We start from the raw sequence: 57,671 nt of genomic DNA on the forward strand, positions 1-57,671 counted from the left end.
ATCGTTGAAAAAATAGACTATTTTACATAAAAAATATCGTTTGAACAAAGAAACCCTTATTCCATATTTAAAACTTCAAATACCCTAGCACAGTCTAAGGGTATTTGAAGTTTTTTATACATAATTATATTTTTTGCTATTTCGCAGATTTTTGACGTCTATGAGTTTTACTTTAGAATATATATTTATCTTAGCCTTTTATTTAATAGGTCAATATTTCAAATATAATTTCTTTCTTTTTACATAAAGTTTTGAAAAGTCTCATCTTATAAATCAAACACTACTGAGCAGAAGGGTACTATAAAATGAAACAAAACTGCAAACTGATTTTTGGTAGAGCTATCATTCTAGCCCTAGTATTAATTTTGAGTAGTGTAACTGTAAGATTGCTTATACCATCTGATTTTAAATCCGGCAATACTTACATAACTAAATCTAACAATTTAACTAAATTAACCAAATCTAGGCTGTCATTGCCGCCTCCAGGTTCTAATTCTCCAGTCCCATACCAAAACCAAAACAAATCAAAACTGGTTGCCTTCCCCAAAGAAGGTATACCTGTGCTTATGTATCATTCCATTAAAACGCTTCCAGGCAACTCACTTGGCGTCCCAGTAAAACAGTTTACTGAGGAAATGTCATGGCTTCACCGACAAGGCTATAATTCGATATCCCCAAAGGATTTATATGATGCCTTAATAGACGGAAAACCTGTTCCCGAAAAACCAATTTTGCTAACATTTGATGACGGATATAGCGACAATTATAACTCCGCTTGGCCAATACTTTGTCAAAATGATTTCAAGGCTACTTTCTTTATAATTACAGATTTTGTGGGTTCAGGAATGATGAAATGGGACCAACTTAATGATCTCATTAAACAGGGAAATACAGTAGAAAGTCATACTGCACATCATCTTGACCTTTCCACGCTTAGTGATAATCAACAAGAACTTGAACTAAATGTTTCAAAGCGGGAACTTGAAAGTCATCTTGGGATCAATGTACAATCTCTATGTTTTCCTTCAGGAAAATATAATAAAACAACCCTGGCATTGATGCCAAAGGTGGGATATAAACTAGGGTTTACCACGAAACCCGGCAAAGTGCATTTAGGTGATAACATATTGACATTGAAGCGCGAGCGAATTTATGGAGGTATGTCTCTGGCACTATTTCAAAGACTTTTCCCGTAAGCTAAGTTTTCATTAATTCTCACTGAATACAACCACGCTTAAAACATTCGCGTTAAAATACGCCAATGGCCTCTATTCTAGTGGATCCCGATCTTCAAGATGGTATGCATAACAATGACATTACATATCTTGTCATCTTTGGGATTATAATTATTACTATGAAATTATAAATTGGTAACCTTATAAACTGAAGGGATTAATTAACTAAATGGATAATCCCCTCGCCCTCTTGTCTATGTAATAACTGGATTTATGTAGAAAATAGTCTCTGAAAATTTTTGGGGGTGATTCTTTTGGAAAAAAAAGATATTTGCAAAATCGAAGACGATATCAAGATAGTTACTGAATTATGTCAGCTTAAAGATTTAGATTATGAGATCAAAATCGTTAACCAATTAGATCAATTTAAAGATGAGTGAACTCGTTCAGCTAAAGCTGAACATCGTTGCTTTGGCGGGGACTCTAACTCCCACCGAAACAAGGCATGGGAACCACTCCCACTTGGAGAAGTGGGGATAAATTACATCCTTTTAGTTATTGAAAAGATCTGATTAATCTCTCATCGTCTGAACGGTGAGGGATTTTCTTTTAACAAAATAGCCCAAATATAGTTTTATAATAAATTTACTACATGGTCTTACTTCTCAGCTAATTTTAAGCAATTGATATTATAATCCTTTCTGTGTTATGGTCAGCGTACAAACGTAAGTGCACACAAAATTGTGCATTAATTGACCTAAACTAAAATCCTAAAAGGATGTGAATAAATGACTTTCTTTGCATTTCGTATTTTAGTAGTCGATGATGAGCCTTCGATTCGACAAATGTTAGATTTAGGTTTACGAAAAGCGGGTTACCTTGTAAAAACTGCTGCTAATGGGCAAATCGCTTTAGAACTAATTCCTGCATTTGACCCACATCTAATTATTTTGGATCTAATGATGCCTGTCATGGATGGAAATGATTTTTGTCAGACTGTTCCGGAAATTAGTCAAGCTCCAATGATTATGCTGACAGCCAAAAATTCTGCTACGGATATTGTTGTTGGTTTGAGGCAAGGAGCCAATGATTACCTGACCAAACCTTTTCATTTTGAGGAACTATTAGCTAGAATTGAAGTTCAGTTACGAAACCGCTACCCAGAGTTGACTGGAAAACATAGTATAGGTGCTTTTTGCTTGGATGAAGCACACCATTCCATTACATTTAACAATTGCCAGCTCTCCCTTTCCCCTACTGAATATAAACTTTTATCCTATTTGCTTTGGAACCCAGGTCAAATACTTGGCAAAAGCTCCATTCTAAGACACGTTTGGGGATACGACTTTGACGGTGAAGATAATATTGTCGAAGTATATATCCGTTACCTTCGTGACAAACTTGGCGACAAGGAACACAAATTAATTCAAACTGTGCGTGGTGTTGGCTATCGCCTGGTTCCTCCGCTGAAGAATTGAAATTTGTAAGATAAGCTTCTCAAAGGAGGGAAGGTGTTAGAATGCTGGATGAAGGTAATAAAGAAGATTGGAAAAATTCCCTGACTACTAAACTATTAGTGAGATTTTGGTTGAGCCTTTTACTGGTATCGCTGACTATGGGAGTGATTCAGTATCAGGCATTAAATTCGTTTTTGATGAAAGGAGAAACCCAGGATCTACAAACTCAGATAGGTTCATTTGGGGTTAATCAACTAAAGTTATGGCTGGATCATGAACAGCAATTTCCCAAGGCTTGGCAGAGTCTCAGCCCTGGTGTTGTCGTCGGTTTCTTTTCACCCGATAAAAAGCTTGAGGGTATACTCAGCCGCCAGGAAGTTAAGGCAAAAAATCCTTACGTTTTGGAAAAATCTTTTTTTCAAAGACAAATTACAAAAGATAAGCTTCGAACAAATGTTATTTTAACGTCCCCAAAGGGCATCCGCTACAGGGTTATTTCCGGGCCGATCTACCTAAATCAAGAAACTGGAGCCAGTGTAACAGGACAAATGTCAAAATCAGCGTCAAACAATACATTAATCGGTTATGCAACTCTAGCTGCCCCTCTAACACAGATCAACAATATACTCTACCACCAACTTCAGGTTTTCCTGATCAGCACACTGTTTATTCTTGTGTTTGGCGGACTTCTGACGTTGTATATTCTGAAAAAACCTCTCTTACCCTTATCACGCATGTCCGAGATCTCAGGAAAGATAGCCGCCGGCAATTACGCCTTAAGAATACCCGAGGAACCAGCAGCATCGGAAATTGTACATTTAAGATCTGTTTTAAATCAAATGCTCGATACGCTTAATCGATCTATAGTGACAGAAACAGAAGCCAAAGAACAAATGGCAAGGTTTATTGGTGATGCTTCCCATGAATTAAGAACACCTTTGACGTCTATTCGGGGATTTCTGGAAATCTTATTGTGCGACCCGGAAACAGACTCGGAAACTTTAGCTGCGGCCCATAAATCAATGCTCACTGAAACTGAGAGATTAATCCACCTCACCGAGGATTTATTGACTCTCAACCGTTTAGCAAAACAAATTGCTCATGATCCGCTAGTTAACCCGGAAACAATTGTTCAAGATGTTCTTCCAGAGGTTTTGCCCCTATTGAATTCATTATTAGGATACCGGACCTTAGATATCCAATGTGACGAGATAACCCTGCCGGTTGAACCAGGAGAACTTAAGCAAATTCTCTATAACCTAGTTCATAATGCTATTCAACACACTTCTGTCAATGGAAAGATTACGATAAAAACTGAAACGAATGGCAAGGTAAGCTATCTTTATGTCTCAGATAACGGAGAAGGAATTGCCCCTCAGGATCTTCCCTATATATTTGAGCGCTTTTATCGGAGCAGCCGATCAAGGGAAAGGAGGTCCGGTAGTGGTGCAGGATTAGGATTGGCTATCGTTCATGAATTCATAAATTTACGAGGCGGGAAAATCGATGTTGAAAGTACGCTGGGGAAAGGTACGACCTTTATAATTCATTTCCCCAAAGAGTCTTAAAAGATTTTTAGTGTTTAATAAATACAATCTTATTTGAGCTGAAGCCTTAGATAACGTTTAGAACAAAGAAGAACCGTACTCAAGTGTACGGCTCTTAAAAACATTAAGTCGCAGAAGATGTTGAAGATGAATTTGAAGCAGGAGTTGTCGTTGAAGTCGAAGTGTTCAAATCTCCATTTATTTTCTGAAGATCTGCTAAAATCTTTTGATAAACATTGATTCTATTTTGAATATCTGTTTGAATCTTGCTTAAGTCTGAAGTAACTGCCGAGGAGTTATTAGCTTTGTTATCAGTGCTAAGTTGTGTCCAATCCGCTTTAGCAGTTTGAGCAGCTTCCTGTGCATTGGCTATATCATCCTGCATAGGAATCATGTCATTAAGGGCAGCTAATAAAGCACTATAGTTCTTACCTTGACGATCTGTTTTGACTTGCGCATGGATTGTCTGTCTCAAAGTTTTAATTTGATCAAGCAGTTGTTTATCTTGAGCCTGAAGTTGGCGGATAGGAGCCAAATTTTGCTGAAATTGCTCTGCATTTTGTAGATGCAAAATTTCATTTTGAAGCTTCTGTTTTCTGGCAGCTGCTTTGTCAGCAGAGGTCATAGGAGTTTCTGTTGAGGAATTTTGACTTTGAGAAGTTGTAGGCACAGAGGATTGGGTAGTATCAGCAAGGACAGGAAGAGAAAAGCTAAAGATTGAAGATGCTATTAAAGAACAAGCTAACAATTTACTTGATTTTCGCATAGGTAAGTCGATTCTCCTTTATTGAATACTTTTTAATTATTTAATATCGTTGATTCTTAGTTCGTACCTTTTACTTACTAATATTACAATTTACCTAGACTTCTATCGAGAACGTTGAGAGATTTATCCAGGTTTTTGAGATTCTCATTAATTTGAGCATTAACTTCTTGCTGTCCCTTAGCCGCTTTTATGTTGATGGATTTAACCTGTTGTTGACTCGTCATTAGGTTAGGAGAAGATGCTTCTTGATTATTAGCTGTTGAAGTCGCATTTGAAGTTCCCATAGCGGAACTTGCAGAAGTCTGAGTACCACATCCAGTGAGTACTAATAATGAAGAAAAAATAACCAGCGAAGCAGAAATTGCTTTTAGACGGAATCGTTTCATCAATGCGCCTCCTTTCTTGTCAAATATTTCGTTTTTTTACATTGCTTATTCTAAAGAATGAAACTGAGAATTTGCTGAGAAATTCTAAAATTAAATACCAGACCTTATCGTCTGGCCAGCGATGACATCAACTATGCTGGTGGTTATTTATGAGATTGGCACAATAATTTAATTAAACTCCATTTTGCTATTTCCAGAATAGAATAGTATGTAATTATCCATGAATGGAGGATGGACATGATAGACTTCTATGCTCTTGATAAACCTTGCCCCAAATGTTCTGGACTCGGCAGGATAGAAAATCCTCAATGGCTACAATTTTGGACGAAAATGGAACCATTTCGAACCTCGATAGACCAACAAAATACTCTGAAAATGATAACCTCGGCAGAACCAACGGAACCCATGTTCTTTGTCTGTAAAGAATGTCATGGCAAGGGAAAAATACTTACAACCGAGGGGAAGAAACTTATCGAGTTCATTAGATTTTGGTTGAATCCGAATTATTAGATATACATTCTTGGACATTTGTAATTCATAGCTATTCACTCTTTTCCCGGAAGCACATCCGATATTTTCACAGAAACAGTATACCAAGAGATTATTATAATTATTAAAGGGTGGCGGCTTAAGCCGCTATTCTTTATAGTTGTATCGGAAAAATTGAGCAACGAAGACAGATTTAATATTCCCATAAATGCAAATTACCATAATGTACCAATATACTATACGATGCATATTATATAGTAACTTTTAACAAAGGAGGAAATGAAAATGGCATTTGGCGCTGTTGATGGAGTTTGTACCCCTAATTTTATGCCCGGTATCGCGATCGTTGTCGTAATTATTCTTTTGCTTATTGCAATGGGTATTGTATTCTAAATTTTATTTGAAAGGAGAAATTATATGTACGGATTTGGACATTTCCCTAACATTTCACCCGTTGGCGCTCCTCCACACATCGGACCTATCACAACCTGTCGCCCATTCTGTCCCCCTGTAACAGGATGCGTTGGCGTAGGAATTATTGCTATTGCCATATTAATTCTTATCGCTTTAGGCGTTATTTTCTAAATTAAACGGCTACCATCCTTCAAGATGGTAGCCGTTTCTACTTAAGCAGAAGAAAAATGTTTTGGCAGCCAATTTCTGGTTCAAAAGCATCGGTCAACTTTCGAAGACAATATAAATTGAATAATATGGAATTGCAGGAAATAATCATCCACTAAATAATTAATAGAGGTGAGAGAATTGGTTTATCCCCGAACAAATGTGGTTCCTATATACGGTCATTATCCGCATCAGGTACGCTGGTATCCGGTGAACTATACAGGCGGCTATGAACCAGCTTGGTGGGAACGTTACGAAGAACAGTTTGAACCACGCTGGATTAAAGAAATGGAAAAACGTATGGGTTTTATGCCAGGCAGAGAACCTATTTGGTGGGAACTTTTTGAAGAACAATTTGAACCCGCTTGGCTTCAACGTTTAGAACGGCGAATGGGTATCCCTCAGCCATTTGACCCGCGTTATGACAATCCTTACAAAAGATAGTAATTCAAGTGGTTTTTTGTGTTCAGGGCCAATAAAAAGGTCCTTTTTTCATCGGGTTTTTAGGACCCCCACTTCTATAAGTGGGGGTCCTTCGTTAACTTCAGGTGGGGTAGAGTCCGCCTTCGCCGCTAAATATTCCTATCGGGAAAGGCGGCTCGGCAATAATGTCCACTGGACATTATTGTATCTGAAGCCCCGATGTTCAGCTTAAGCTGAACGAGTTCACTGATATCCTTATAACGCGATCTGCTCTATCCCTTGATGCCGAGACTTCGTTTATACGCGAAGATTTCCTCGACGGCTCGATGATATCCTCCTGCAGCTCGAAAGGAATCTCCGATTTCTTCGCACGACTTTCGGAATGACGCATCCTTGAGCACACGTTCCGCCGTCTCTAGAAGGTCTTCCTCCGTTAGTCCTTCTTGCTTCAGTTGAATGCCGGCGCCAATCTCGGCCACACGTCTTGCAACAATGGGCTGATCTGCACTTTGCGGAAGTACAATCAGTGGAACGCCATAATAAAGCCCTTCACTGGTACTATTCATACCACCGTGTGTGATAAATAATCCAGCGTGATGCAGTACTTCGAGCTGAGGCACGTGATTCCGAACTATAAAATTCTCGGGAATGTCTCCCAGTTCCGCAATCCTGGTTTGCCTTCCGACAGATAACATGACTGTGTACTTCGTGTTTGCAAACGCCTTAAAGCATAGCTTATAAAAATCAGCGGCTTGATTGAACACGGTACCAAGCGAGATGTAAATCAAGTTATCTATATCTATTTGAGACCAGTTAAATTCGTCGTTTAAAGGAGGAACTACGGACGGTCCTACAAATTTGTACGATTCATCGAAGCTTTCTCCGCCTGGTTGAAAGTGCCTCGATGTATAGCTGATTGTCAATGGTGCCGGATTGCAGAAAACCTCATAGGTAGAGCCAATTTGCACATTGTATTTCTCTTGCATACGGCTAACCAACTGTTGAAACTCCTGTTTTGCAAATTCATTCAGTTCTGCGGGAAATTGGAGTAAGCGTTGGTCTTGTCTATTGTCAAAGCTATTTTTTTTGATTGCAAAACTCGCACACGAGTTGATAGCAGGCAGACCCAGTATTTGAGCAAGCAGATACCCAGAGCCGAACATAGAGTCATGAATGATATAATCAAATCGTTCTCCTTTGGTTTGCCGCAAAACGCTGGGAATGACCACGTCGGAGGTACGCAAAAGTCCACTTGCGCGAGTCCAAGGATTGTCTCCTCCGCCGAGGAATAGTTTCAAAAATTTAGCAGCATCATAGGTGATCACCCTTGCGCCTATCTGTTCGATTCGATCGCGAAATTGCTCTGTCACCACGTAAACCACGTCTTCACGACGACGAATAAGTTCTTGTACTATACCGAGTGTTGGGTTGATATGTCCCTCTGCACCTGCATTGATTATAAGAACGCGTGCCATAATTATCACCTTCCCCAAAATTAATGCGAGCAATTGCTCACATTATATTCGCGAAAACGTAATCCGTCAATAATAATATGAGCTATTACTCATATTATTATTGACTCAATGGTTCAAGGATAATAAAATTATCATGGAAGGTGTTAATGAAAATGGATGAAGTTAGTAGGATCAATAAGCAAGTACGTAAACCTAAGCAATCAAGAAGCATAAAGACCAAAGAAAAAATCCTCGAAGTTGCTTTTACTTTATTTTGTAAGAAAGGCTATTACAATACAACGACCAATGAAATTGCCAAGCAAACCGATGTATCTATTGGGAGTCTCTATTCCTATTTCAAGGACAAAGACTCTATTTTGCTAGAGATACTTGAGCTTTACAATCAACAATTTATCACGGCTAAAGAAGAAGTATTGGCTCAAGCAGATATTTTTGAAGAGGATAAGAAGGCATGGCTTCGCCTCTTGATTAACGCATTTATAAAAGCTCACGAAGCTTCAAAAGAGTTAATTAGGGAATTAAATGTTTTGTATTATGTTAACCCGCAGGTAGCATCCATACTGGATAAACAAAGAGAAGAATCACGCCTAGCTATCCTCGATTATATTTCTTTGCATAAAGACGATGTTCAAGTTGAAGATATCGAGGCAGCCACTACTCTGGCATTTGATTTTGCCTCAGTAATAGTAGACCGGGTGGTTTTTGGCCCAAACAATATTGATAAAGAACGAATTATTAAAAACGGGATAGACGCTATTTATAAATTTTTGTTCGACTAAAAGTAAAACCAGAGCATTTTGCTCTGCTCTGGTTTACGTTTTCCCGCTTTTAAACCTTCCCCAACGATTCATATCATATTATCTTAAGCCAATTTGTACCTCTTCCGATGCGAAAGAACCATTTACAGCCATACCAGGCAGAATTATTGATTTTAAACACTCCTTAGCTACTTCAGCGCTATAGCATTGTTATGGGCTTGGCGCTTTCGGCGAAAGTGTCCATAGGACACTTTCGTCACCGAAGCCCCGATGTTTAGCTTTAGCTGAACGAGTTCACTTCTCTTCCCTACTATAATTATCGATTCTGACACTTAATAGTTGCCGTAGAGATTCGGACTGCCTCTCTAAGAAATGCTGCCGCCCCAGGTCTATTCTTATCGTAATAAGCTTTGAATCTTTCGTCGTCGACATACATTTGAGTTACTCCTATATGCGCCTCTTTACTATAACTACTCCAAAAATAGCTCAGCCACTGACGGTGCAAATCCGCTGCTTTTTGGGCTAATTCGCCTGCGGGATCACCAGTTTCTACTGCATCATAAAGAGTCTCAAGAACTTCTTGTTCCAGCCGAGTGACCTCGTCATATTGCTCCGGTGTCATATTGAACACCTTTTGATTGGAATAATTAACCGCGTCATTACCGAATTTTGCACGGATTTCCTTGCCATACTTTTCTTCATTATCATCTATTAACTTCTGTTTGAAGCCTTCAAACTTTTCTTTATCAGACATTGTACTTCTCCCCTCTTTCACTGCAATAGATTTATCAACATTTATAATTAGTAAATCTAATTGCTTTCGTTTCTCAAGAAGTTTACCACGGTGTTCTCTCAGAGCTCTCATTTCGTCAAAGTCGGGGGAAGAGACTATTTCCTTAATTGTTTCCAAACTAAGATCCAGTTCTCGATAAAAGAGAATTTGTTGTAAACGATCCACCTCTGCTTGACCATATATACGATACCCCGATGAGTTAATTCTTGCCGGCTTTAAGATTCCAATCTCATCGTAATATCTTATGGTTCTTGGACTGATACCGGACATCTGCCCTAATTTTTGGACTGTATATTCCATGCTCTCACCTCCTGATGAGATAACTGTAAACCTTTACGCAACGGCAATATCAAGGACTTTTTTATGCTTATTCAAAAAGCGCCATACTTTCTTACGCTTCCAGACCATCTTTCATGATTTATTTAAAACTTTTTCAATAAATATTCTTGTTAACTCAGGGTCAAACTGTAATCCAGCATTTCTTCTGAGTTCTTCTATTACCATTGTTTCAGGAAGAGCACTCCGGTAACTTCGTTCACTGGTCATCGCATCATAAGCATCAGCAAGAGAAATGATTCTGGCAAATTTAGGAATATACTCACCTTTTAAGCCTTTGGGATAACCTGTACCATCCCATCGTTCATGATGTGCGAGTATACAATCTGCAATATCCAACATATAATTCGACGAATTTAGTATCCTATATCCAATATCGGGATGACGTTCTATTTCACTTCGTTCCTGTTCTGTAAGTCTTCCTGGTTTATTAAGTATACCTTCTTCAATGGCAATTTTTCCAATATCATGAAGTAACCCCACCACTTTAATTTTGTTAATTTCACGTTCTGATAACCCCATGGCAATCCCAATGCTTTGGCATAGTTCACTAACTCTTTTGGAATGTTGTTCTTCTCTTGGACTCTTTTCGTGCAAGGTATTAATAATTGTGGTTATTGTATCTTTAATATTATTTTGATTTTCCAAGATTTTATTTTTATACATATAATCTTCAGCGACTTTCAGCGTCTTGAGAATATCTTCACTTGTTTCTTTCTTTGTCGCCCATCCAAACGAAATGCTAATACAAATAGTATTTACTTGTTCGTCTGAACATTGATTCTTAATTCTTTTGACAATCATTGCCGCTTCATCCGGGTTAGTTTGTGGAAGAAGAAGGATAAACTCATCTCCTCCCCAACGTGCTACTATGTCATCCGTTCTACAGGCTTTTCGAATGACACCGGCGGCTTTACGTAAAAGTTCATCCCCTTTTTCATGGCCAAAAGTATCATTAACCAGCTTCAGGCCATTGACATCCCCCATAATTATCGAAAGAGGAAGATTCCTTTCAGAATCTAATCGTCTTATCTCTTCCTCGTAAAATCTCCTATTATAAAGGCCAGTCAATTTGTCATGATAGCTTAAATATCGAATTTCATCTTCCTTTTTTATCCTATTGTTAATTTCCTCTTCCAGCATAAGATTAAACTGTTTTAGATCTGCTGTTGTTTCCTCTAGTTGTTGATTTAGTTCCATAACTCTTTCATGCAAATTTCTATTTTCATCAATTAGTTCTTCGACGTCACCTGAATTAAAGTCTCTATGATAATTGCAGTCCTTGCTTTTAAAGACTAACATGGCAGCAGTTTGGTTCATGTGTCCAATAAATAACTCTCCATAAGAAGAAAAGCCAACGTTGGGTATTTCACTAAAAATTTTTCCATACTCCGTAAGTAAACCTGTCTTTTCTAATTCAAGTGTTCGCTTAATGCATTGGAAATTTATGATCCCTTCAATCTTTTTTGCTTGAATTTTATTTAAGGAAGTCTTTGTATCATCAATAATATTAGTTGATTCGAGTAATCTAACTTCCATTCCTTCAAGTATGCTGCAATCAAATTTAATGTTTGTCCCTCTCGTTTCACGAGGACTTCTTACTAAGATTTCCTTTTCTCCAATAACTAACCCAACAGGATTAGTCAAAAAATACTTAGTTGCTTCTTCGATAGATTCTACTCCAATTGCATCTGCATAAGCCAAAATCGCAGGTTTGTGATTAAATTCTATGACTTCTCTTGTTTCTTCATTAACTTTATCGGCAATAAGGACATGATCTAAGGCCTTGAAGCTTTGTGTTTTAATAATATCGAATTCAGCATAGGCATTGATTTTAAGAAGAAGAAGTACTGCTGAATCGGTATAAGCTTTGCCGTTTGCGTAAACATGTGTTTTAACATACTTGAGATCATCCCCAGCGGAACCACCAATAAAAACAACATTTGTTCTATCGCCAATTTTATCCATAATTTTTTCTTGTTTCATACTTAGCCCATCGATTAAGACAATTCCAACATACTTTCTAGGGTCCATTGTAGATGAACTTAAATTATAGTATTTTTCAAAAGATTTGAATGCTCCTTCTACGCTTAATTTGTTTTGAAGATGTTCGATCACTTCTACTTTTGCATCCGAAATAATCTTTGAATTGAAAGCCATCGCAGCAATAGAATTTTTCAAAAATTCACCATTTGCTATTTCACCAGCAGTAGAGCATCCGATCACGATACAATCATTAAAAGCTTCTTGCATACAAGCGCTTAATTCATACTGATCAAAACTGGAAGAGCCAAAAAATATCAAAAGTTTTACTTTGAAATTTAATAATTGTTGTTTAATTTCGGATACAGCTATGCTTGCGGTCATTTTAGTAGAATATACTGGCTTAATATTATTTAACTCTTCTCCCATATTATTCATATTCAGCTCTTTAGCAATCTTAAGCAATCTTTCAATGATTAATGGATCATCTATGGATGAATTGTCATATTGATTAGGATTAATTCCTTTTAAAATAAATTTAGCTTTTGTCATTTCTGCAATTGCGGGATTACCTCTTGATCTTTGAAAAATAATCTCATCAATTATCTGTTTGATTTTACCGCTCAAAATTTCACCATCTTTTACACTATTTATAAAACTCGCCGATTTTCTTTAGTCCACTTCAAATTTAGACAACCTTTTTTCAATCAGGCGCATTTTTAATTATTAAACCAACAAACTTAAGAAATATTTCAATTTATCTTTATTTACTAGTCATTTTAATTCTCTCAATTTTATGTTATTGTTTCGATATAATTTTTATAATCCCTCTAATTATTTAGTTAGCCCTTGCAATAATTATTGAGCTCTTCCAATAAAAAAATTATTTTATCCCAGAAAATACAGTGGCCTCGCTTTAAGTTTCCTCAAAAGCTAGGCCATTTTCATCCCGTTCCCAGAAGCCTAATATAGAATTAGACACATAAATATTGTCGACGTTTGCGTAATCACTAATCCTTCTCAATTTTTAACTATGGCCTGTAGACCGGTGGTTTAATTAAGTAATCCTTGATTTTGCCGTATTCAAGATACTTATCATAGATTTTCATTTCTTCTTCCATAAAGGAAATAAACAATTCTCTTATTTTGGGCGAAGTACTATGAATGAAGGCCATGGTATGAACCGGTAGAAAGGCCTGGATACCTCGTAAGATTCGCCTGTAAATATACCTGTCTGATATCAGCTCAGTATTTACCGTCTCTTGGGTTTGTTTGGGCGGCCGAATTGGTAAAGTAATTCCATAATTCAAAAGCTCTTTTTCTAACAACTCAGTATGCTTAGCAAGAGTTCTGTTACCTAAATTAAGGACTAATTTCAAATCATCATCTTTGACAAAGCTGTTTAAAAGATTGGTAATATAAATGACATTGTATCTCTGCATCAAATGATTCCAGAGATGATAAACCTCGCTTACATTTATGGTCGTTTGTTTATCCCTAAGAAACTCGTTCATTTCGGAGATATCTTTAATATACTTTAATATCTTCATAATTTATAACCTCAATTTATTTTTTACTTCTATGGACGATAGACAGGCGGTTGATTTAAGTAGCCTTTTAATTTACCATATTCGACGAGCATTTCTTGTAATTCTATAGTCAAGAGTAAGTGACTTTTTAGTCCTTTTCTGACATCAGGGGTGGTACTTTGCATAAAGCCAATACCAAGAATAGGAAAAAACGCAGCAATTACTTCGTAAAACATGAGAAAAATGTCCCTGTCGCTGACAGCCTCGATATGAACAGTTGAACTAACGTCTGCCGGCGGCCGTACAGGAAAAGGTAAATCGTATTCGCGCATTAAAGCTTCCATATCGTCGATCCCCATGAAAAGGCCATCCTTGACCTTATTTTTTATTATCATCAAATCATTATCTTCAATCATATGTTCAAAAATCTGGATGCTTTCTAAGGCATCCAGCTTGGTGACTAAAACATCCCATATATAAAAAACCTCTACTACATTTATTACTTTTTGCTTTTCCCTGGGTGATTTACCGATTTCAGCTACCTTTTGAACTTTATCCATAATATCTACCATTTTCAACCCTGCCTTTTTATATCTCTCACTAGTCTATAATTTCTTAAATATAAATTTTTATACAACGAGACATTGTTGATTATTAATAATCTTCGCCCTTTTTGATCCTCATAAGTATTCCTTGGTATCTATCTAAGGCAGTATGTAATTCGTGGCATAATTAGTATGTCCATCCGCGAAACACAAATTAGGAATACAGAATAAAATATAACATTTTGGAAACTGTAAGATAAATGTTAAAGGAGCATTCCTGTAAGTAACAAAAAATGAGCTTTGAAAAAAAGACGACCTCACGTTAAGCTTTGAGAGGATGCACTGTTGGCCAACAGAATCCAATCAAAAAATAACGGAGGTCATCCAGGTGAATTTTACACAAAACGAGAAACTAAATCAACTATCTGAAACGAGTATTGTCATCGGCGTGGACATAGCCAGCAAACTACATTATGCCAGAGCGTTCGACTGGCGGGGGGTAGAGTTAGGCAAAGTCTTTAAGTTTGCAAACAGTGCAGAGGGATTCAAGGATTTATCCGCATGGATTGGACAGCTAAAAAAGCAGACACAAAAGGATAGCATTGTAATCGGAGCAGAGCCAACGGGTCATTACTGGTTTGGCCTAGCATCCTACCTGAAAGAACAAAGTATAAAGCTAGTCCTGGTCAACCCATTTCATGTAAAGCGGAGTAAAGAACTCGATGACAATCACCCAAGCAAAACTGATGTCAAAGATCCTAAAACCATAGCCAAGCTGGTAATCGAGGGCCGATACAATGAGCCCTATATTCCGGAAGGCATCTATGCAGAATTGCGAATAGCAACGGCTTGCAGACTGCGCATCCAGAAAGAAATGAACAGTATAAAGAATCGCATACAGAGGTGGCTGAAAATATACTTTCCCGAGCATGAAACTGTATTTGGGAAGTTTGATGCAGCAAGCAGCATGCTGGTACTTCAGGAAGCCCCCTTGCCCAGCGATATTAAAAAACTTGGAGCAGAAGGAATAAACCGAATTTGGAGAGATAACAAACTCAGAGCAGTTGGAATGAAAAGGGCTAAGAGCCTGTATGAAGCTGCTCAGGAGACCATTGGTTGCACTGCAGGGGAATCTTGTTCCAGGATGGAAATTATGCTGCTACTCCAAGACTATCAAAATAAAACCTCACAATATGAGGCCATCATGGATGTTCTCGATGGACTGTGTAGGCAAATACCAGAAGTGGCAAAACTGCTTGAAATTAAAGGTGTGGGTCTTATTACAATAGCCGGTTTTCTCTCCGAGGTTGGAGAAATTAGACGCTTTAATTCTCCAAAGCAAATCCAAAAACTTGCAGGTTTGGCCTTGCGAGAAAGCAGCTCAGGTAAGCACAAAGGACAGACCACAATTAGTAAACGGGGACGAGCACGACTAAGGGCAATTTTATTTCAAGCTGTCATGCCGTTAGTTGCTAAAAACACAGAATTTGCAGAGATACACAACTACTACACGACGAGGGTCAAGAATCCTCTCAAGAAGAAACAATCGCTAATCGCCTTAAGCTGTAAACTGATCCGAGTATTCTATGCAATATTAATGAAGGGTATAGACTACGACCCACAAAAGCTAATTAAAGATATTCATCGTCCAGCTGAGTATTTGGCAGCGTAGCAAGAATCGTAACAGGAAGAGTAAAAGTAAAAAGTTTTGTTGGTAAGCGTCACCACAGAATTGATACAAATCATTGAATTCAAGCAAGACAAAAGAGCTAGTAGTCAGTCGCATATTATTCCATCAGAGCAAAGACTCGGTAAAGGAGCAAAACTGACACCCAATCATGGATAGGTGGAACGAAGGAATTTAGGGCAGGTTTAACATCTTGACCCTGTTAGACATGGGAGGTTTACCACCGTGAGAATGTGGGTTTACAACGGCCAACAATATCCAAAACAATAGACGTTGGCTTTGCCATACTCAAATTCTCTGAATTAAGCATTCTATGCAAGTTCTATCCGTGGTAAGTTCTTTTGGTTAGTTAGCAATTCTATGAAAACAAGAGGAAAACCAAGAAAAATTAAATTAATATAGGGAGGAACAATCATGACCAAAAAGAACATTTTGGCCTTTTTTAAAACTTCGGAAGAGGCTAAAAAAGCTGCCGAACAGATTAAAGGTTTAGGAGTAACCGATATCCAAGTTGACCGTTTTAGTAAATATCCAAACGGCAGTGCCGATTTTGTTAACGATCCTACAACCGGTGATAAATCTAGCCAAGCGGCATTAATTTTAGGAGCAAGCTCAGATCGGGACACCGGAGTATTAGCTTCTGCGGATGTCAGCGCTAGTGGTATGAGTGACGGAGGTCAAGATTCCGTATCCGGCCGTGACGTACTTGTGGCGGCTATTGTTGATGAATCGCAATTCGATAGAGCCATCCAATTTGTTAAGGATAACGGTGGCCTAGTTTAAGATCAATATAGGAGTTTCGAAGTCCGTGTGACCTTCCAAAAATTGAGCAAATAATTAAGCCTAGCAGTAATTTAACTGCTAGGCTTGTTATTTCTATTCGATCCAAGAAGAAGTAAAGCGTTTCATAACTATATCATCTTCAAGAATTTTTGAATATAATTGCTATTCCACCTTTACCCCTGCATTTCCCTGCTTAAAGCCGATGATATAAAACGTTAACTTTAGTCATATCATCATTTTAAATTACACTAAATATCACACGGATTTTTAAGCGCTTGATATTTGAATTGTGCAAGCATAAAGCACCTGCTCTCGAGCAAGTGCTTTTAAAACCATAAAATATCTTAATCAACATCGTTATATTATGGATTGGGCTTTGGCAAATGAATCAGTTTCGCTTTATCGCCATACATTTTAGATCGCTGTAAAGTAAGGAGATAAGAGACAAAAGAGTTAAAACGATGCAAAGAAGCCATGCTGATTGATAAGAACCCGTTTTATCATAGATTGCCGCCAATGCAGGTACAGAAATAGCAGCCCCTAAATATACGGACAGATTTACATAACCATAAATCTCACCATAGTATTTTGTACCAAACATTGAAGAAGTAATAACCGGTGGGCAGACGGTACCTGTACAAATGCCAAGGCCATATAAGATTGCCGTGATATACATTAGGGGTTTGGAGTTCGGATATAGCATACAAACGAAGGAAAGGGCAAAGACGATACAAATATAAAGGGTTCCAACTTTGGAGCCAAACTTATCATAAATCCAACCCAATGAAATCTTTCCAAGGGTAACTATGATTAAGAATATGGAAAGGATGCTTGCAGCAAAGACAGCTCCATGATGATCAGCAACGAAAGCTGCAAACTGGCTAAGAGATCCAAAGCCTACAAAAGAAAGGGCAAATATACCAAATAAGTAAATCCAAAAGAAATTATTTTTTCTCGCTTCCTTTAGAGTAAGATTATATTCAATACTAGGCGTGGCTGCTTTTTCAACAACTGCAACAGTTTCATCGGCGCCGTAGGCTTTCAAGCCCATTGTTTCCGGGGACTTTTTCATAACAAGAACCATAGGTAGAGCGATAATGAGCATAGCAGCGCCAAATATTAGATAGGATATTCTCCAGCCATAGTTCTGAATAACACGTGTCATGATTGGACTGATAATAGCTCCGCCCACACCGCTTCCTGCTAAGGCTATACTGATTGCTAAGCCTCTCTTTTTTACAAACCAATTGGTTAAGACAATACTAATAGGCAGAGCAATTGCCCCTATAGAAAATACACCCATAAAAACAGCGCTAATATAAAAATGGATAATGTTCTGTCCTAAAGAAAAACTGGCGTAAGATGCCGCCAAGCCAACGATACTGAGAGCCTGAATTAATTGCGTATTTTTCTGGGCGAGCCATTTTCCAAGGTATGGAGATAAAAACACGGTTACACCGTATACGATGGTGCTAATGATCCCAAATTCACTTCGACTAAACCCCATGCTTTTAGTCACAGGTTTAACGTACAATCCCCAGTTTGTAGTAATAAGCGGGTGGAGAATCGACATGATAAAAACTCCGGCTGCTACAATCCACCAGCCATAGAATATTTTTGTTTTGCCCATTTGATCATCCTCCAAACTAATTTTGCCGGTTCATTGCTTAGCCTTTATATATCATTCCGTCTTTCATCACCCAAGCCACATTCTTTAGAACAGAAATGTCCTCAAAGGGGTTCTTATCAACAGCTACAATATCAGCGAGCTTCCCAGGTTCAATCGTCCCAATTCGATCATCCCATCCCAACAATTCGGCTGCGTATCTCGTTGCGCTAAGAAGCGTATCCGTTGGTGAGATGCCTGCTTGAAGCATCAATTCAAATTCGCCTGCCTGTGTACCGTGGGGAGTAAGCGGAGTTCCGCAGTCTGTTCCAAAAACAATGCGTACTCCTGCATCGTAGGCTTTTTTAATGTTGGAAAGATGTGATCCTACCAAAGCTGTAGCTTTGCGAACAGCGAAATCAGGAATCCCAGCAGCTGCACCTTTTTCCGCAATAACTTTTAAAACGATAAACGTAGGAACAATGGCAATACCTTTTTTAGCCATCATTTTTATAGTTTCCTCATCGACCAACGTACAATGTTCAATGACAGAAACCCCTGCTGCGGCGGCTGCCATAATGCCTGCCGTACCATGAGCATGGGCAGAAATAATCTTGCCATGCATGCGAGCGACATCAACAGCAGCTTTAATTTCCTCAACACTCATATTTTGTTCTCCAGGTTCGTTGCCCGGGCTGAGAACACCACCTGTCACTACAACCTTAATCTGATCGGCACCATATTTTAGCATTAAGCGGGCAGCTGCACGTACTTCGTCGGGACTGTTAGCAACATTGCCGGACTTGTAAGTGCTATAACCCATAGTTTCTCCCGGATAACGATACTCAAGATGACCGCCGGTTTGGGTGATATACATACCGCTGGTGAAAACGCGCGGACCCGGGAAGAGTCCTGCTGCAATGGTATTACGTATTATTTCAGAGCCGCTTATGGTGGGGTATCCTTCATCGCGAACTGATGTAAAGCCGGCCAGCAAATCCAGTTTGGCATTTCTCATTGCTTTTATGGCTACTAGTTCCGGAGGTTCACTTACCTCAACAAGGGTTGTATTGCCGCCAAATCCGAGGTGGACATGCGTATCAATCAAACCGGGAAGAACAAACTTATCCGCGAGATCAATAATTTCATCATTCGCACTCGCTACAAAGTTCTCAGCTCTTTTTACATCGATGATCCTGTTATCTTGAATAAGAATAATTGCATTTTCTTGAATACTTCCGTCAATTGCTGAAAACAACTTTCCGCATTTTATGACCTTCGACATTACTTTTCCCTCTCTCCCTACTCTTCTCTCGTTATTTTCGGTTGTGATACTAAGCCCCCTTTCGATGAATTACGCGGTCTGCACCTATCACTCTAAGACCCCGCGATCAAAGTATAGGACTAAATACTTACTCTTTACTAGCAATTTGCAATTATGTGCTAAATTCCGAATTTATCAGTCACATTGTGTAAAGAAAGATAGTGCAAAAAAAATCTTGGGCTCTTCATAGGCCCAAGATCGTTTTAAGTTCCTTAGCTTTATTTCGGCTCACAGGAATTTCTTCTGGATAATCAGCAAGCTTTAGTAAGTAAGTATGATTGAACATAGGAAGGATTTTCTCGATTTTATTAAAGTTTACTAAATAGCTTTTATGACAACGAAAGAAATTAGAGGATTCTAATCGCTCTTCCCAATAGTTTATGGATTGTTTCGTAAGATAAGTCTTTTGTTGGGTATGAATCAAGGCCCCTCGGCCTTGAGGAGTAAACATAAGCACATCGGAAGGAGCTAACAAAAATATTCTTCCGGCCTCTTCAGCAGCAATTATTTTATTAAATCCATCGCCATAGATTTGTCTGATTTTTGGCAGCTTAGTATCCAAGGCTGTCCTTTCTTTACCGCTTTTTAAATTGGTCAGCACTTTTTGAATGGTCCGATCTATTCTTTTAAGGGAAACGGGTTTTAGAACATAATCGATGGCATTGTAATCAAAAGCGTTCAGGGCATATTGGTCGTAGGCCGTAACAAAGACGAAATAGGTCTCGGGTGAACTTTGCATAATCTCTTCTGCCACATCAAACCCACTGATTTCAGGCATCTTTATATCTACAAATATCAAATCGGGAAGATAATCTTGGATTTTTTCAAGAGCAGTTACCGGATCAGTGAATGATGCCATAATATTTATTTCAGGATATTGTTTCAAAAGGTATTCAAGTTGAGCTACTGCTAATTGCTCATCATCAATGAGAATGGTATTAATCAAAAATGGTCACCTCGCCAAGTTAGGTATTTTAACTGTAACAGTTGTTCCTTTATTTATGATACTTTGAACCTCTAAGCCATAGCCGTAGTGTTTTTGCAGCCTCTTCTGTATATTCCGGAGACCAACTCCCACTTCTTGAGCGCCCTCATCATTTAATAGGTGTTTAACTTTATCCGCAGTCATACCAACCCCATTATCGGTTACACTAATTACCGTTTCTTGATCGACATTCTTAATAGAAATACGAACGATTCCGCCTTGCCTTTGCGGATAAACACCATGTTTAACGGCATTTTCTACTAAAGGCTGAAGAATAAGCGGTGGAATAAAGGGATTAGTATTAGGCTCGACATGATATTCAACTTCCAGCCGTTTGCCAAAACGTACCTGCTCTATAGCCAGATACGATTTAACCAAATCCAGTTCTTGATCCAAGGGAATGAGTTCCATATTGTTGAACCGGAACTTTCCTTGTAAATAATCGCTTAATTCCTCTAATAGTTCTGCTGCTTTGAGGGAATCTGTCCGACAAAGTGCCGTAATTGAATTGAGGGTATTATACAAAAAATGAGGTTGGATTTGGGCTTGAAGTACCGAGATTTCAGCTTGCAGTATTTTGCGTTCCGTCTCTTTTGTGGCAATTAATTCCTTATTGCGATTTTCCAACGCTTCTCTGGCCGCATTACTCTGCTTAAGGTTCAACAATAAGAACATAATGTAAGCAAACATTAAAGTAACTATTATGATACTTGAAATAATAACAAGCATCAAAACATGTAACTCATTAGCGGATGCGAACAATTCATTTTCATCTGCAACCGTGACTAATGTCCATCCAGCAATTGGAATTGAATTATAAAAAGCGACTCTTTTCTCACCGTTGTCTGAGAAGCGAAATATCCCTGACTTAGTACTTGAAACAAGCTTACCGAGCTGCTGCATGTTTCTGTCCGAAACAGTTGACGTTTTTCCCCGCATTGCCCATAAAGCATTTGGATGGGTAATAAATGTACCGTCTTGAGCTAATAAAAAGCCGTATCCCTTTTTTCCGTAACCAGCCTGCTGAGCGATTTGCTGTATCGTCTCAATAGTTAAACTTGCAGCTGCCCCAGCTAAAACGTTCCCCTTGTTATCTTTGCGCCAGGCTGCCATAAGTACCATATTTCGTCCATATGCCTGAGAATAAACAGGTTTAAATATCGTGTCATAAACAGCTGCCGTTTGTGAATACCTCATTCCGGCTTCAACCGCTGCTCCTTCTGCCCATGGATCCGTTTTATTCGTTCCGTCTTTAACGTTATAATATCTGGCTTTAAGTGTTTTTAAATTCTTAGGATTTCCCCACTCATCAGGCTGTAAATAATTAACAATATGTAAGGCGGCATATTCATTGGGATACGCCCCAGAAACATAGTTCCAGCGAGACTGGTTAAGTTCATCAAGCAAGTGAATGGATTCATCTTTTCGAGTAAGGTCTAGCTGCGGATTTAATTTTAACGCCTGCCCGAGTATCGGACTTTCTGCAGTTTCCCGCACTTCTCCTAAACGTCCTTCCAGCCAAGTATTTATATAACCGGCCGATTGTGCTGTGTGATCTGACATTGTATGCATCAGTTCACTTTCACTGACTTGATTATATTGACGATAGGTAATTATCGACAATAATACTAAGCCAAGCATAATTATTATTATACTAGTAGTTGTGAACTTCGACTTATTTGATAAATTTATCATAAACTTCATGATTCTCCTTAGGATAATTTCTCACTCATACATGCTATCTTCCTTTTTCGAGTTTAAATATTCCACATGTTTATGATAATTCCTCTTAAAGTTAAAGAGGCCTTCTTTATGTATTCGTCTGAACTAAGAATAAAACGATAACTGATTTATGTGCTAATTTCGACAAAATAATTGTTATTCCAACAAATATCTATTGACCTACGGATGGTTTTCGGGTATCCTTTTAATACCCCCCGCCCATATGGGGGTATGGGTTAAAATGTTCACAATTCCGCTATCAATACCAGCAACAATCACCGAACAACAACCGAGGAGTGAGAGTATGTCAGTGGTTAGTGAAAAAGTTACTGCCCGACTCCAAGAAATTTTTGGCGAAAGGATACGGATTGATCGAATCGAAAAGAAACTCTATTCGTATGATGTTGGGGCCCTGCCTTTTCTGATTAAGCCTTTTGTCCCTGTTGGCATTGCTGGTGCAGTCGTGCGGCCAATGAGTGAAGAAGAAATCGTACAGTTGGTTCAGCTTTCCCGGCAAGAGAATATTCAACTTGTTCCCAGAGGTTCAGCCACCTCCGGCTATGGCGGTGCTTTACCGGCGGAGGGAGCTATTGTGGTAGACTTGAGCGGCATGAATAAGCTTATCGCTGAAGATTTCAGTCAACAAATAGTTCGCGTTCAGCCGGGGATCATTTGGGAACAACTGCAAAAACAAATTAACAAAAATAATTTGGATTTGCGGCTTTATCCCACCTCCCTCCCCGCTTCAACCGTTGGAGGCTGGCTGGCCCAAGGCGGTTCCGGATTTGGTTCCTATGAGTTTGGACAGTTTAAAGAAAATGTTTTGGCTGCCAGGGTTGTTATGCCTTCCGGTGAAATTAAGGAATTCAGCGGCCAGGAATTAGCGACCTATATTGCGGATGCCGAAGGAATTACTGGAATCATTAGTGAAGTGACCCTCAAAGTCCGAGAATTGCTGAAAGAGATACACCGAGCTTTTGCGTTCAAGGATTCTCAATCCTTAGGCGATGCTTTAAAGGCCATCTCCTATAATAAATTACCCATTTGGTCCATAACTTTCCTCAACCCGGAATCCATGCGCTTGAAGAAAAAACTGCCTCATAAACATGGTCATCCCTATGAAGAGGCTAATCCTCAGGTAAAGCCGCAGCTTCCGGAAGCTTTTGTCATGGTCCTGGCCTATCCTGAGTCACGCAGCTCAAACATCAATATTCCGTTAATGAAAATTATTGAGGCTAATAAAGGGAAAGAACTAGCGTCAGAAGCTGCTGAACACGAATGGGATTTGCGTTTTGCCCCCATGCGTTTAAAACGGATTGGTCCTTCCATTATTACAACTGAAGTTATTGTGCCCACTAAAAACTTAACAGCCGTTTTAAAAGATATTGAGAAGAAAATAAAACAGCCTTTTGTTGCCGAAGGTATGGTCGGCAAAGATGATAAAGTTACTATTTTAGGATTTATTCCTCATGATGAACGTTCCTTAGCCTTCAACCCGGCTTATGCTCTGGCCATTTCCGTTATTAATATTGCTAAGAAATACGAGGGTACGGCCTATTCAACCGGTTTGTATTTTAAAGGTGAAGCTAAGAGCGTTTTAGGTACTGAGCGTTATCAAAAACTGACTGCCTATAAGGCAAAAGTCGATCCCCATAATTTGTTGAACCCCAATAAGGTGATAGGCTCTGGCCTCATTAATTATATTATGAATTTGGCTTCGTTATTTGAACCACTGATTCGGCCGATTGCTAATGCGGCTACAGCTCCAACGGGCGATCTCTCTGAAAGAACCAAAGAAAAAAATGGAGTTCCAGGAAGTGTAGCCTTCTTTGCCACTGCTTGTGCCCGTTGCGGTTATTGTGTTTCAACTTGTGAACAGTTTATGGGCCGGGGCTGGGAGTCCCATTCTCCTCGGGGCAAATATGCCTATTTAAGAGAGGTTATTGCAGGCCGAGAGAAATTCGACCAAGAAATGGTCAATAAGTTTCTCCTCTGTACCACTTGTGAAGTCTGTAATACCCGTTGTCAACTGAATATCCCCGTAGAGCATAACTGGATGACGATGCGGGGGCAATTAGTTCATGAAGAAAAGCGAATGACCTTCCCGCCCTTTGAAATGATGGCTGCATCCCTGCGCGGAGAAAAGAATATATGGGCCGGCAAGCAGAAAAAAAGAGCTGACTGGCTCCCAGAGGACATTAAGCCAAAGATTAAGGAAAAAGCCGAGGTTATGTACTTTGCCGGCTGTACGGCATCCTTAGTCAACAGTGATGTTGCTGTATCGACTGTGCGTATTCTGGATAAGGCCGGTATCGATTTTACCTATCTGGGCACTGATGAGGCTTGCTGCGGCATACCTATGAAGGTGGCCGGTAAATGGGATGTCTTTGAAGAAATTTTCGAGCACAACGTTAACGAAGCGAAAAAACGCGGTGCTAAAACAATCGTTACCTCTTGCCCAGCATGTGGCTTAGTCTGGAAAGAACTTTACGCCGACTTGGCTCGGAGAAAGGGAATTGACTATCCGTTTAAAGTCAAGCACTACACAGAAATTGCCGCTGAGGCCTTAGCCAAAGGAGATTTGAAGTTTGACCACGAAATAAATGCTAAAATTGCCTTCCATGATTCTTGTCATGCTGGGCGTGCCCAAGGAATTTATGAACCGCCTCGTGAACTTATTGCCGCTATCCCGGGCGTAGAATTAGTCGAGATGGAGCATAACCGCGAAACCGGTTTATGTTGCGGTTCTGTACTGACTCTGATTGGCGAAACACCTGTAGCTCCAAAACTCGGGGGTATGAGAATTCAGGAAGCCATTGATGTTAAGGCAGATGCCTTGCTAGCCCTTTGCCCTTGCTGTCAGGTTCAATTGAGAACAGCAGCTAAAGCCAATAATTTCGATATTCCGATAACGGATTTAGCTCGCTTTATTGCCCAAGGTTTAGGATTTGAAACAGAAGACAAAACAGAATTCTCTTTGGAAATGTGGAGTTACTTTGAGAAATTTATTCTTTTGATGGATCCCAAAAACATGGCAAAAATCATGGGGGCTCTCTTCCCGCAAATGTTTGCCAACATGCCTGCCGGTATGGTACCGATGATGAAGATAATGAAATTTATCCCTGGCGGCTTAACCTTAATGGGAAAAATGATGCCTTTGATGATGCCTAAACTGGTTCCGGGAATCATGCCTAAGGTCATGCCGGATATGCTGGCCGAAGTTTCGCGCCGCGTCGGTCCACTGCCTGATGATATGGAAGAATTAATGCCTGATCTGCTGCCAAAAACGATGGATGCCTTAATGCCTAACATGTTGCCGCTACTAGTTCCGTATATTACTCCCATGATGCTTGAATATATCAGAAGCGGTAAAATATCCTCGACAGTCTTAGCTATTGCTGTAACCAGCGAAACGCAAAACAAACAGAACGCTGCGGCAAAATAAATATTAAGGGCTGTTGCAAAAGCATAACCGCCCCCCATTAAACAAAATCCTGCATAAATAGTGGTTTAAATCCTCCACTGCTATGCAGGGTTTTATTTATAAAAACGGATAAATATTCATTATGCAACGGCCCCTTAATACATACCTGGGTTATTCCTCGAAGAATATTTCATCCCTTTAGTAAAGATGCTCCGGTAATATTTATAGCTTGTACCAAGAAAATATTTTGAAAAGGGAAACAGACTTAATAATTGAACCAACTTTACAGTTAAAATAATAGTTAATATATAAATTAGTAGGCTTAATACCAGGAAACTTTTTATGGGATATACCTTGTCTAATTCCATTGCTACAGCTTGAAGTACAATAACATGAGCTAAATAAGCCGAGTAAGAATACGGGGAGGTTTCTTTAAATAGACGATAAAGCTTCGGCTTTTGGCTAATAACGTAAGATGCTAAACTATACAACATCAAAATTGACACAATCATATATGAAACTTTAAGAAAACAGTACAGATATCCGATCGTTATATATTTATGTCCAGGAAAATGGGGGTTTATTTGAATGTAATAAATATAGAGCAACAGCGGTATATAAGTGAGTAATATAAGTTTTCGATAACGTTGGAGCAACGCTATTAAATTAGGATACCCAAAAATGACATAGGCTCCAACTACGAAATAAATTGACCATAATAAAGGCGTTCGATCAATAAACATTTGTTCATTATATGTTGGTGTATTAAATAATCTTTTCCCAATCAATAAAGTAACCCCATTATTTTTAAGAAGAATTAGATATAACACAAAACAAATCAATAAGAAACCCACTTTATAAAATTTGGGTAATTTTTGTATATGCTTGGACAACCATAATATTAACGGAAAGAATAAATAAATTCTTAAAATCATCGACATATACCATAGATGATACCTTCCGGTTCCAGCAGCCAATTGCCCGATGAAATTGTCAAAAGAAGCCTGACCATACAGTTTAGCATCCATAATATTTATGATTGACCAGATCACATAAGGCAGAAAAATATAAAGTATGCGCTTTTTATAAAACGTCAGTATATTTATTCTTTCAGTATGATTATAGAATAGACTGATCGCGGTAACCAAAACAAACATTGGTACAGCGGGTTGGGCAATAACATAAAATAAATTTAGAATTAGTGATTCAGAAAAACCTGCCCCTGCCCGCCAGGCATATGCTCCAAAAACGTGCTGGGCTACGACGAATACAAAGCCAATCATTCTTAGTACGTCTAATTCTTTAATATGTTCTTTCTGCATATCTAACCACTTTTCATCAATCATAAGCCTAAAGAGCGGCTGTTCTTATTCTATATATTTTCCTATCTGTTTTTTCCTACTGGACAAACCCTCCTGCATTCCCAGCAGGCATACACCCAATAACCTTTGGGCAGAGTTTTTCCGACAATACTCCGGCAAAGCTTTTGAATAACTATTTGCTCTTCCTTTATAGCACCAACGGGGCAGGCATCAAGGCATAGTCGACAACTTTGGGGACACAGTTCCTTCTCGACGAGTGGGTCAGACTCTAAATCTAAATCGGTGAGCACGGAAACCAGATGGACTCTGTTTCCGTACTGCGGAGTAATAAGAAGAGAGTTTTTTCCCAGGATACCCAAACCTGCCGCCTGAGCAGCATGTTTATGGGACAAATCCCCCATCCCCCGATGATTTTCTTCATCCCAATAAGTATAAGGATCGTCAGCCGGTATAGGTATCGCCTTACCACCCATTTTCTCCACAAAAACTGCTACGTCACTTGCGATGTAATCTAACCTTCTGAGTATAGCTTGGAAGGTATTGGTATAGGCCGTACCAAGACTTCCACAGACAAGTTGGTCGGAAATCTTTTTAGCTATAACCACGACAGATTTCGTTTCCGGCATAATGTCGGTAGGATGGAAACCCGACGGTGCTCCGTCAAAACGTTCTACTGAAGCCACCCCTACAAGATCAGCTCCTAAGTTTAAGGCGCTTGTTTTAATTTCTTCCTTCAAACCCATGTACTGTTCTCCTTCCTTACTTGAGAAATAATTAGTATCGTTTAAAAACAAGTACCAATTAAAGCCATCACTCTTGAAGCTAACATTTTCGAAAGTTTTTCGCTGCTGCTGATTTGTTAATACTGTTTACAGGACTATTACGGCATCTACAGAGTGGTAGTTCGATTGAATTATTGGATACTTACATCATATTAGGGATAGATCCACAAAATCCCCTAAATATCGATCCTTATATAGAGGATTCTATCGAATTATGTCGAATTCTTCGTTAATATCTATAATGTCTATTCTGAAATGTATTAAAGCGAGGAAGATTTATGACCAGAAAGCAATTTGCTCACAAAAATGGTTTCAGCACTTATCATGAGATGCAAACTTCAAGTCGAGTGGTGTTTAAGGACACGAGCTCTTGGCTGGTAACACTCACAGAATACGGATTCTTAGCTTGGATTGACACATCTTTAGAAAAGCCTCTTGGCTATTTTGATTCTTTTGAGCTTGCAAAGCAAGAGATACTTGACGCAGTGAATCAGGCATTTGACACAACAAAATCACATCAGAACTTAATTAATCTTAAACTCTAAGCTCCTATGCCCTCACTACCTAGGTCAGTTTCGACACTAATACCATTTTTAAGGAGTTCCGCCATGATCTCGGTTGAAACTGGTTTACTAAAAAAGTAGCCCTGAATTTGATCACACTCAAGAGTATCCAGTCCTTTTAATTCTTCCAAGGTCTCCACGCCTTCTCCTATGGTTTGGAAATTCATAACCTTAGAGATTTTGATAATCGCTTCCGCCAACGTCATTAATTTTGAATTTGTGTTAAGGTTTTGGACAAACACGCGATCGATTTTGATGGTATCAATTGGTAAATCAACCAGATAGCTCAAGGAAGAATATCCTGTACCAAAATCATCAATAGCCAAGCCGATCCCCATCGCCCGAAGTCGTTGTAACGTAGTTACTGATTTATCAAGTCCATACAAACCAACATTTTCTGTGATCTCTAATTCAAGATTCTCCGGGGGGAAGCCAGTCTGCTTTAAGACTCGATTCACCGTCTCTTCAAATTGATCGTGAATTAATTGAATCGGTGAAATATTAACCGATAATCTCAGCTGCGATAACCCCTGGTTAAACCATGACTTAGCATCTCGACATGCCGTTTCCAGCACCCATTCACCAATAGGTATAATTATCCCCGCTTCTTCGGCTATAGGAATAAACTCTGTTGGTGTAATCAAACCGAGCTTATTATTTTTCCAGCGAATTAATGCCTCGACACCAACAATCTGCTGCGTCCTCGCAATAACCTGAGGCTGATAACTTAATGTGAATTCATCTCGCCCGAGAGCAAACTCTAACTGATTTTTTATTTCCAACTTACGAAAAATCCTTGTATCGATCTCTTTGGAGTAAAATCGATAGTTACTTCCTTCTCTTTGCTTAGCTAAGTACATAGCAGCGTCTGCATGTTCCAACAAGACTTCCATACTCAGCCCATTATGTGGGTAAAGGACAATGCCAATGCTAAGATTGACTCGGATTTCTCTTCCCTGGACATTAAGGGGCTTTTCAAAGGATTCAATAATTGTTTGAGCAATCTCTTCGACCTCGTCTACAGACGTTACTTTATCGATCAAAATAGTAAATTCATCGCCACCCATTCTCGCCACAAGACTTTCATCGCTAACACACTTTGCTAACTGTTTGGCGACTTCTATGATCAATAAGTCACCAGCAGCGTGTCCGAAGGTATCATTGACCATCTTAAAGCGATCAAGGTCTATAAACATAATTGCAATCATCGTTGGATAGGGATTATCGTTAATTAACTCTGATAATTTATCAATGAACTTACGTCGATTAGGAAGACTGCTCAATTCATCATGATATGCCATCGATTTCATGGTGCTTAACGCGATTTCCAATTCGTTGTGTTTTAGTTTAAGACGATCCGCCAATATCCCCATTCCAATCGCTGTAGCAAATAACCCCAGAGAAAGCGTTACTAGAACAATACCGTTATTCCCATTGTTGACCCCCATAAAATTGAAATACCTCTCTGACAATTTGTACGTAAGCTGGATACTTACACTAAAAAGAGCAGTAATGAACCCACCTTTTAAACCATAATAGTAGGCCAAGATCATCGCGGGTATTATATAGAGCATCCACATCAAATCACCAGGAACGAGTTGTATATAATCTGTTACTACAGGTATAAGGAAACAGATAAAAATAACAATCCAATGTGACCAGTGAACTCGAGATCGTTTTAATAACATATTTTCACTACTTCCTGCTAATTAATATAACAAAAGTCTTAAATCCTTTACTTTTAACTTGGTGTTTATAAGTATTTGTTAACTTAGCCTTATCTGGCAAACAGCTAATTGATATGATTACATTTTCTTACATTTATCCCTGAAACAAAGAACTGATTACTTAGATATTGTTGTTTATTCGACATAACTAAGATCAATCCTTTACAATAAATAAATAATTTATTTCAAGCTGTAAGTGTCTAAACTATCGAAATATAATCTCATTATGTGGTATTTGTTAAAACACATAATTATTTGAAAACAACTGTCAAGACGATAACAAAAAGGACCGAACTCGAAATTCAGTCCTTTATCATAATTTTATTCATACAACAGAATTAAACTTACCTGATTTTTCTTCAGAGATCTTACCGATCTTTATCTCGACGCAAATCTCATCTTGAGCCCGGTTTTACGCGAGATGCCTTCATTCGTCTCTTGAGGATCTTTCCCCTACCCAATTTGAAAATTCAGTAACAGGCATACTTCAGACTCCTATCGATTAGGTCTATCTACAGATTAATACAACTCTAAAGTACTTTAAAGCCTATAATGAATACAATCAGCAGGATAATTCCCAGGCTTAATGAATATCCTATAAGCTTTTTTTCAATTGGTAGCAAGTCGAACCATTCCTCCGCCTGCATTTCTGTCTTCGCATTTGGCTGTTGTCCTGCATTTGAGCTAACTTCTGCCACTAGCTGCACCTCCTTATCAGGATAATGAAATCTAGCCAGTTACAATTGGCGGCATGATTCCATGGTAGAAAATCCAGGATATTAAGAGTCCAACCCAAAGGATAAAGCCAAATAGACAAACAGCATATACTGTCACGATTCTGCCCATTCCTTCGGCCCATAGCTTGCGTACATTAGTGATTAAACCGATTGAGAAAAAGGTGAGAGTAAAATAAATTCCTCTCAGGCCATTAGCCTGATCAGCTGCAGCTGTAGCAGCTTTGGTTAAGTGAGGAGCTGCCAAACCTATCAAAAGAAGGATTAGAAAAGTAGCAGCATAACCAATCACAAATTTCGGGAAACGTTCCCATATTTCTCCTTTTGTTACCTTAGAACCTTTTTCTTGACTTCTTTTGTTAATTCCAAAAACTGACCAGACCACGGCAAGGATAAAGGCCCAAATCCCAATAAAGATGTCAATAAAAACCTTGGTAACTGTCGTAACTGTCAGGATCCATCCGGGTTCCCACTTTACTCCGTTTACAGCCAGTGCTTTAGCTCTGATTAACCCTTCTGTGATTGCACCGCTGGCGACTGCACCACCATCACTTTTGACGGCCAGGCCCATCCAAGATCCAGCAACCATCGGTTGATTATACAAAATGCTTTGGGCAAGCCATGGTAAAAACAAAAGTTCAACAGCCACAAAAACGATGATTACCGAAGAGAGAATAATTGGGATCTGAGGTCGGGATCTAATTGCCCCGCCAGTAGCGATAGCTGCTGCAACACCGCAGATAGAAATACCGGACGCAAGGGGAGCAGCCCATTCCGGTGTCATTTTAAACCATTTCCGAGAAATGAAATAAACGACAGGCCAGTAAATGAGGTATGCTTCAACAATAGCGCAGAGCCCCCGAATAATCACTGTGGAGGCTAGATTGACAGAACCAAGAGCTTTAATTCCCAAGGTTGCTCCTAAAATAACAATTCCAGTTTTGATATATAACTCAGGTCGTGCTGCTTCTTCAAGAAATTTGGCTAATCCTGTCCAAAAATTACCGATTATAAGACCAACTATAAGTGCGATAATAAACCCCCCTTCTGGGGTAAGTCCCACTGACCAATTAATATTAAGCTTTGCGTATTGGTCTTTGGTCGCCGCAAGGTAACCATAACTTCCAAGAATAAAAGAGCCGTAGGCCAATGCGAAAATAATAGTAAATCCCACGACAAATCGTTTTAAGTTCCAACCCATGCACGCGGCTCCAATAGAAGTTGTAACTAGAAAGAAAAGAAATGTCAGAAACAAGGAAGCCCATCCAGGCAAAAACGCATATGTTTTGGATAGGGGCGCCATTGATTTAGTTATGCTGAGCCAGACATTCGTTTTAACAGCCCAGCCTAACAGATCGCCTCCAAAGAGCTGACCTAAGCCAAGGAAAAACACCAATCCCCCCAGCCACACAGCCCACCAGTCCTCGGTCTTCAACAGCGAAGACTTAGTCAAAGTGTTTTCTTGGTTCATTTTTTCCCTCCTAACTTAAACTTAAGTTTTCGATTGAAATACGATGGTTTTCCTTACCTCCTTTCATTTACGCGATCATAAAATTCTTTTATAACCGTTTATTAAAATAAAGATCATTTCTATAATATTCTATTGGTCTAAATAGACAGTAGAACACATTTTCATTTATTGCCAATTTTTAACTCATTACTGGGAGCAACAAAAAAAGACCTATAGCTTCTGCTTACAGGTCTTAAGTAATTCCTTTGTCTCTTTATTTATATAAATTGGTGAACCATAAGATTAAAATTGAAAGGAGCTAGCCAATAATTCACAGGATTTTGATGATTTATTTTCCGAATCACATTTCAAAACGTCTCTGGCTCTTTCCAGATCCTTAGACGAAAATGCAAACGTCTCATTTTCAGACATAAATTTATTGTTGGAATCAATATCAAAATCAAAATTCGAACTAACGAGAATGGAATCAAGATCAGAATTTAAGCCACAAACAATGACGCTCCCCCCAGCTTCTTTAACCGATCGAGTGAAAACTTTGAGGGCATTTAGTGCGGTTACGTCAATGTTACATACATGCTTCATCCTTAAAATAAACACCTTTGATTTATTAATCAAACTAACAAGCTTTTGTTCGAGGTTATCCGCTAATCCAAAATAAAGGTTACCCTCTAATTCAACAATTAGAATTTCAACGTTATCCCTTACAACTTCAACTTCTTTTTCAACAATTTTAGGGTCTTCTGCTTCCATAGGAATAAAAATTCTTATGGGTGCTTTATTGGTGTCTTTTAAATGAAGCATAATTGTAAGTGCAATACCAGTATAGATTGCATAGGAAAGGTTAGGTAATAAGATGGTTGCAAAACAGGTTACCCACATTGCTAAAGAATCTGACTTTAATTTACCGAGACTTACGACCTTCTTAATCTCATCTTTATTCACAAGATTATAAGCTGTGACCATCATAACGCCGGCTAAACAAGCTGTAGGAATGTATTTGGCAAAAGGAGCGAAAAACAGGAGAACAATAGCCATTATTCCGCCTTGGAGAACACCAGCAAGTCTTGAAACGGCTCCGCTATGATAATTGAGAGCTGTTCTCGTAAAAGAACCAGACCCCGGGAATCCTTGAAAAAATGAGGAAGCTACGTTTGCAATCCCTTGACCTATAAACTCTTGGTTAGGATCGATCTTTTGGCGTGATAATGTTGCAATTGATTTAGCACTAGAAATTGCTTCAACACAGCCAATGATGGCAATAGATAAAGCTCCGCTAATATTATTCTGAATAAAGCTAAGATCAAAGTTAACCATTTTAAACGGAGGTAAGGAAGTAGGTATATTTCCAGTAAGTTGGACTCCAAGTTTATCTAACGAAAAAATAACGATGAAAATAATTGGAATAATAATCCCAATGAGGGCACCAGGTAGATTCTTATTAATTTTTTTGCAAACTACTATAACAATTATCGTTATTAAACCCATTCCAAGAGCATATAAATTGGTTTGTTGCAGATGGGTTAATACATAATACAATTTTACTGTCGTCGCCATTTGAGCTGAATTTTTAACAGGAATACTTAGAAGAGTACTAAGTTGGCCGAGAGCTATTAAACAACCTGCCCCTGTTGTAAAACCAATAATTACTGAGTGGGAAACATAACTAATTAATCTGCCAAGTTTTAAAACTCCAAAAAGCATCTTTAAAGTACCCACTAAAAATGTCAAAAGGAAAACCATTTGATAGGCATTGTCGAGCCCCATATAGTTCTTCATGACACTCGCTACCAGTAAGGCCGATGAATTAGTTGGCCCAGTAATTAGATGTTTAGAACTTCCAAACGTTGCACCGAAAATTGCGGATACAATCGCTGTATAAAGACCATAAACCGGATTTAGTCCTGCAATCAAGGCGTAGGCCATGCATTGAGGAATTGCTACGACTACCCCAGTCAAAGCTGACATAAAATCCTTGCGAAGATTTTCAATATTATAACTCTTAATAGTCTCAATAGAGGGGAAATGATTAATTTTTGTAAGGTACATATAAATACCACCTTTAAATCAACGAAATTTGACAAACACAATAGTTGTGCTCGTCTAAACTCCAATTAATGCGGATGACAATCTTTACCAAAATCCTCCCTTCCAAATCTTCTGGTCAAATTTCCAGTCAAATTTCTTAGCATCCCTTTAAGGGTCTTTCTAAACATTGTAACTTTTTTGAATTCAAGCCTCCTTTTATGTACTTATTCTCACAATTAAAGATTATCATTGAGTTTAGACAATGTCCATAACAAGACAATATTGTCGTAATCGTATTTATTAATATCAAATAACGTTTTCTAAGACTTTTATAAATATTCTTAAATAAAAATTTAATTCAAGCTATTTATTTCTGAAATAAATGCAATGTTATTCGCAATGACTGACTTTTAATTAAATATTTATAACATAAGTCATAAATATTTAATATAGTTTTATGCTTAGGTAAATAAGTCCACCATTAAATAAAATAATTTGATTTAGACTATAATTTTTAGCTCAATCTTACAAAATCTTGTTTTTAACCGAAGAATATCGTAATAGGTTTGCTTTCTGATTAATATTTTGTTGAATTTTAAGTATCCTTTTACTTGATAAATTAACTAAACTATCTAAACATTTTTTGTTTATAATCAATAATCCGTCAGAAGCCAAGTGTTTGTAAAAAGCTATTCTAATTACAGCAATTTAAACAAAAGAAAGTATAAAGCAACGCCCCACAGCTAAGAGTCTACAACTCGCCACTGGGGACGCCCTCATAAATCGTAAGGTATCCAGTTACAAACTAAATCCATGCTGAAAATGCCAAAAGGCTGTTTCAACGACTTACAGAGTCGCAACTCACTCGATCGAATAGGAAGGGATCAAGAACAAGTTTCCAGTTAATTTATCCGGTAACTGTTCTAGGTTGAACATCTAAATTTCGATTGAAATAGATCATAACGGCATTTACCAATAGAATCACCATCGTAACATAAAAAACATTTTTAATACCATAAGTGGCTGCTACTGTACTTCCAACAAGTGGGCCTATTAGATTACCTAAGAATGTGGAAGCCGAATTGAACCCGAACGCAGTAGCCTGAAGTTCTTTAGGCGCTTTCTTTTTAACCAGTACATTTAACGACGGTATCATACCTCCGATAAATAATCCTAAGAGGAATCGGCCTATAAGCAAAACACCGATATTAGTAGCCAAGGCTTGGGGAAAATACATACATGCTGCTGAACATAACGCAATGATTAAAACCTTTCGTTGACCGATATTGTCACCCAATCTTCCTAAAGTAGGTGCACCAATTAGATTTGCAATACCGCTCATTGCTACAACTAAACCAGCTATTAAGGCCAAATGCGCTCCTGAATATAATGTTTCGGCATAGATGGAAACGATTGGCTCGATACTCATCATACCAACTTGCGTGAATGTCGAGGCTATAAAGACTGGTAAAAGTGATTTTAATTGTATTAAATCACTTCTTTGATTAGTATTAACGTGCATTCTTGGCTGATGGTTTTCGTGTACAAATATCAAAACAATAATACCGGCTGCTATAAGAAACCCGCCCGTTAAAAAGAATACAGAACGAAAACCAATAGTTTCTGCTAGTACACCACCGATTAAAGGACCGATAAGATTTCCTGCAATTGCTCCAGTTTGAAGCATGCCAAGTGCCTGGCCAGAATTCTCATTAGGTGTTATAGAGGCTTGCAATGAAACAGACATGGAGATGAATCCAGAAAAGATTCCGTTGAATAATCGGAGGAAAAGCAATTGCCATACATTCACTACTGCGCCCATTAATGCTGTTACGACTCCCATACCAAGACCAGCACGTAAAAGCATGATTTTGCGTCCGTGCTTATCGGCAAATCTCCCCCAAATAGGTTGACAAATTACGGAGGTTACAAACTGGGCTGAGAAGACCAACCCTGACCAGCGCTCGATATCCTGTAATTGATGTACTCCGAGCTTTTCAATATATAAAGGAAGAAACGGAATCACTAAACTCATACCAGCCGTTACTAGAAAATTGGTAACCCATAAAATTACAAGTGTACGTTTCCAGTTCAATAAAAACTACATCTCCTCTAGTCAACAATTATCGGTCAATTAGCATTCTGCACGCAGCCGTTATTTCCTGCTAATATGAAGGGCTATTCGGTAAAACAAAACTACCCGAACAAATGCCTCCCTGTTTGATGGTCCCCATTCCTTAGAAAATAGCGTTCACTATGTTTCGAGTCTACCTGTTCCTCCCTAATTTTGCGATCAATTTCCTTTAATAAACACAGATACTATATTATGGAATATAATATAGTAGTTTGGGGGGAGGCCCTTGTGATATGGAATAATTGCGAATTTTGGTTAATTCAAAGCTATTGGATAGTATGGCTAGTAGGTTCCTTTATTGTCTCAATAATACTGGGTGCTGTTATTTTCCGAAACTATGAATCAATTCGATAGTATCTCACCTTATGAGGACATTTTGAATGCTTATGAGTTCAAATATGATAGAGAATGCTTGGAACAATACTTCTTCCACTCAAAAAAACACAAAATTCTGGGGCATATGGTTACCAGTCCCTACCTTTATTGCAATCTTAAATTCGCTTTTTTGGACTTGGCTCATTCTAAATACTGTTGGCTATTCCGAAGGAGCTATTGAAAAAGCAGGGGAACGAATAATTCAGCAGTTTTAGTTGGAGTGAAGATTTATGCCTCCAGAAAACAATCTAATTCTCGAACAATATTTAGGAAGATTTAGCCCATATTTTAGAGGGATATTGTGTAAAAACCCAATAATTTTTCAAAAGTATTACTCATTATTGCTGAACCAAGGACGAAAATGGTTTGCTGGTAAATTAAATCCATTTAGACTTTGTACTGATACCGTAATGTTTTGGTTTTTTGTCCGTCCTTACTGCGCCATCGGATTAGCTATACGCGATCTTCGAATCGTGCAAATTTTTTGGCGTCAACAAATGGAACCTAACGAAACAATATATTTGCTCTATAAAATAATTGAAATGAGACTGCCGTATTCCCTTACCCTATTGACTGCCTATGCCTCTCTTGCTTTTGTTATTATAGATGCTGCTTTCAGAGTCTTTGAGGTAATTAGCGGGCAAAACGGGCAAAGGCAAAGGAAAATGGATATGGCTGCCAGCAATCTTTCGTATGAACCGATTGAGTTAGAAAAGGTCATTACAGAAGAATTAGTCACTGAATCTCGTTGTTCTCAGCGTGGTCAACTTAACCCCTTTAGCCTTACTCCGAGAATGTCTATTTACTTTCCTGTTTACGATCATCATACATCTATAGGTTTTCTTACCATTGACTTTCGCCATGTAGAATTGAGTATAAAACAGTCCTTGGAGCCCAATGATAATGTCGTCAGTCTTATACGATTTCTCGACCTGTATACACCTTTTCCATTACAGATTGCTGTTATGATTCTATCATTCGGGCTATTTTTGAATGGTGCGATTTATAAATTTGAGCAAGCTAAATGTGAGCAACTTATAAGGGATAACCAAACCCAGTTTAATCAATAACCCTAAGATTATTTCAATAACCTTTGTGAAGGAGAGATTTTTATGTCACTATGGGATTTGTGGGCTCATGGAACGACTATGGGAGCCCAACCTTTTGCTTATTTTTCTCCTTTACTTTCGATTACGGTTTTTATCATAATTGTATATATAATTACTGCACTAAAACAGGTTGTCGAAAATCCGGATCAACACGTTTTATGGTAGTCATTCCTGACTGCTTTGATTGATAAGAGTTACTTGGGAAAATTATAACAGTATATGTCACCGTCTTCATGGAAACAACCGATCATAAGACATTTCAGATATTCTTGAAAGATTATTTTTCGGTTGTGGAACCTTACCATATAAATTATTGGCATAGGAAAAATCAAATTAATAAAATCTAGAAGCGTTGGAACGAATTGTTCTGACGCTTTTTGTTATCCTTTTTTGTTATTCCAAGTTCAAACGAATAATGTCCATCATTTTTATTTTCGAAAATCACTCTCTGTTTTATAGCATTGGGCAGTATGTCTAAATCTGGAATTAACTTTTTCATTAAAGTTTCAGCTCTCTTTAAGTTTATTTTCAGTTACAAGTATTATTCTTTTAGTAAATCCTCAAGGAGGAACATGTTATGCCAAACTAGCTAAAATGATTAGGGATATTCTTTCAATTTCGCATATTAAGCAAGAATCAAGTAGTGATTTTTAAGGTTATTTTCTTTATCAAGCATCAAATCGAATATGAAAATCAATTTGATTAAGAAAACACAAATAATAAGGGGTATATAATGGATAAGAGAATGGAATATTTAGATATTGCAAAAGGTATATTGATAATATCTGTCATATTAACCCATAGCCCTTGGCCTTATGCACAGTATATGTATTGGTTCCACATGCCCGCCTTTTTTATAATCAGCGGATTATTATATAGAGATGGAATTGATTTTCGCAAGCAATTCTTGAAGTTTTATATACCGTATTTTAGTTTCTCCGCAGTAGATATATTATTCAACTTTTTAATGTATCCAGGAACTGCTTCAATAGGAAAATTTTTATCTTCATTTACCTACTATATTTATGGTGGAAAAGCAGTATGGGGCGTATTTTGGTTTATTCCCGTATTGTTAATAAGCAAATTTCTATTCAGTAAATTGCGGAATAACTTTAAAACACCTTATGTAATATCAATCATCTCTCTTGGATATATTGCTGTCCATATATATTCAATAATGGTTATACCTAATTCTATTGTTGATATTAATAAGCAATATTGGTTACCATTGGATATAGATGTTGTTCCTTTGGCTTTAGCATATTACGCTATAGGTTTTTACGCTAAAACTATAATGAGATATTTAGTTACAAAATCCGCTATGTTTATTAGCGGAATCGCTTGTCTATTGTTAATTTTTATAAACTTCGCCTGTAGAATATATTTCTACATGAATATGAAGGATTCTTACTATAAATCAATTGTTTGGGATTTAATAATTCCTCTATGTTTTACTATCTTTATACTAGCTTTAAGCAATAATTTAGTTCAAGGACGTCTTAGAAGTTTTTTAAATTATTGCGGTGTAAACTCATTAGTTATTATGTATATGCATAGACCTATAGGAAACTTAACACTAAAAATTTTCCCTTCAGCTGGATGGATAGGTTATACATTATGCGGATTATTTGTATCCCTAGCATTCAATTTTATAATTAGTAAATCAATCATAACTCAAATTTTATTTAAAGGAAAACTGCCTAACTTCAAATTACTGCGCTTATCATTAAGTCCTTATCAAGATTTTCTAACTTCTCAACAAACTCTTTCAAGAGATATACTGTTGCCAAGAACAGCTAAAACCAGCCGTACAGTGAAACACAAATTAGCAGTAATTTCAATGCCGCCTCTTTTGTCGAGACACTTTTTAAAAAATCTAGATTTGAAAAACTTGAAAGCAGGAAAAAAGTATTTTACAATGGGGTCCCATTTATAGGTGCATATCAAAATAATCGGGTAGGAGGCTTACAAAATAATAGTTAGCCTCCTACCCGATTAAAATTGATGTGGCCGATGACATTTCCTAATCATTATTCTTTTCTTCCGTAAAAATCTAGAGATTATTTTGGGGGGAGATTATCTTTAGTCCGACTAGATAACCAAGGCAAGTAATTATTAACGGTAAAAACATGGCCGCAAAAAATAATTGACTCCTCATAAATTCCAAAAACATAAATCCGTTTACAGGAGCCATAATTGCAAAATTAACCATCACTAATGGATTAGGTCCTAAGTGCATGACAATAAAAGTTGTTCCTAATGCTACAGCCCAAAACATGATTGCAAATATTAAAAAGCTCTTTTTCCTTTCCCGCCCTCTAAAAATACCGAACAAGAACCATAATACTAAGAAAAGTACTGTTAAGATGAAATTCAAGACTGTTGGCGATGGACCATCCACTAATCCTCTAGTATTTAATATCGTTGCTAAGCCAATTGTCAAGAGAGCAAATGTAATATTTAGTACCATTTTAACAACCCCCAATACCTCATGTGAAATTTGTTTCACTAATTCTTTGAGAACTATCCAAGTTTCAAATGAGCTTTGTTCGCGAACTTTGGAATCAACAAAATACCCTCTGTTAATCTCCTACACTTTAGGCGACTTCAAAGATGATTTTGGAGATTTACTCCATTATCAAAACTCTATTACATAAATAATATTCTCTGTTTATGGTACTATCACCTTTATTTTACATGCTCTTTATATAAAAAATATCCTGCATCCAGTGTTTAACAGGATGCAGGATATGATAACCTACACTTCATATAATTGATCTTCCTTATTGAAGAACGTACGGTAACCTAACTGTAACATTATGATGACAGTAAGTGCCACAGCACCAAGGATTCCAAACATTATCGCTATTTGGTAAGCTATTGCAGTTGTCGGAGATGTACCGGAAAGGATTTGACCAGTCATCATCCCCGGTAAGAAAACTATTCCCATACCTACCATAGATTGAATTGTTGGCAAAATAGCAGCATCAAAAGTACTGTTGATTATGTTTCTTGTTGCAACCTGAGGTGTTGCTCCAAGTATTAACGCTTCTTCCACCAATGCTTTTTGTGTTGTCATCCCTTCAATCAGGGATCTAATCCCGAGAGATATTCCCGTCATCGAGTTGCCAACGAGCATTCCAGCTATTGGCACAAAATATTGCGGATTGTACCAAGGAGTAATCCGTACTATTACCAATAAAAAATACAAAAGGCAAGATAAAGTCCCTATACTCATTGAAATTACTACAACTTTCTTTAGCGGAGCAGATAATTTACCTTTAAATTTTCTGAAAATAGTGTAGATCGAAAATGCTTCCATCAAAATAATAATACCTCCGGTAATGAACGGATTAGGATAGCGAAATACATACACCAGAATATAACCGGTCAAAATTAACTGTAAAGTCATTCTAAATGAAGAAATTAAGATTTCCTTTTCTCTATTTATCCCTCGTATTCTTATAATCACAAGAACAATAATTACAAAAAGATATGCAAGCACAACCTGCGAAGCAGTTAAATCAATTATTCCCTTCATCATTACACCTCCGGGTTAAGCATCTACCTTTCGATATCTCGATGATAGTGTCGGAATACTTCTCAGCAATCGCTTTCGAATGTGTAACCATTACAATCGTCTTCTTTTCTCTCTTTACATGTTCAGTCAGCATTTGAATAATCATTTCCTCAGTTTCATCATCCAGTGCTGATGAAGGCTCGTCAAGAAGATACACTTTCGAATTAAGGAGAAGTATTCGGCCTAATGCAAGCCTTTGTTTTTCTCCTCCTGAAAGGGTATTAGCAGAGTTTTCCAGAGACTTGCTTAATTTCACTTGTTCTAAGATGTGATTTAATTCTTTATCACTTGGTAATTCCCTTTCCTGAAATCTTAATCCTGCATTTAAGTTATCTCTGATGCTCCCTTCAAATATAGCAGGGCTTTGGGAAAGCATACTAACAGTTCTACGATGGGCAACAGAATTTATCTGTCTCAAATCGGTTCCATTAAAAATAATCCTGCCCTGGGTGGGAGAAATTAACTTATTTAGCATCCTTAAAATTGTTGTTTTTCCACTGCCGCTTGCACCTACAAGAGTTGTAATTTCCTCCTGCTCTATTTCAAGCTTAGGAAGATCTAGTACATCCTTGTATTTTACATCGTAAAATTCAAACATTGTCATCAACCTTTACATTACCAATCTCACTGACCAACTCAGCCAGATCGTTCTTAGACTCAATCAACTCGTGTTTACCTGCTTCTGTTATAACATAATAAATACGGATTTCCCTATCTACATTTTATTGTAGATGAAAGTGCAACTGGACCTGTTGTCAGCTGCACTTTCACTTTCTCCTTATCTACTAGTGAACTCGTTCAGCTAAAGCTGAACATCGGGGCTTCAGATGGGGACTCTACCCCGCCTGAAGTTAACGAAGGACCCACCCCCACTTATAGAAGTGGGGGTCTTAAAAATTGGTTGGATAAATCCTCTCATAGCGTAGACAGTAATTATAATAATTCACATTGTACCTGTTCTATTTAATCAAATTCAAATTAAGCTTGAAATGTTTATCTTACAGTTCATTAAACTCACTATCATTTTCTATATTTCGCTCGAAAACCTTCCCGTTTGCAATAACCTTAAAATGGTCATCGGTTAATGTAATTCCAATATTATATAAATCTTTTGTCAAAAAAACGCATCCCATTTTTCTTTATTCATTATTATAACATAATATTTGTCGGGTTATTTCATATATTTCTTCACTTATGAGATGCAGATAGCGCATATATGAATACTAATTCAAAACATAAGTTCTGTAATGCTGTGAATTATGTTAATAACCCAGGTTAAGTACAAAGTGTCTCGATAGCATACACATTGAGATTGACTGAAGAATATCGGTTTTGTAAATTCCCTAATTAATTTGAGGTTTTAGGGAATTACTATCTTCAAACTAAGCCATAACAGAGAAAGGAGTCATAAGTGTGTCTGTGATTTATCAAGATTTACGCCAATTTAGCACGTACATTCCGCCAATTAACCTTACTTTTCACCAATATCTTCTATTTACCAGTGAGCCAATTTTGTTTCATACGGGCAGCGTTCAACAAGCAACTGAACTGGTGCCTAAGCTGAAAACCATTCTCGGGGATAATAACCTAAACTATATCTTTGTTTCTCATTTTGAAGCTGATGAATGCGGCGGATTGTCATACCTTCTCGAACATTTTCCCCAAGCTAAAGCAATATGCTCTGAAGTGACAGCCCGTCAGCTAACCGGATTTGGACTTACTCAAGAGTGTATTACCAAAAAACCTGGCGAGAAACTGACAACGGAAAGTTACGAATTAGAGTTCTTTAGTTACCCTTCTGAAATTCATCTTTGGGAGGGCCTGCTGGTCTTGGAAAAAAGACGCGGTATCTTTTTCAGCAGTGACCTGATGTTTCGCTTCGGGGAAGCAAGCGATGCTGTTCTAGAATCCAACTGGAAGACGGAAATCGACGATATCAGTAAGGAACAAGTACCAGACCCGGAACGCCTTATAAAGTTACAACAAACATTAAAACAATTAAACCCCAATTTTGTAGCAACCGGCCACGGCCCCTGCCTAAATGTATAAAAGATAATAAAACATCAAGATTTCTTAGGTTAATACTTAATTTTAAGGAGGTTCTCTAAATGCCTATTGAAAAGCTTAAAGAAGTGCTAACTCACCCTTCCGATGGAGCAGTCGCTATCGTAACTCAAGGGATAAATGAGCCCCACGTGGTCAACACATGGAACAGCTACATTAACATAACACCCGATGGTAAATTTCTCATCCCGGTTGGCGGAATGAACGAAACCGAGAAAAATGTGGCAAGAAATAATAAGGTTAAACTCACTATCGCTAATCGCGAAGTGCAAGGCAAAATGTATAAAGGAACAGGCTTTTTAATTAAGGGAACCGCTGGTTTTATAAAAGAAGGTTCGGAATTTGAGATGATTAAAACTAAATTTCCCTGGGCAAGGGCGGTTCTAGAAATAACTATCGAATCTGCGGACCAAACACTATAGATAATGAACGTGATTTGAGACCGGGTTATGTTCATTGACGAAATATAATGCGTCAAAAGGCCGCCACATTAATTATTAAATTTCGCCAACAAGCCATTACACTTACACTTACACTTAAACATGGCATATAGAGAGTGAATAAAAAAGATCAGGCTTTCCTGATCTTTTTTTGATGGTCTGAAGCGTACAAAAAAGTCATCCCCTCTGCTCTAACCCATCGCCTATTTTGAACAATTTCTGTAAATCTTTACACATAGACTTAGACTTACCCTATTCATATAATAGAATTGTCGGTTAAAAAAATTCATCCTTTCTCTTTAGTTATGATCCATAAAACACCCTCAACGAATTTGTTGGGGGTGTTTTTATAATATATAAATAATCCTTGGTAAGACAAATTTCATGATATCCATATATTACATATTATGTAACAGATATGGTAAAGGAGGAAATAACAATGGCATTAGGTACAGGTGTTGCTGGTGCTTATGGCACAGGTTTTGGTGCTGGAATTGCTATCATTGTTGTGATTATACTGCTTCTTATCGCACTCGGAATCGTATTCTAATTTATTGGAGGGGTTAATATGTACGGAATGGGTTATGGCGGAATGAGTGGAGCATGTTGTCATCCCCCTGTCGCTGCTTATGGTTTTAGCGCAGGCGTGGGCGTCGGAATAATAGCAATTGCAATTCTGATTCTAATCGCTTTAGGTGTAATCTTCTAAATAATATTAAAAGGCTATCATCGACTAAGGTGGTAGCCTTATTAACCATAAAAAGGAGTTGATTTTATGTTTGGTTTCGGATTTCTTCCCTTTGCTCTGGGATTAGGTTTAGGAGCAACAATGGCTAGACCTCGTTATTACCCATCGGCGTACCCCTATGCTTACTCCCCATATCCCTACGGGTGGTATTAATATTTAAGCAGAGGGGCTAATCCCCCTCTGCTTTTAAAGATGAACATTTTTACATTTATTAAAGGATATTTTGAACTTTGGTCTCTCAAAACTAAACAACAGTTCTGCCAATGAGCTGCCGATCCCTCAGCTTAAGTCTTTCGACTCGTTTTGATCTCTTATTGAAAACTTAGTTTCTCAACTTCATTTTCTTAAGAGCATCGACCCATAGGATGTTCGTTTAAAGCACAAAGCTCTAAACCGTTCTCCTTAGAAAGGAGGTNTGGACATGACTCCAGTTGGGTTGCCCCATTCGGGTATCCACGGATCAAAGCCTGCTTACGACTCCCCGTGGCATTTCGCTGTTAACCGCGCCCTTCCTCGACTCTTAGCGCCTAGGCATCCACCGTACGCCCTTAGTAGCTTGACCTAAATCTTTACTACGTTTAGGGTTTCTCAAAACGTCGTTTGCACTCGGTTTTGAGGTGATGTTTCCTTTGACTTACTAGAATTTTTTCTCTATGCAGTTTTCAAAGAGCAAAGATTGAATTTGGTGGAGGTAAGCGGGATCGAACCGCTGACCCCCTGCTTGCAAGGCAGGTGCTCTCCCAGCTGAGCTATACCCCCAAAATCTTTTTCTCTTAGTTGGCGTTCTTCGTGGTCCAAGTGATCGTATTTCGTACACAAGCCACGACTTTTCGCTCCAACTTCCAATTGGTGGGCCTGGGTGGACTCGAACCACCGACCTCACGCTTATCAGGCGTGCGCTCTAACCAGCTGAGCTACAGGCCCATTTTTTTGAGTTCCATTTTATCGTTTGTCTGTTCTCTCTTTCAAATTTCCTCATGTCTTATGACGATTATTTGAACTTCGAACCTACAAACAATTCTCTGGTCTCTCAAAACTAAACAACAGTTCTGCCAATGAGCTGCCGATCCCTCGGCTTAAGTCTTTCGACTCGTTTTGATCTCTTATTGAAAACTTAGTTTCTCAACTTCATTTTCTTAAGAGCATCGACCCATAAGATGTTCGTTTAAAGCACAAAGCTCTAAACCGTTCTCCTTAGAAAGGAGGTGATCCAGCCGCACCTTCCGATACGGCTACCTTGTTACGACTTCACCCCAATTATCGGCCCCACCTTCGACGGCTAGCTCCCTTGCGGGTTACCTCACCGGCTTCGGGTGTTGCAGACTTTCGTGGTGTGACGGGCGGTGTGTACAAGGCCCGGGAACGTATTCACCGCAGTATGCTGACCTGCGATTACTAGCGATTCCGACTTCATGCAGGCGAGTTGCAGCCTGCAATCCGAACTGAGACCGGCTTTCTCGGATTGGCTTCACCTCGCGGCTTCGCTTCCGTCTGTACCGGCCATTGTAGCACGTGTGTAGCCCAGAACATAAGGGGCATGATGATTTGACGTCATCCCCACCTTCCTCCGGTTTGTCACCGGCAGTCTATCCAGAGTGCTCAACCTTACTTGTTAGCAACTGAATACAGGGGTTGCGCTCGTTGCGGGACTTAACCCAACATCTCACGACACGAGCTGACGACAACCATGCACCACCTGTCTCTCTGTTCCCCGAAGGGCACTCCCATGTTTCCATTGGATTCAGAGGATGTCAAGCCCTGGTAAGGTTCTTCGCGTTGCGTCGAATTAAACCACATGCTCCACCGCTTGTGCGGGCCCCCGTCAATTCCTTTGAGTTTCAACCTTGCGGCCGTACTCCCCAGGCGGAGTGCTTATTGTGTTAACTCCGGCACAGGAGGGGTCGATACCCCCTACACCTAGCACTCATCGTTTACGGCGTGGACTACCAGGGTATCTAATCCTGTTTGCTCCCCACGCTTTCGCGCCTCAGCGTCAGTTACAGTCCAGAAAGTCGCCTTCGCCACTGGTGTTCCTCCACATATCTACGCATTTCACCGCTACACGTGGAATTCCACTTTCCTCTCCTGTCCTCAAGATACCCAGTTTCCGATGCACTCTCAGGGTCGAGCCCTGATCTTTCACACCGGACTTAAATACCCGCCTACGCGCCCTTTACGCCCAATAATTCCGGACAACGCTCGCCCCCTACGTATTACCGCGGCTGCTGGCACGTAGTTAGCCGGGGCTTCCTCCTTAGGTACCGTCATGTCTCCTCCATATTCCTGAAGAGACCGTTCTTCCCTAAAAACAGTACTTTACAATCCGAAGACCTTCATCATACACGCGGCGTTGCTCCGTCAGACTTTCGTCCATTGCGGAAGATTCCCCACTGCTGCCTCCCGTAGGAGTCTGGGCCGTGTCTCAGTCCCAGTGTGGCCGTTCACCCTCTCAGGCCGGCTACTGATCGTCGCCTTGGTAGGCCTTTACCCCACCAACCAGCTAATCAGACGCGGGTCCATCCTTCATCGGCAGCATATTCAGAGGCCACCTTTCCTTATACGTTGATGCCAACTTATAAGCGTATCCGGTATTAGCCCTCGTTTCCAAGGGTTATCCCGGTTTGTTGGGTAGGTTACCCACGCGTTACTCACCCGTCCGCCACTATCTAATACTTAACACTCAGCGTTCCGTTTCCCAAGTATGTTGGCACTTTTAATGCGTGGAGCGCTCATGCTTCGCGCTCTCGCTGTCCCAACTTCACTGAACACTCAGTGTTAAGCATTAGACCGTTCGACTTGCATGTGTTAGGCACGCCGCCAGCGTTCGTCCTGAGCCAGGATCAAACTCTCCAAAAAAGTTATCTCANGCGTTCGTCCTGAGCCAGGATCAAACTCTCCAAAAAAGTTATCTCAACTTCTCTTGAAGAAGATGATTTCTTGCTCATGATTTCATGATTCTTTTGAAACTCTTCCGAGTTTCTCTCATTGGCTGTCCTTGTTGTTTAGTTTTCAAAGACCAATATCGTCAGCCATCGTGGCCGGAATTAAATAATAGCATTTTTAGCCCATGTTGTCAATTGCTAATTTTCACTCCTTTCATCCATGGATGGTGCAAACATTCTACTCGATGTCACCTCTGATTTTTTTCAGTCACTTAAATAGTAATTGTCCAATAACATATTTAAACGAAGCGAGGAATTTCTCAAACAAAATCTTGTAAGTTATAACATACTATAAGCTTGATATAAATTCACCTTTTAATATTGAATAATATAATCTATCTACATATTGACCATCCATATAAAAAAAGTCTCGTAATGTTCCCTCATAAACAAACCCACATTTTTCAATGACTTTACGCGAAGGAATATTTATAGACTTATGACATATTTGTACTTTATGCAAATTCATTTTGTTAAATCCAAATTGAATAACTGCTTTTGTAGCTTCAGTTGCAAACCCCTTTCTCTGAAAGCCTCTCCCAATACAGTATTCAATTTCAGCAAAATGATTATTGTTATCTACTAAAAAGTAGGCAATCTGCCCTATACATTCATCTGTTTCCTTTAATATTACAGCCCATCTGTAATAATTATCTTTTTCATAGAAACTGATATATTTATCCAACAATTCTTTAACATCCTGCTTGGTTGTGTAAACTGGTTCAGAGTACATTGACTGAATTTCAGGATCACTGACCCAATAGTTTAACATATCTTCGTCATCTGTATATTTAAATTTTCGCAAAACTAATCTATCCGTTTCAATCCGACTAGTACCAATATGTTCTAACATAAATCAAATCCTTCCCTCTATTTAGACAATTTCTTGTTTTATGAAATCAAAACCTATAATATGTAGCATTGAGTGGGAACCATCATGGCCAGAATGGATTATTATCAATAACCATTTATTTATTAATTCTCCTCCGTAAAATTATTTCAATGGAATATAAAAGATCCTTAATCTTTTAATGAACATTTCTCAACATGCGTATCCCTATGCTTCCAAAACTAAAGTTCATTATATTTTTTATTAGATCCGTAAGCTTTCTCAATAGGATACTTTTCTTCGTTCTTCTTTATTTTATCGATAATAGCTTGTTCAGGTTTAATATTTAATTCATTTGACAGCAGCAAAGCATAAATCAATACATCTGCTAATTCTTCTTGAATTCTTTCGAAATTAACGGTTACGCTCACATCACTAGTTTTCCATTGAAAATTTTCAAGTAGTTCACTGGCCTCTATGCTTAATGATATCGCTAGATCCTTTGGATTGTGAAACTGCCTCCAATTTCGAGAATCTCTAAATTCAACAATCTTTTGAATTAATTTATCCATCATCATCACCACGCATCTACAATATATTGCACTTTGCAAGTCTATATTAAATCGCCTCTCCAACTCTTTAAAGCTTCTCGTACTGAACGAGCCATCTCAGTTGAAAACTGTGCACCAGTTTTTCTGGCGTACATCCATTGTCCGAAGTTCTTTGCTCCAAAAGGATTGCCCGGAGAAAAAGCACTTTCCCGAATAGCTAACATTTCAGCCAGTTCTTCAGGGTTTAATTGATGATATTGCTCTGTGAAAGCAATGAATTTCCTATCGAAACGTAGCCTAGGGACCGGTCGAGCACCTTCGGGATAATACCCGAAACAGAGCATAGCAACTGGAAATACCCAAGCAGGCAAGTTCAATAACTCACGATGTTTTTCATAGTTTTCCATTATATCCCCAATATAGCAAGAACCAATCCCCCGGCTCTCGGCGGCAATGACTGCATTTTGCGCTGCAATAAGAGCATCTGAACATGCTAATAATAAGTCTGCTTCATCAGGGCCGCGGAATTCCAAACCATGATCCGCGCAAAAATTTTTAACATTAGAACTCTGATAATAGTCAAACCAGCGTTGGTAATCCGCAACAAAAACAATTATCAAGGGGGCTTTGGCTATGAAAGGCTGATGATCACAAGTTTCACTTAAGATTTGTTTTTTACAGGCATCGGTAATCAATATCATGGAATAAAGCATCATATTCCCGGCTGTAGGTGCTCTCATAGCTCCCTCTACAATCCAATCCACGTCTTCTTGTTTAAGGGGTTGATCAACAAACTTCCTAAGGGAAATACGCTTTCTCAGCAATTCCGAAATTGTTTGGTAATTATCTTGCGTCAACCTCGAAACCTCCTCTTTTCATATTTATTTAAGGGACATTCCAAATCCTGTTCACACCCTAAGTTAAGCAGCCTTCATTCCAACATGCTTACTACCCTTAGAAGAATCTCAGTCTTTGGCATGCAAAAATCACAATGCGCATATCCATAATGGGATTAATTCCTTGAGCAATACTTATTCCTATAATACTCCCAATCAATGGGGCTTGGAAAGTATTAGCAGTACGTGATACTAGTGCAAATATATTAAATAAAGAAAGAGATAACGCTACTTGTCCGCTTTTTACGGAATTCAATCTCACTGAATATGAAAGGGTGTCGACAAGGTGGATGATAGCTGTTAGTGTAATCACTTCAACCATCGTTCGTCCCATAAACCAGCAATCCTCTCTTAAAAAGATCATTCTTTCCAGCTCCAAATCTACTACGATTTAACTAAGTGGTTTAAATGCATTTATTTCAAGCTAAATTCACAGTTATATTTCACCTCGTAAGCATTAATTAATGCTTTTCAATTTAAGTTTTCAACGTTGACGGCTGTTTCCCTACACACAAGGCTTCCCACTCGATCACTAGCTAGCCTTATCGAGGCCCTATTTCTTCTTGAGGTTATCAAGGATGCTAGGATAGGGGTGATTGGGGATCGATGAATGGCCGAAATAACCAACTTAATTTGATTGGGATGAAGAACCTTTTCTAAAACTAATTCCACTATTATCCTCAATTTCCTGCATAAATCAGTCAATAACAAATATACCACCAAAATGCATCGGTGGTATATTTGTTATTTTTTTGCGCTATTTTTCATATCAGTTCAACATCAAACTTACAAATTAGTACTGCGCTTTTGAGTCTATCATCTATTTCAATCCGGTAGAAATATTATGAAAAGAGCTGTCGTTCACATTATATTCGGTTCAATAAGTTATGGAATTATTTACATTCTTTAATACAGATAAAATGAGAGCGATATAAGCAAAATATAATTTGTGAATGGCATTGAGTAGAAGGGGGATTACTGAGTGTTGCGTAGTTTAATAATCTTATTTATGAGAATAAAAGAATTCAAGAAATTACAAGATTCAATTTCAATTGGATTATTGAGCGGTTTAATAGGAACTATTTTCATGGATGCTTCAAATTTCCTAATATTTAAAGCGGGCAAATCTGAGACCTTATATGGATACATAGCAGCCGCTTTATTTGTTCCTTCCTATAAAACAAAACAAAAAAAGAATTTTGTTTTGGGTGAATTGGCCCATTTTGGGATTGGTTCAATTTGGGGAGTTCCTTTATTCTATATTCTTAGGAAAACTGGGAAAGATCATCATATAATTAAAGGTATTTTAATATCAATACTTTCCTTTGGCAGTCTAATAGGTGGAATAAAAACCGGTATCCTAAAAGAATTCGGATTAACAAAGACATATTACTCAGCATTATGGAACCATTTAGTTTATGGATTAGTTTCCGCACAAGCTATGATTTGGTTAGCTGACCCAATAGTTTTTGAATCTTCCAACAGCAAGCTTACAGAAGCCACCACTAGAGGCGAATATAATTCTTTAGAGTTATCGGAGTCTAATCATAATCCTGAATCATCCCATCTTATTGCATCGACTTAGTTATCGCCAATGAATCATATAAGCTCTCCATTACGGTTCTATCTACTAATTTCAATTAACTTTCAGATATCCTTCAGCATCATTTCAGCTTACCTTAAGAGTCATTTCAGTTTAATCCTTTATGATTAACTACAATAAACAAACATAAAGGAGCGATTCAAATGTATAATTTCCAACTCAAACCAACTGAAAAGGTATTTCTTATAACTATGGGAGGGCTAATAAATAAGCAAGAGAGTCATCAATATATGGAAGATTTATTGAAGAAATTACTTACATTTAAAACATTCGAATATTATCTTGTTCTTGATACGCAAGAATTAAAAGCTTCAACACAAGATATGCTCGATGAAGAAAAGAAGGGTATCGAACTTTTAGTTAAAACACCTTTCAAAGGCCGATTTAACATTGCATCTAAAACTCTCATCGCCAATATGCAGGCAAAGCGTATAGCTGGCGATGCTCTAAAACAAATTACTACCGTGCAGTCCTATGATGAGTTTGTATCTATTATTAATTTACACAGAGCAGGATAACCCCTGCTTCTAGTACTTAAGCTAATAAATTCAACACCCTACACCCTATGCAAACATACCCCGACGAAATTATAGCCCCAAACGCAATGCCCGTTATTAAAATTCTCATTTCGGCCCATTGACATTTCCTGTCAATGGGCCTTCATTAATCACCTCTTCTCTCACGATAATTCGTCGCTGAAATTCCAAAATATTGAGCTGTATCTAGGTTTTACTTGTTAAAATATGGCCTAAATTCCAACAACCCGCTAATGATAGAGGAGTTGTTGGCGTGTTATCCTTTATCATGTTCTCACAAGAACAAATTCATTCTTGGAGGTTACCATGATGAAGAAATTTACAACAATAATTATATCAGTCTTAATTGGAGTTTTATCTTGTGTTCCAGTAGCAAGTGCTTCTACAAGTTCAACTCGTTCCGCAGAAGTTCACAAAGTTATAGTGAAATCCGAAAGTTATATTGGTACCAGATACGTTTTAGGTGGGACAAGCTATCGAGGTATTGATTGCTCTGGCCTTACAATGGATGCTTTCAAGGCAGGAGGTATCAATCTTCCGCGAACAAGTACCAACCAGTATAAAACAGGAACTTATATTCCAGCTAGCCGTCTTATACCAGGTGATTTAGTTTTCTTCAGCTTTAATTCAAGTCATACTGTAACTCATGTTGGAATCTATCTTGGTAATGGTAAATTTATTAATGCCACTAGTCACAAAGGCGTAACAATAAACAGCTTTAGCTCATACTGGTGGAAAGCATATGTCGGTGCCAAAAGAGTAATAAGGTAAACAAGAAGCTGGGTGAATGTGCATCTTGTCTCTATCAAAGCATTTATGAGGTTGTCCATCTTTTTAGGTTATCATGGGCAACCTTGAAATATCCATGATGAAATAGTGCTTTGAGGATTAGTTCTTTATAGTATAATATTGTCATGAAAAAAACATGAGGGGAATTGCTTGTGAAGTTAATATCATGGAACGTCAACGGCCTTCGAGCTTGCCTTACCAAAGGTTTTCTTGATTTTTTCAATAAAATGCAAGCCGATATCTTCTGTATCCAGGAAGCAAAGCTGTCCGAGGGGCAAATTGAACTTACTTTAGATGACTATACCCAATATTATAATTTTGCAGAAAGAAAAGGATACTCAGGCACTGTAATCTTTACCCGAAACAAACCAATAAATTGCACTTTAGGGCTGGGTATTCCACAGCATGACCGGGAAGGGCGGATAATTACTCTAGAGTATGACGAGTTTTTCCTTGTCAACGTTTATGCCCCAAATTCACAAACCGAGCTGGCTAGGCTAGAATATCGATTAACATGGGAAGACGACTTTCGCCGATACATCCAAAATCTTGATACTCATAAACCTGTGATCTTTTGTGGTGATCTTAATGTAGCCCACCAGGAAATAGACCTTAAAAATCCTCAGTCCAACAAACGAAACCCCGGATTTACAGACGAAGAGCGCTCAAAATTCTCTCAACTCTTGGAATCTGGCTTTGTCGACACTTATCGGCATTTCTTTCCTGAGCAGAAAGATGCCTATTCCTGGTGGTCTTATCGTTTTAATGCTCGAGCACGAAATGCAGGTTGGAGAATTGACTATTTTTGCACTTCTGAAAGATTAACGGATAAGCTTGTAGCAGCAAAAATCTACAGTTCTGTTTTAGGTTCCGATCACTGTCCGGTAGGGCTGGAAACAAGAGACTTCTAACCAATCATTCCAATAATTATCCCAAACTTACATACCTCGCTAAATCAACAACTTTTCTTTTCCATCGCTATCCACTTGATATCGGCCATTTGTTTCATCAAAGACATTCACTCTTATCAATGCGACATCTTCCTTAAGCTCGGAACGTTCAAGGCTTCAAGATGATGTTTTATCTAATTGCTTTAATTACCCATTGTAATTCTATTCACAATCCTGTTAACTTTAATATCAATATTAAAGGTCTCTTCTTTTTTAAAATAGCTAGCTGGTATAGAAAAGCATATTATTTTCTTACGGTTCTTTAAATACGAATAAATAATTTGCGCTTCATCAATATCATTTTGAGATAATCTTGGCATAATTTTGTTTACTTGCCCAAACTTATTCAAGATGGTTTGTTTTATATGGCGTTTTAATTCTAAAATGTTTTTATTTCTGGTATCAATGACTTCTCTGTAAAATAACTTATTTCCTTTAATAAAGAACAATTTTGGATGGTCAGGATTTACAAATTCAATTGCTAAAATATTTCTATTTTTTATCGAAGATTTGACCAATCTCTGTTTACCAATAATATGCTTTAGTCCCAAATAATACTCTTTATATTGGGCTGCTTTCTCAAACTGCAGATTTTCAATTGCCGAATTAAGACTATTGAGAAGTTCCTCGATAGCCGACAAATTATCCCCATTAAGAAAACGTTGAATACTTTCAATATGAGTACTGTATTCTTCCGGTCTAATCCGGCCAGTACAAACACCTAAGCAGGCACCTAACTGCTTGAATAGACAACCATTTATTGTCTTTGCTAATCCGGGACTTGTACATTTTCGTATTGGAAAGTACTCGTTCAAGTAAGCTATTGTAGTCTCAACTGAATGACGGCTTGTAAATGGGCCAAAATATAATGCACCGTCATCATATTTTTCTTTTACTACCAAAACTTTTGGATATTGTTCAGCAGGAATTTTTATGTATTGATAATTACTTGAGTTCTTCATTAGCTTATTATATCTGGGTTTTATTTCCTTTATAAGCCGACATTCTTCAATAAAAGCATCTAATTCAGTATCCGTAACAAGATATTTTACGGCATATGTGTTATTTATCATTTCTTCAACTTTAGGTGCCCTTTCCTTCTGATTTCTAAAATACTGGGATACTCTATCTTTTAGCCTTTTCGCCTTACCAACATAAATTGTATTTCCCAGTGAATCAATCATCATATAGACACCTGGGCTTAGAGGTAGCTGCTTAAGCGTTTCTTTGATATTCATAGTTTTTTTGCGCATGAAATCATCAAAAACAGCCAAGACCAACCCTCCTGATAGTATTACAAATATTATACAACCATAATCACTTACCTATATAATAGCTTTATTTTACTACATTTTATCATTAATCCATGTTCTAATTAACTCATTAAATTTATCATATGCAACCCATGGATATGTATGGCCAGCCCCTTTTATTATAATACCTCTTGATCTAGGAAGAGCCTCCCCTATGTCCTCTACAGACTGCTTCATGGCCTTTGGTTCATTTTCTCCGGCTAATATTAAAGTCGGGACGTTGGCATGTTTTAGCTCGAAAAATGGAATTCTTCCGAATTTATAGAGCTGGTCGTATAATCTGAATAGTGAATCTCCGGTCAGTCTACTAAAATCAGCCATCAAGTTATCAATTGCCACTTTGTCAAGAAACTTAAACTGCTTAGCTAGAAATAATAGTATTGCTCTATTTCTTAACATAGCCGCAGAGAGTTTATAGATAAAAGGTCTATGGACAAGACTCAACAGATATATTGGTCTAAATAATGCACTGGCTACAACGGCATGATCCACTAAATCCGGACGTCTGGCGAGGAGTTCGATTACAACTTTACCTCCAAGGGAATGGCCAACCACATGAGCTTTACGATTATTCGTTTTGTTTTCGATTAGTTCCGCTATGCGGTCTGCACAATCTCTTAGATTTAGCGGCCCTTCATTTATACTTTTCCCGTGTTCTGGTAAATCAGGTACAAGACAATGGTAATCGCTAAAATGCTCAATCTGCTTATACCACATCCATCCGCTTATTCCCCCACCATGAATAAATACTATAGAAGGCATACTTTTATTTTGGGTCTCTTCAAAATACATAGTCATCCCTATACCCCTCTGATATAGTAAATACTATTTTTTATCCAGCTTGCAATACAGTATCCCACTTTGAAAAGATTATTCCACCCATTTCCAATTTTTATTTATATATGGACATTTCCCAAATTACTTGTGCCTTCTTTGCATGAGTGCACATGACTAATTATTTTTAAGATATATCACCCAAATATAATCATTAAATTTCCTTAAGAATTTACATTATTCTATGTAATTCTCCAGAAATCCTTTTTGATATTCTGGGGTACATAGTTTTCCGGGTAAAATTAGCCTCTTCTAAACCGTACAAAAAAAGTAGTTCCTTTTGAGCATGTCTCAATTTCAATTTTTGCATTATGCCTAGCTGCAATGCTGTAACAAACCGCCAATCCTAACCCCGTTCCGTTTTCTTTTGTAGTAAAGAATGGAGTGCCAAGTTTTTCAAGCACCTCTTGCGGTATCCCTTCACCATCGTCAACAACGGATAATACAATTTCTTCTTTATCCATAAATGTTCTTATTTTCATAGTCCCACCCGGTGACATTGCCTGCGTACCGTTCTGAACAAGATTCAGAACCAGCTGTCGTATTTCTTTTTTGTCTAAAGGGATTTTCTCTACGTCTTCAAGTTCCAGATTTATATACTTGTCGCTAACCAAACCATCAGCTTGGATTAATGGGAATAAGTTTTCAACAATTTCTTTTATGCTTTGCATTTCTAATTCAACAACCCTGTCTTTGGCCAATGAAAGGAAGTTCGTAATAATCGAATTCGCTCTATCCAATTCTTCTATCATCAGGGCGAAAAAATCCCGATATTTGGTGCATTCTTCTTTGCGGGATAATAATTGCAAAAATCCTCTTACAGTAGTCATTGGGTTCCTGACTTCATGACCAATACCAGCGGCCATCTGACCGACCAAATTCAATCGATCGAGGTGAGCCATTTCCTTTTCCATCTTGTTTTTTAGGGATTCTTCTTCATACTCTTTAATTATTGTTATATCATCAGCGATACCTATACATCGAATCATTTTTCCATCTTTGTCAAGTATAGGCATTGATCTGTCCCAAATCCATCTGATTGTTCCATCTGGCCTGATAATTTTATACTGTTCATTTAATAACCCTTTGACAGTGCGCTTTTCTCCCGTATATTCATGGACAATTCTTTCTTTATCTCCAGGATGTATGGCGTCAAGAAAAGAATCGGGGTCATCATATAAACTTTGACACGTTCTCCCCCATACCTTCTCGTAGGCAGGATTAATATAAACAAGCTGCTCGTTCTGCCGAACCCAAATCACTTCACCGAGATTTTCAGCAAGTTCCTTAAATTTTTCTTCACTTTCCTTCAGGTCAATTTCGCTCAGTTTTCGCTCTGTTATATCTTGAACAATCCCGTAAGTTCGAACTAATTTTCCGGACAAATCTTGACGATATTTGATTTTTACATGAACCCATCTGTTTTCAGCATCCGATCTAATTATTCTAAAATCTATTTCAGGACTTGTATCAATTATAGGATTTCGCATGATTTTTATTATTAATTCTTTATCGTCAGGATGCACTAATTTTATAAAAT

General features: G+C 38.2%; 51 protein-coding genes, 2 tRNA genes, 1 rRNA gene, 1 pseudogene and 1 other annotated feature (2 of these 56 cut by a window edge). Of the genes and pseudogenes, 24 read left to right on the forward strand and 31 right to left on the reverse strand.

All coding sequences use genetic code 11. The annotated features are described in order from the left end of the window. The 5 genes from B5Y67_RS05165 to B5Y67_RS05180 all read left to right on the forward strand — a co-directional run. Nucleotides 1-16: the 3' portion of a cytochrome c gene (locus B5Y67_RS05165; RefSeq protein WP_088225460.1), read on the forward strand. The gene continues 383 nt to the left of window position 1, outside the view; the window shows 16 of its 399 coding nt (coding positions 384-399); its start codon lies beyond the left edge, outside the window; it ends in the stop codon at nucleotides 14-16. 289 nt (nucleotides 17-305) lie between these two features. After that, nucleotides 306-1,196 carry a polysaccharide deacetylase family protein gene (locus B5Y67_RS05170; protein WP_088225461.1) on the forward strand — a complete coding sequence of 297 codons (891 nt, stop codon included), beginning with the start codon at nucleotides 306-308 and terminating at the stop codon, nucleotides 1,194-1,196. A gap of 293 nt (nucleotides 1,197-1,489) precedes the next feature. Then, a complete protein-coding gene (locus tag B5Y67_RS26150; protein WP_282432756.1) occupies nucleotides 1,490-1,615 on the forward strand; it encodes a hypothetical protein in 126 nt (41 codons plus the stop codon). A gap of 348 nt (nucleotides 1,616-1,963) precedes the next feature. After that, entirely contained in the window at nucleotides 1,964-2,653 is a 690-nt protein-coding gene (locus B5Y67_RS05175) for a response regulator transcription factor (RefSeq protein WP_088225462.1), read from the forward strand. A gap of 41 nt (nucleotides 2,654-2,694) precedes the next feature. After that, nucleotides 2,695-4,200: a HAMP domain-containing sensor histidine kinase gene (locus B5Y67_RS05180; RefSeq protein WP_088225463.1), complete on the forward strand. Its 1,506-nt coding sequence runs from the start codon at nucleotides 2,695-2,697 to the stop codon at nucleotides 4,198-4,200. Between the two features lie 103 nt (nucleotides 4,201-4,303). On the opposite strand, the gene B5Y67_RS05185 is transcribed toward B5Y67_RS05180, so the two are convergent. Beyond that, nucleotides 4,304-4,945 carry a hypothetical protein gene (locus B5Y67_RS05185; RefSeq protein WP_088225464.1) on the reverse strand — a complete coding sequence of 214 codons (642 nt, stop codon included), beginning with the start codon at nucleotides 4,943-4,945 and terminating at the stop codon, nucleotides 4,304-4,306. A gap of 83 nt (nucleotides 4,946-5,028) precedes the next feature. Beyond that, nucleotides 5,029-5,331 carry a hypothetical protein gene (locus B5Y67_RS05190; RefSeq protein WP_088225465.1) on the reverse strand — a complete coding sequence of 101 codons (303 nt, stop codon included), beginning with the start codon at nucleotides 5,329-5,331 and terminating at the stop codon, nucleotides 5,029-5,031. A gap of 237 nt (nucleotides 5,332-5,568) precedes the next feature. On the opposite strand from B5Y67_RS05190, the gene B5Y67_RS05195 reads away from it, so the two are divergent. From B5Y67_RS05195 to B5Y67_RS05200, 3 genes are all read left to right on the forward strand, one after another. After that, nucleotides 5,569-5,841 (forward strand): hypothetical protein, encoded by a 273-nt coding sequence (locus tag B5Y67_RS05195; protein ID WP_088225466.1) that lies wholly within the window; start codon nucleotides 5,569-5,571, stop codon nucleotides 5,839-5,841. Between the two features lie 396 nt (nucleotides 5,842-6,237). Next, on the forward strand, nucleotides 6,238-6,405 hold the full coding sequence (locus B5Y67_RS25190; RefSeq protein WP_170932592.1) for a hypothetical protein: 168 nt from the start codon (nucleotides 6,238-6,240) through the stop codon (nucleotides 6,403-6,405). Between the two features lie 177 nt (nucleotides 6,406-6,582). Continuing rightward, nucleotides 6,583-6,885 carry a hypothetical protein gene (locus B5Y67_RS05200; protein WP_088225467.1) on the forward strand — a complete coding sequence of 101 codons (303 nt, stop codon included), beginning with the start codon at nucleotides 6,583-6,585 and terminating at the stop codon, nucleotides 6,883-6,885. A 251-nt stretch (nucleotides 6,886-7,136) separates the two neighbouring features. Here B5Y67_RS05200 and B5Y67_RS05205 read toward each other — a convergent pair whose 3' ends face one another. Continuing rightward, nucleotides 7,137-8,339 (reverse strand): macrolide family glycosyltransferase, encoded by a 1,203-nt coding sequence (locus tag B5Y67_RS05205; protein ID WP_088225468.1) that lies wholly within the window; start codon nucleotides 8,337-8,339, stop codon nucleotides 7,137-7,139. Between the two features lie 152 nt (nucleotides 8,340-8,491). On the opposite strand from B5Y67_RS05205, the gene B5Y67_RS05210 reads away from it, so the two are divergent. Beyond that, nucleotides 8,492-9,118 (forward strand): TetR/AcrR family transcriptional regulator, encoded by a 627-nt coding sequence (locus B5Y67_RS05210; protein WP_088225518.1) that lies wholly within the window; start codon nucleotides 8,492-8,494, stop codon nucleotides 9,116-9,118. Nucleotides 9,119-9,413: 295 nt separating this feature from the next. Here B5Y67_RS05210 and B5Y67_RS05215 read toward each other — a convergent pair whose 3' ends face one another. The 4 genes from B5Y67_RS05215 to B5Y67_RS05230 all read right to left on the reverse strand — a co-directional run bounded on the left by B5Y67_RS05215 (nucleotide 9,414) and on the right by B5Y67_RS05230 (nucleotide 14,310). After that, nucleotides 9,414-10,190 carry a MerR family transcriptional regulator gene (locus tag B5Y67_RS05215; RefSeq protein WP_088225469.1) on the reverse strand — a complete coding sequence of 259 codons (777 nt, stop codon included), beginning with the start codon at nucleotides 10,188-10,190 and terminating at the stop codon, nucleotides 9,414-9,416. A gap of 111 nt (nucleotides 10,191-10,301) precedes the next feature. Continuing rightward, nucleotides 10,302-12,836 (reverse strand): HD domain-containing phosphohydrolase, encoded by a 2,535-nt coding sequence (locus B5Y67_RS25810; RefSeq protein ID WP_242975867.1) that lies wholly within the window; start codon nucleotides 12,834-12,836, stop codon nucleotides 10,302-10,304. A gap of 404 nt (nucleotides 12,837-13,240) precedes the next feature. After that, nucleotides 13,241-13,759 (reverse strand): DUF3231 family protein, encoded by a 519-nt coding sequence (locus B5Y67_RS05225; protein WP_088225470.1) that lies wholly within the window; start codon nucleotides 13,757-13,759, stop codon nucleotides 13,241-13,243. 29 nt (nucleotides 13,760-13,788) lie between these two features. Continuing rightward, on the reverse strand, nucleotides 13,789-14,310 hold the full coding sequence (locus tag B5Y67_RS05230) for a DUF3231 family protein (protein ID WP_088225471.1): 522 nt from the start codon (nucleotides 14,308-14,310) through the stop codon (nucleotides 13,789-13,791). A 361-nt stretch (nucleotides 14,311-14,671) separates the two neighbouring features. Between B5Y67_RS05230 and B5Y67_RS05235 the strand changes: the two genes are divergently transcribed. After that, on the forward strand, nucleotides 14,672-15,955 hold the full coding sequence (locus tag B5Y67_RS05235; protein WP_088225472.1) for an IS110 family transposase: 1,284 nt from the start codon (nucleotides 14,672-14,674) through the stop codon (nucleotides 15,953-15,955). A 429-nt stretch (nucleotides 15,956-16,384) separates the two neighbouring features. After that, nucleotides 16,385-16,753, forward strand: coding sequence for a hypothetical protein (locus B5Y67_RS05240; RefSeq protein ID WP_088225473.1), 369 nt, complete (start codon nucleotides 16,385-16,387; stop codon nucleotides 16,751-16,753). A gap of 388 nt (nucleotides 16,754-17,141) precedes the next feature. On the opposite strand, the gene B5Y67_RS05245 is transcribed toward B5Y67_RS05240, so the two are convergent. The 4 genes from B5Y67_RS05245 to B5Y67_RS05260 all read right to left on the reverse strand — a co-directional run bounded on the left by B5Y67_RS05245 (nucleotide 17,142) and on the right by B5Y67_RS05260 (nucleotide 22,363). After that, nucleotides 17,142-18,383: an MFS transporter gene (locus B5Y67_RS05245; protein WP_088225474.1), complete on the reverse strand. Its 1,242-nt coding sequence runs from the start codon at nucleotides 18,381-18,383 to the stop codon at nucleotides 17,142-17,144. 37 nt (nucleotides 18,384-18,420) lie between these two features. Then, nucleotides 18,421-19,644 (reverse strand): amidohydrolase family protein, encoded by a 1,224-nt coding sequence (locus tag B5Y67_RS05250; RefSeq protein ID WP_088225475.1) that lies wholly within the window; start codon nucleotides 19,642-19,644, stop codon nucleotides 18,421-18,423. A 223-nt stretch (nucleotides 19,645-19,867) separates the two neighbouring features. Beyond that, nucleotides 19,868-20,629 carry a LytTR family DNA-binding domain-containing protein gene (locus B5Y67_RS05255; protein ID WP_088225476.1) on the reverse strand — a complete coding sequence of 254 codons (762 nt, stop codon included), beginning with the start codon at nucleotides 20,627-20,629 and terminating at the stop codon, nucleotides 19,868-19,870. Between the two features lie 6 nt (nucleotides 20,630-20,635). Beyond that, nucleotides 20,636-22,363 (reverse strand): sensor histidine kinase, encoded by a 1,728-nt coding sequence (locus B5Y67_RS05260; protein ID WP_170932593.1) that lies wholly within the window; start codon nucleotides 22,361-22,363, stop codon nucleotides 20,636-20,638. A 331-nt stretch (nucleotides 22,364-22,694) separates the two neighbouring features. Between B5Y67_RS05260 and B5Y67_RS05265 the strand changes: the two genes are divergently transcribed. Next, nucleotides 22,695-25,835, forward strand: coding sequence for an FAD-binding and (Fe-S)-binding domain-containing protein (locus B5Y67_RS05265; RefSeq protein WP_088225478.1), 3,141 nt, complete (start codon nucleotides 22,695-22,697; stop codon nucleotides 25,833-25,835). 134 nt (nucleotides 25,836-25,969) lie between these two features. Here B5Y67_RS05265 and B5Y67_RS05270 read toward each other — a convergent pair whose 3' ends face one another. Next, complete coding sequence (locus tag B5Y67_RS05270) at nucleotides 25,970-27,136, reverse strand: acyltransferase (protein ID WP_088225479.1); 1,167 nt, start codon at nucleotides 27,134-27,136, stop codon at nucleotides 25,970-25,972. 62 nt (nucleotides 27,137-27,198) lie between these two features. Continuing rightward, nucleotides 27,199-27,879, reverse strand: coding sequence for an epoxyqueuosine reductase (locus B5Y67_RS05275; RefSeq protein ID WP_088225480.1), 681 nt, complete (start codon nucleotides 27,877-27,879; stop codon nucleotides 27,199-27,201). 317 nt (nucleotides 27,880-28,196) lie between these two features. Here B5Y67_RS05275 and B5Y67_RS05280 point away from each other — a divergent pair, with 317 nt between their 5' ends. Next, nucleotides 28,197-28,463 carry a hypothetical protein gene (locus B5Y67_RS05280; RefSeq protein ID WP_088225481.1) on the forward strand — a complete coding sequence of 89 codons (267 nt, stop codon included), beginning with the start codon at nucleotides 28,197-28,199 and terminating at the stop codon, nucleotides 28,461-28,463. Here the strand turns inward: B5Y67_RS05280 and B5Y67_RS05285 are convergent. From B5Y67_RS05285 to B5Y67_RS05300, 5 genes are all read right to left on the reverse strand, one after another. Then, a complete protein-coding gene (locus B5Y67_RS05285; protein WP_088225482.1) occupies nucleotides 28,460-30,169 on the reverse strand; it encodes an EAL domain-containing protein in 1,710 nt (569 codons plus the stop codon). The two genes, B5Y67_RS05280 and B5Y67_RS05285, sit on opposite strands and share 4 nt — an antisense overlap. A 569-nt stretch (nucleotides 30,170-30,738) precedes the next feature. Next, nucleotides 30,739-30,906, reverse strand: a complete 168-nt coding sequence (locus B5Y67_RS25195; RefSeq protein ID WP_170932589.1) for a hypothetical protein — start codon at nucleotides 30,904-30,906, stop codon at nucleotides 30,739-30,741. Between the two features lie 31 nt (nucleotides 30,907-30,937). Further along, nucleotides 30,938-32,413, reverse strand: coding sequence for a putative sulfate exporter family transporter (locus tag B5Y67_RS05290; protein ID WP_088225483.1), 1,476 nt, complete (start codon nucleotides 32,411-32,413; stop codon nucleotides 30,938-30,940). Between the two features lie 282 nt (nucleotides 32,414-32,695). Then, nucleotides 32,696-34,459, reverse strand: coding sequence for a SulP family inorganic anion transporter (locus tag B5Y67_RS05295; protein WP_088225484.1), 1,764 nt, complete (start codon nucleotides 34,457-34,459; stop codon nucleotides 32,696-32,698). 886 nt (nucleotides 34,460-35,345) lie between these two features. After that, nucleotides 35,346-36,533 (reverse strand): MFS transporter, encoded by a 1,188-nt coding sequence (locus B5Y67_RS05300; RefSeq protein WP_088225485.1) that lies wholly within the window; start codon nucleotides 36,531-36,533, stop codon nucleotides 35,346-35,348. Nucleotides 36,534-37,177: 644 nt separating this feature from the next. Here B5Y67_RS05300 and B5Y67_RS05310 point away from each other — a divergent pair. The 3 genes from B5Y67_RS05310 (at nucleotide 37,178) to B5Y67_RS05315 (ending at nucleotide 39,992) form a co-directional block, all read left to right on the forward strand. Further along, the gene (locus tag B5Y67_RS05310) at nucleotides 37,178-38,017 is read left to right on the forward strand and encodes a hypothetical protein (protein ID WP_088225486.1); all 840 of its coding nucleotides are present in this window, start codon (nucleotides 37,178-37,180) and stop codon (nucleotides 38,015-38,017) included. Between the two features lie 42 nt (nucleotides 38,018-38,059). After that, entirely contained in the window at nucleotides 38,060-38,221 is a 162-nt protein-coding gene (locus B5Y67_RS25200) for a hypothetical protein (protein WP_170932594.1), read from the forward strand. Nucleotides 38,222-38,789: 568 nt separating this feature from the next. Beyond that, nucleotides 38,790-39,992, forward strand: coding sequence for an acyltransferase family protein (locus B5Y67_RS05315; RefSeq protein ID WP_088225487.1), 1,203 nt, complete (start codon nucleotides 38,790-38,792; stop codon nucleotides 39,990-39,992). Nucleotides 39,993-40,109: 117 nt separating this feature from the next. Here the strand turns inward: B5Y67_RS05315 and B5Y67_RS05320 are convergent, their stop codons facing one another. From B5Y67_RS05320 to B5Y67_RS05330, 3 genes are all read right to left on the reverse strand, one after another. After that, the gene (locus B5Y67_RS05320) at nucleotides 40,110-40,526 is read right to left on the reverse strand and encodes a hypothetical protein (RefSeq protein ID WP_088225488.1); all 417 of its coding nucleotides are present in this window, start codon (nucleotides 40,524-40,526) and stop codon (nucleotides 40,110-40,112) included. 288 nt (nucleotides 40,527-40,814) lie between these two features. Beyond that, the gene (fetB, locus tag B5Y67_RS05325) at nucleotides 40,815-41,600 is read right to left on the reverse strand and encodes an iron export ABC transporter permease subunit FetB (protein WP_348982291.1); all 786 of its coding nucleotides are present in this window, start codon (nucleotides 41,598-41,600) and stop codon (nucleotides 40,815-40,817) included. Next, complete coding sequence (locus B5Y67_RS05330; protein WP_088225490.1) at nucleotides 41,581-42,234, reverse strand: ABC transporter ATP-binding protein; 654 nt, start codon at nucleotides 42,232-42,234, stop codon at nucleotides 41,581-41,583. Before B5Y67_RS05330 ends, fetB begins: the two co-directional genes overlap by 20 nt. A gap of 815 nt (nucleotides 42,235-43,049) precedes the next feature. Between B5Y67_RS05330 and B5Y67_RS05335 the strand changes: the two genes are divergently transcribed. From B5Y67_RS05335 to B5Y67_RS26155, 4 genes are all read left to right on the forward strand, one after another. Continuing rightward, nucleotides 43,050-43,685 carry an MBL fold metallo-hydrolase gene (locus B5Y67_RS05335; RefSeq protein WP_088225491.1) on the forward strand — a complete coding sequence of 212 codons (636 nt, stop codon included), beginning with the start codon at nucleotides 43,050-43,052 and terminating at the stop codon, nucleotides 43,683-43,685. 59 nt (nucleotides 43,686-43,744) lie between these two features. Then, nucleotides 43,745-44,122: a pyridoxamine 5'-phosphate oxidase family protein gene (locus tag B5Y67_RS05340; RefSeq protein WP_088225492.1), complete on the forward strand. Its 378-nt coding sequence runs from the start codon at nucleotides 43,745-43,747 to the stop codon at nucleotides 44,120-44,122. A 586-nt stretch (nucleotides 44,123-44,708) separates the two neighbouring features. Beyond that, a complete protein-coding gene (locus tag B5Y67_RS25205) occupies nucleotides 44,709-44,849 on the forward strand; it encodes a hypothetical protein (protein WP_170932595.1) in 141 nt (46 codons plus the stop codon). 66 nt (nucleotides 44,850-44,915) lie between these two features. Next, nucleotides 44,916-45,041, forward strand: a complete 126-nt coding sequence (locus B5Y67_RS26155; RefSeq protein WP_282432757.1) for a hypothetical protein — start codon at nucleotides 44,916-44,918, stop codon at nucleotides 45,039-45,041. Nucleotides 45,042-45,285: 244 nt separating this feature from the next. Then, nucleotides 45,286-45,405: a sequence feature (23S ribosomal RNA rRNA prediction is too short), on the reverse strand. Nucleotides 45,406-45,571: 166 nt separating this feature from the next. On the opposite strand, the gene B5Y67_RS05345 is transcribed toward B5Y67_RS26155, so the two are convergent. From B5Y67_RS05345 to B5Y67_RS05375, 7 genes and pseudogenes are all read right to left on the reverse strand, one after another. After that, nucleotides 45,572-45,647, reverse strand: a tRNA-Ala gene (locus tag B5Y67_RS05345). Between the two features lie 88 nt (nucleotides 45,648-45,735). After that, nucleotides 45,736-45,812: transfer RNA gene (locus B5Y67_RS05350), tRNA-Ile, on the reverse strand. Between the two features lie 274 nt (nucleotides 45,813-46,086). Next, nucleotides 46,087-47,744 (reverse strand): 16S ribosomal RNA (locus tag B5Y67_RS05355). 375 nt (nucleotides 47,745-48,119) lie between these two features. After that, a complete protein-coding gene (locus B5Y67_RS05360) occupies nucleotides 48,120-48,683 on the reverse strand; it encodes a GNAT family N-acetyltransferase (protein WP_088225493.1) in 564 nt (187 codons plus the stop codon). 218 nt (nucleotides 48,684-48,901) lie between these two features. Continuing rightward, nucleotides 48,902-49,231, reverse strand: coding sequence for a nucleotide pyrophosphohydrolase (locus B5Y67_RS05365; protein ID WP_088225520.1), 330 nt, complete (start codon nucleotides 49,229-49,231; stop codon nucleotides 48,902-48,904). Between the two features lie 41 nt (nucleotides 49,232-49,272). Further along, nucleotides 49,273-50,067 carry a nitroreductase family protein gene (locus B5Y67_RS05370; RefSeq protein ID WP_088225494.1) on the reverse strand — a complete coding sequence of 265 codons (795 nt, stop codon included), beginning with the start codon at nucleotides 50,065-50,067 and terminating at the stop codon, nucleotides 49,273-49,275. A 121-nt stretch (nucleotides 50,068-50,188) separates the two neighbouring features. Further along, nucleotides 50,189-50,440, reverse strand: a pseudogene (locus B5Y67_RS05375) (DUF2837 family protein); the annotation flags it as partial. Between the two features lie 648 nt (nucleotides 50,441-51,088). On the opposite strand from B5Y67_RS05375, the gene B5Y67_RS05380 reads away from it, so the two are divergent. The 4 genes from B5Y67_RS05380 to B5Y67_RS05395 all read left to right on the forward strand — a co-directional run bounded on the left by B5Y67_RS05380 (nucleotide 51,089) and on the right by B5Y67_RS05395 (nucleotide 53,945). After that, entirely contained in the window at nucleotides 51,089-51,691 is a 603-nt protein-coding gene (locus B5Y67_RS05380) for a hypothetical protein (RefSeq protein ID WP_242975868.1), read from the forward strand. A 161-nt stretch (nucleotides 51,692-51,852) separates the two neighbouring features. Then, nucleotides 51,853-52,227: a hypothetical protein gene (locus tag B5Y67_RS05385; protein WP_088225495.1), complete on the forward strand. Its 375-nt coding sequence runs from the start codon at nucleotides 51,853-51,855 to the stop codon at nucleotides 52,225-52,227. A 324-nt stretch (nucleotides 52,228-52,551) separates the two neighbouring features. Continuing rightward, nucleotides 52,552-53,016: a C40 family peptidase gene (locus tag B5Y67_RS05390; RefSeq protein WP_088225496.1), complete on the forward strand. Its 465-nt coding sequence runs from the start codon at nucleotides 52,552-52,554 to the stop codon at nucleotides 53,014-53,016. Nucleotides 53,017-53,186: 170 nt separating this feature from the next. Further along, a complete protein-coding gene (locus tag B5Y67_RS05395; RefSeq protein ID WP_088225497.1) occupies nucleotides 53,187-53,945 on the forward strand; it encodes an exodeoxyribonuclease III in 759 nt (252 codons plus the stop codon). A gap of 182 nt (nucleotides 53,946-54,127) precedes the next feature. Here B5Y67_RS05395 and B5Y67_RS05400 read toward each other — a convergent pair whose 3' ends face one another. The 3 genes from B5Y67_RS05400 to B5Y67_RS05410 form a co-directional block, all read right to left on the reverse strand. Then, nucleotides 54,128-55,258: a GIY-YIG nuclease family protein gene (locus B5Y67_RS05400; protein WP_242975869.1), complete on the reverse strand. Its 1,131-nt coding sequence runs from the start codon at nucleotides 55,256-55,258 to the stop codon at nucleotides 54,128-54,130. A gap of 72 nt (nucleotides 55,259-55,330) precedes the next feature. Next, entirely contained in the window at nucleotides 55,331-56,095 is a 765-nt protein-coding gene (locus tag B5Y67_RS05405) for an alpha/beta hydrolase (RefSeq protein ID WP_088225498.1), read from the reverse strand. A 278-nt stretch (nucleotides 56,096-56,373) separates the two neighbouring features. Further along, nucleotides 56,374-57,671, reverse strand: the 3' portion of a protein-coding gene (locus B5Y67_RS05410; protein WP_088225499.1) for a PAS domain S-box protein. The gene runs 580 nt beyond the window's last position; only the last 1,298 of its 1,878 coding nucleotides appear in the window; the start codon falls outside the window, past its right edge; its stop codon occupies nucleotides 56,374-56,376.

This window comes from Desulfosporosinus sp. FKB (genome assembly GCF_002196705.1).
Lineage (GTDB): Bacteria > Bacillota > Desulfitobacteriia > Desulfitobacteriales > Desulfitobacteriaceae > Desulfosporosinus.

Coding starts and splice junctions, on each gene's coding strand:
- B5Y67_RS05170 (WP_088225461.1), top strand. CDS start 306: ATGAAACAAAACTGCAAACTGATTTTTGGTAGAGCTATCATTCTAGCC.
- B5Y67_RS05175 (WP_088225462.1), top strand. CDS start 1,964: ATGACTTTCTTTGCATTTCGTATTTTAGTAGTCGATGATGAGCCTTCG.
- B5Y67_RS05180 (WP_088225463.1), top strand. CDS start 2,695: ATGCTGGATGAAGGTAATAAAGAAGATTGGAAAAATTCCCTGACTACT.
- B5Y67_RS05185 (WP_088225464.1), bottom strand. CDS start 4,945: ATGCGAAAATCAAGTAAATTGTTAGCTTGTTCTTTAATAGCATCTTCA.
- B5Y67_RS05190 (WP_088225465.1), bottom strand. CDS start 5,331: ATGAAACGATTCCGTCTAAAAGCAATTTCTGCTTCGCTGGTTATTTTT.
- B5Y67_RS05195 (WP_088225466.1), top strand. CDS start 5,569: ATGATAGACTTCTATGCTCTTGATAAACCTTGCCCCAAATGTTCTGGA.
- B5Y67_RS25190 (WP_170932592.1), top strand. CDS start 6,238: ATGTACGGATTTGGACATTTCCCTAACATTTCACCCGTTGGCGCTCCT.
- B5Y67_RS05205 (WP_088225468.1), bottom strand. CDS start 8,339: ATGGCACGCGTTCTTATAATCAATGCAGGTGCAGAGGGACATATCAAC.
- B5Y67_RS05210 (WP_088225518.1), top strand. CDS start 8,492: ATGGATGAAGTTAGTAGGATCAATAAGCAAGTACGTAAACCTAAGCAA.
- B5Y67_RS05215 (WP_088225469.1), bottom strand. CDS start 10,190: ATGGAATATACAGTCCAAAAATTAGGGCAGATGTCCGGTATCAGTCCA.
- B5Y67_RS05225 (WP_088225470.1), bottom strand. CDS start 13,759: ATGAAGATATTAAAGTATATTAAAGATATCTCCGAAATGAACGAGTTT.
- B5Y67_RS05230 (WP_088225471.1), bottom strand. CDS start 14,310: ATGGTAGATATTATGGATAAAGTTCAAAAGGTAGCTGAAATCGGTAAA.
- B5Y67_RS05240 (WP_088225473.1), top strand. CDS start 16,385: ATGACCAAAAAGAACATTTTGGCCTTTTTTAAAACTTCGGAAGAGGCT.
- B5Y67_RS05245 (WP_088225474.1), bottom strand. CDS start 18,383: ATGGGCAAAACAAAAATATTCTATGGCTGGTGGATTGTAGCAGCCGGA.
- B5Y67_RS05250 (WP_088225475.1), bottom strand. CDS start 19,644: ATGTCGAAGGTCATAAAATGCGGAAAGTTGTTTTCAGCAATTGACGGA.
- B5Y67_RS05260 (WP_170932593.1), bottom strand. CDS start 22,363: ATGATAAATTTATCAAATAAGTCGAAGTTCACAACTACTAGTATAATA.
- B5Y67_RS05265 (WP_088225478.1), top strand. CDS start 22,695: ATGTCAGTGGTTAGTGAAAAAGTTACTGCCCGACTCCAAGAAATTTTT.
- B5Y67_RS05270 (WP_088225479.1), bottom strand. CDS start 27,136: ATGCAGAAAGAACATATTAAAGAATTAGACGTACTAAGAATGATTGGC.
- B5Y67_RS05275 (WP_088225480.1), bottom strand. CDS start 27,879: ATGGGTTTGAAGGAAGAAATTAAAACAAGCGCCTTAAACTTAGGAGCT.
- B5Y67_RS05280 (WP_088225481.1), top strand. CDS start 28,197: ATGACCAGAAAGCAATTTGCTCACAAAAATGGTTTCAGCACTTATCAT.
- B5Y67_RS05285 (WP_088225482.1), bottom strand. CDS start 30,169: ATGTTATTAAAACGATCTCGAGTTCACTGGTCACATTGGATTGTTATT.
- B5Y67_RS05290 (WP_088225483.1), bottom strand. CDS start 32,413: ATGAACCAAGAAAACACTTTGACTAAGTCTTCGCTGTTGAAGACCGAG.
- B5Y67_RS05295 (WP_088225484.1), bottom strand. CDS start 34,459: ATGTACCTTACAAAAATTAATCATTTCCCCTCTATTGAGACTATTAAG.
- B5Y67_RS05310 (WP_088225486.1), top strand. CDS start 37,178: ATGCCTCCAGAAAACAATCTAATTCTCGAACAATATTTAGGAAGATTT.
- B5Y67_RS25200 (WP_170932594.1), top strand. CDS start 38,060: ATGTCACTATGGGATTTGTGGGCTCATGGAACGACTATGGGAGCCCAA.
- B5Y67_RS05315 (WP_088225487.1), top strand. CDS start 38,790: ATGGATAAGAGAATGGAATATTTAGATATTGCAAAAGGTATATTGATA.
- B5Y67_RS05320 (WP_088225488.1), bottom strand. CDS start 40,526: ATGGTACTAAATATTACATTTGCTCTCTTGACAATTGGCTTAGCAACG.
- fetB (WP_348982291.1), bottom strand. CDS start 41,600: ATGATGAAGGGAATAATTGATTTAACTGCTTCGCAGGTTGTGCTTGCA.
- B5Y67_RS05330 (WP_088225490.1), bottom strand. CDS start 42,234: ATGTTTGAATTTTACGATGTAAAATACAAGGATGTACTAGATCTTCCT.
- B5Y67_RS05340 (WP_088225492.1), top strand. CDS start 43,745: ATGCCTATTGAAAAGCTTAAAGAAGTGCTAACTCACCCTTCCGATGGA.
- B5Y67_RS25205 (WP_170932595.1), top strand. CDS start 44,709: ATGTACGGAATGGGTTATGGCGGAATGAGTGGAGCATGTTGTCATCCC.
- B5Y67_RS26155 (WP_282432757.1), top strand. CDS start 44,916: ATGTTTGGTTTCGGATTTCTTCCCTTTGCTCTGGGATTAGGTTTAGGA.
- B5Y67_RS05360 (WP_088225493.1), bottom strand. CDS start 48,683: ATGTTAGAACATATTGGTACTAGTCGGATTGAAACGGATAGATTAGTT.
- B5Y67_RS05365 (WP_088225520.1), bottom strand. CDS start 49,231: ATGGATAAATTAATTCAAAAGATTGTTGAATTTAGAGATTCTCGAAAT.
- B5Y67_RS05385 (WP_088225495.1), top strand. CDS start 51,853: ATGTATAATTTCCAACTCAAACCAACTGAAAAGGTATTTCTTATAACT.
- B5Y67_RS05390 (WP_088225496.1), top strand. CDS start 52,552: ATGATGAAGAAATTTACAACAATAATTATATCAGTCTTAATTGGAGTT.
- B5Y67_RS05405 (WP_088225498.1), bottom strand. CDS start 56,095: ATGACTATGTATTTTGAAGAGACCCAAAATAAAAGTATGCCTTCTATA.